Origin of the sequence: Enorma massiliensis phI, from assembly GCF_000311845.1 — a bacterium.
Lineage (GTDB): Bacteria > Actinomycetota > Coriobacteriia > Coriobacteriales > Coriobacteriaceae > Enorma > Enorma massiliensis.
This window is the reverse complement of record NZ_HE978574.1, coordinates 57,164-114,834: the sequence shown is the minus strand read 5'-3', so window position 1 is coordinate 114,834 and position 57,671 is coordinate 57,164. Positions and strand designations below refer to the sequence as shown.

Below are 57,671 nucleotides of genomic sequence, written 5' to 3'. Positions count from 1 at the left end.
GTCGGTGCCCTTGAACTTCTCGAATGCGAAGCGCGGCACCTTGACCACACAGTAATCGATGCTGGGCTCGAAGCACGCCGGCGTGGCCTTGGTGATGTCGTTTACGATCTCGTCGAGGGTGTAGCCCACCGCAAGGCGAGCCGCTGCTTTGGCGATGGGGAATCCGGTGGCCTTGGACGCAAGCGCCGAGCTTCGGCTCACGCGCGGGTTCATTTCGATCACGATGAGGCGGCCGTTCTTGGGATTCACGGCAAACTGCACATTGGATCCGCCCGTCTCCACGCCCACCTTCTCCAGGATGGCCAGCGAGGCCACGCGCATACGCTGGTACTCCAGGTCGGAAAGGGTCTGCGCCGGCGCCACGGTGATGGAATCGCCCGTGTGCACGCCCATGGGGTCGAGGTTCTCGATGGAGCACACGATGATGCCGTTGCCAGCGCGGTCGCGCATGACCTCCATCTCGTACTCTTTCCAGCCCTCGATGGATTCCTCCACGAGCACCTCGCCGGCAGGAGAGAGCTCGAGGCCCTGGCGCACGATCTCGCGCAGCTCCTGCTCATCGTGCGCGATACCGCCACCCGCGCCGCCCAGGGTAAAGCTCGGGCGCAGCACGCAGGGGTAGCCCACGCGCGCCACGATAGCGAGCGCATCATCGATGGAATAAGCGTAACCGCTGCGGGCAACCTCCAGACCGATCTCGGCCATGGCCTCATTGAAGAGCTTGCGGTCCTCGCCCCGCTCGATGGCGGCAAGGTCGCACCCGATCATCTCGACGCCATATGCATCGAGCGTGCCGTTCTTGGCCAGCTCCACAGCGGCATTGAGGCCCGTCTGCCCACCGAGCGTGGGAAGCAGGGCGTCGGGACGCTCTCGGGCGATCACCTTCTCGATGAACTCTGGGGTCACGGGCTCAACATAGGTGCGGTCCGCAAGCCCCGGGTCCGTCATGATCGTAGCCGGATTTGAGTTGACCAGAACGACCTCGTAGCCGTCCTCCTTGAGCACTTTGCAGGCCTGAGCGCCAGAATAATCGAACTCGCAGGCCTGGCCGATGACGATCGGGCCGGACCCGATGACGAGAATCCGCTTGATGTCGGTACGTTTGGGCATGAGCCCTCCTTTTTTCTAAAAATCGCTCAAATCCTGTCAGTTATTTCAGATATGAACGATTGAACCTTCGATACGGTGCCGATTTCCTGTTTGCTGGGCGCCCACAGGATAAAAATCGCCCAAATTCGCAATTAACACACCCTCTTTTCGCCCTACAGCGCCGTTTCGCGCATTCCGAATCGTTCATATCTGAAATAACTGCCAGGAAATGACGCGATTCGACGAAAAACTTCCGCTGCGCGGCGAAAAGCAGGCCTGAGCTCGCCTCGCTAGGCAACCGGCTCCTCGGCGAAGGTCCACCCTGCGAGGCGGTCCTTGGCGATATCGATATCCAGGTAATCGCGGTCGCCATCCATGAGGCGCATGAACGCGGTGAACAGGTAATGCGCATCGGTAGGGCCAGGCGCGGCCTCGGGGTGGTATTGCACGCTGAACGCAGGGGCATCGAGCAGCTGAATGCCCTCGGCGGTACCGTCGTTCAGGTTCACGTGCGTGAGGCGGATGCGTCCGAAGCGCTCATTGCTCACCACGGGCGCCACGCCCCGCTCGACCCAGAATCGCAGGTCGCCGGTGGCAGGAGCGCCATCGGATCCGCAAGGGTGCTCGGACACGCCGCCCGAAAGCTCCGGCACGAGCACCCCCAGGCTCGGGAACACGAGGCCGAACCCGTGGTTCTGCGCGGTGATCTCCACGCGGTGCGTAAGCAGATTCATAACCGGCTGATTGCCTCCGCGATGCCCGTAGGCGAGCTTCTCCATGGCGGCTCCGGCAGCAAGGCTGATCATCTGGTGCCCCAAGCAGATGCCGAAGATGGGCACCTTGCCAATAAGCCGCTGAACCTGGGTGTACGTTTCCTCCACGGCGTCCGGGTCGCCTGGCCCGTTGGAAAGAAAGACGCCGTCGGGGCGGTGCTTGAGCACCTCGGAGGCAGGCGTGTCCCATGGCACGACGAGAAGCTCGCACCCCACACGCGCGAGCCCTTCGATGATGCCCCTCTTCACGCCGCAGTCGTACACCACGACCTTCTTGCGCGCATTGGCCGGGGCGGCCGCAGCGAAGGCGCGGTTCTGGGAAAGGCTCGACGCACCATATCCGTAGGCCTCCTTGCAGCTTACGGTCTGCACGAGGTTCGTCCCCACGAGATCTGGGGCGCTATCGAGCATGTGAGCGAGCTCGGCAAGATAGAATACCTCGGTTGAGACGATGCCCTTTTGTGCTCCGTTGTCGCGCAGGTGCCGCACGAGCGCGCGCGTATCGATGCCCTCGATGGCGACGACGCCGCGCTCCTCGAGGTATTCCGGCAGGCTCATGGTCGAGCGCCAGTTCGACGGCACATGGCACATATCGTGCACCACGAGACCGCGCAGTGCCGGCTTCACGTTCCCCACGCGCCTGCCCGGCATACCCGGCGCCGTCTGGGTATCGGCAAGGTCGATGCCGTAGTTCCCTATCTGGGGGTAGGTCATGGTCACGATCTGCCCGGCATAGCTCGGGTCCGTCACGACCTCGAAGTATCCCTCGAGCGAGGTGTTAAAGCACACCTCCCCCACCGCTGTGCCTGCGGCGCCACACGAGCGTCCGTAGAACGCCGTGCCGTCGGCCAGTAGCAAGATGGCTGGGTCACTCGATTGTTTGCTGGTTTTTGATAGCATGCGCGCCGCGAGGTCGCTTACGCGCGCCCGACGAGCCGATGGGCTCGCATCGCAAGTGCTGGCAAGCTCGGCCGCCATGTCTTGTGGTGCCATGTTCGCTCCTTCCCGGGCTCTCTGGACCGGATTAAAGGTTAATAGGCCGTTTGCTATTGTAGTCATGTATTGTCTCAAAATGATCATTATTTATCTTTTATTCAACTTGGCATACTCCTTATGGATAAAATATTCATTTCCCTCTCATTATTTGTCCTCGTCCACAGAAAGACTCCATGGGCAGAAGGGCCGCGCAACAGGCAAGCCCGATCCGCATGCCGGACAAACATCCCGCCCTGATACCAGAGGCATGCGAGGGGCCATTATGACTGTTGCGCGAGATATCCCAGAGAGGGAAACCCTTAAGTACGAGTTCAAAAGTGATCGGAAGAGGCTCCCCGACGGAGAACTCATCGACACGGTGGTCGCTCTTACCAACACCGAAGGCGGCACAATCTACCTCGGCGTTGAAGACGACGGGACTCCCACAGGGATTCACCAGGACCACGCCGGTACCACAAAACTCGCCGCGCTTGTCGCCAACAAAACGGTGCCGCCTGTGCCTGCAAGAGTCTCAACGCTGCTTCTCAACGCGAACGGCGTAATGGATGAGGACGGTGTCCAGATTGTTGAGATTGAGATTCCGAAGTCAACCGCCATCGTTTCGTCTAGCGATGGAAAGATCATGCGACGAAAGCTCAAAGCAGACGGCAGCCCCGAGAGCGTACCGCTCTACCCCTATGAAATCATAACCAGGCTTTCCGCCATCGGGCAGCTTGACTACTCGGCGTTCCCCCTGCCCGATACGAGCATAGACGACTTCGGCTCTGAAGAAATTGCCCGGCTGCGCGATATCCTCTCACGCAGTAGAAACAGCGATCAGGCACTTCTTGAGCTCTCGGATGAAGAAATCCTCAGCGCGCTGCGCATGACGACAACGGTCGACGGCAGGATCACGCCCACGGTCATGGGCATCCTCCTTGCCGGCAAACCAGAGGTCATCTCTCGCACCATCCCCACGTCTTCCGCGACCTTTCAAGTCCTCGAAGGAACCGAAATCCGTGTTAACCAGGACTTCGATCAACCCCTGCTCTATACCATTGAAAAGATGTACGAGATGCTTAGTCCATGGAACCCTGAGAGGGAATACGAGGACGGCCTCTTCAGACAATCAATCCCCGAATTCGACCATAGGGCATACCGCGAAGCCCTCGTGAACGCATTTGGACACAGGGATTACGCTGCGCTCGGACGGGTGAGAGTACTTGTAGACGATGAGGGCCTCACCATATCTAACCCGGGTGGGTTTATGGAAGGTGTTACCGTCGACAACCTGCTCACGGTTGAGCCCCACGGTCGCAATGAGTGCCTAATGGGCGCGCTCAAGCGCATCGGCCTCGCCGAGAAAACCGGACGCGGCGTCGATAGAATTTTTGAAGGGTCTCTCTACTGCGGCCGTCCACTGCCCGATTATTCCGGAAGCACTTCCGCAAGCGTGAGCGTCTTCATAGCACGAAGTGCTCCCGTCAGGCTGTTCATGCAGATGCTCGACGAGGAGCGCGAGCGTACCGGGCGCCCCCTGTCCTTGAAATCGCTTCTAGTCCTTGATGCTTTGAAGCAGCAAAGAAGGCTAACGATCACAGAGCTCTCTTCCCAGACCCACACCACCGATGCCGTCACCAGATCGATAGTGGAAGCGCTTGTCGAAGCGGGGATAGTTGAGGGGATTGGCAATGCTAGCAACCGAGCCTACATACTCAGCAGCAAAGTATATGCTCGCTCTGGAAAAGGGTCTGGTTTTGTTCGCCAATCTGATATCGACAAAATTAGATATCCGGAGCTGATTATGAAGTTGGCGCGCCAGCAAGGTGGAGAAATAAGACGACGGGACGTTGAGAGTTTGCTCCACCTCACCGAGAAGCAGGCCTACCGAGAACTCGCAAAGCTTGTCGAAAAGGGCGCGCTTGAGCTTGTTGGACAAGGTGCGGGTGCCCGGTATCTCGTCGTCAAATAGTCCGGTCGTCCCATCAAAATCAAGACGCAGTCAGGACATGTCTTAATAAATCAGTACATGTCCTGATTATTGTCCGGTTTTTAGCGAATCCCCTGCCTGATTAATCAATGCATGTCCTGATTTTGATAAGCAGTTGTCCCGATCTTCGGAATAATCGATTGCGCGCTAAAGGTCGCGACCAATACGCTGCTCAATCATTAAACCGAGGTACCGTCAAGATTCTTGCGCACTTTCCGACAGCCCCATGGGCCCGCCATCCGGTGCGGCTACTCGTCCAGCAGCGTCACGTCCAGGTAGCGGCGGGAGTCGCACTCGCCCTCGGCGACGCACCTCAGCCTCGCGGTCGCGCGCATGGTCTTCCTCCAGTCTGATCGAATCTAGGCAACTCAAATCATACCGGGGCGGGCCGTGCCCTCCTTCCAATCTGGACGCTATTCCGCTGTCAAAGTGCGCAAGAAATTGTACGTTACCTTATCAGTAGGGGGTAACATAATCTGCTTGAAAACGTAAACTATAGTCTACGTTACCTCGGGTTTTCCGCTCACCGAATTACTCCGTCGGTGGCCGGCAAAATACAAGCTCCGAGTACTTGCAGCCGCGATTTTGCACGTCTCAATGTGCCTCGCGGCAACGCAGAGCCCCTACAGACAGGTTGGGCTATAGGACAAAAGTGTGGGCTAGTCCCAATCCATACGGTACGGCTCGGTGCGGTAAAGCTCCGACCACACGACGGCGCCTCCCCTTTGGGGGGATAGTTCATTCAAGTCTCTTTTTGGTGGCAAGCCTGTCGTAGATGGCCTCGATAGAGGCATCTGTCGGCATCGCACGTAAGGCCCCTGGAACCGTAAAGGACAAAGTAATTCATACTCCAGACATAAAGAAAGCGCCGGAGGTGGGTGTATTACACACCGTTCGGGCGCTTTGCTGTCTTCACAATATCCGATTCCTACTTGATGTCAATCATCTCGGCTCGATGGTTCACAAAACCAAATGCTGTATGCTGCGCAAAACCGTCGCGTTCTTCCGCAGCTCGCGCTCCATTTGGGCGTCGGACAACTTCTTGGTTCAGGAGCACATGACGTGTCTACAAAAGTCAAACGCTTTGTCATTCCCCGCACGTCAATTGAATATGTAGCAACGTAAAGGGCCCTTGCGTCGTCATGCACGGAGCCCTGGAAAGAAGGAATATGTTTCACGAACGTCGGCGGGACCAGCGGGTCTGGCGCTCATCAGCAGCCGCACCGCCGCCAAACGCAGCAGCGCTTCTTGTCCGCACCGCCCTGCGCCGCAGCTCAACGCAGGCCGCTACTCCGAGCTTCTCGTCCCTTTACGCCCAAAGAACTCCTTGATCTGCGGCCCTGCCACCTGGATCATGATCACGATGATCAGGATAACGCCCTTGATCGTGTCCTGGATCAGCGCATCCATCTTGAGCGCGATGATGATCTTATCGATTACGTCATACGAAAGAGCACCGAACAGCACGCCGATCATGCGCCCGCGGCCGCCGTTTCGCGCGTGTTCAACCATCCCGAGCTCGTAAGCTCAAAGACCGCGGCGCGCGTGAATGCAAACATACGCGAGCTCAATTATTCTTCGGCTGTTGGACAGTACAACTCCGCCGAATTCGAGGGTGGCGCCGGCCTCATCATGGTCAACATCCCCTGGCTCGACAACCCCTTTTACAGCGAGATCGTGCGCGTGCCCGACAACAGCTACGGCCTTGCCCACTCCGCGGTGTGCCACATGCTGGAATCTGCCAACGCCCCCGACGGCGTATTCGCATGCTCCGACACCTATGGAGCTGCGGTTATCAGTGCTGCGCTGCGAGCTGGGCTTACGGTTCCCGGCGACCTCATGGTCGTAGGTTTCGACAACACCGACAACGCTATCATGACGACGCCCACACTCACCACCGTGAACCAGCCGCGCTATCGTATGGGCTATACCGCTTGTAACATCCTCCTCGAACGCATGAAGGGGGCTGCCGCGCCGCAGTCAATGACCATGGAAACCGAGCTTGTGGTGCGCGAATCCACCACGCGGTCGAGGGCATAACCAAGAGCGCCTCGGGGTAGCAGCGGATATCAATGGATTCCCCGCGCTCATGTGCAAAGTCCTCCCATTAGACTCGCAGGTCAAATACCAAAAAATACCCCACGCTCGCGTGTAGAACCCATTTCGCGCCGCTCGGCATGCAGCGGAGAAATGGATTCATCGCGCGCCGGCGCACCACCAACTCTCCCGTGCGCCGATAGCGAATCTACGCCCCACCGGCTCAGAATCGGCAACCTGCTTCATGGCCGCTCCGCGTTCGTTGCGTAACGAACGTGTTTCTCGCCCCGCGCAGGGCATGCAAGCACTATGCTGGTGTCTCGTACGCTGGTCCATAAGTCCGCGGAAGAAAGAAGGCAATCCATGTCTAACCAAATCACCAGCTCCCTGCCACCCCTCTATCAACGCGAGGGGGACTACATCCCGCGCGTCGCTGCCGTGCACGACCTGTGCGGCTACGGCAAGTGCTCGCTCGGCGTCGCCATTCCCGTACTCTCCGCCGCCGGTTGCGATGTCTGCCCTGTGCCAACCGCGCTTTTTTCGAGCCACACGGCGTTTCCTGGCTGGTACATGCACGATACGACCGCGATTCTGCCCGATTATCTCGAAGCCTGGAAGGGCATTGGGGTCGATATCGACGCCGTGTACTCCGGTTTCCTGGGCGCTCCCGAGCAGGTAGACATCATCAAGGGCATCTACGAAACCTACCCGAAGGCCCTGCGCATCGTTGACCCCGTCATGGCCGACCACGGCAAGGTGTATGCCACCTACACCCCCGAGCTTTGCTCCGCCATGGCCGAGCTCGCCGAGGGCGCGGACATTCTCACCCCCAACCTCACCGAGGCCGCCATCATCCTCGATGAGCCGATCGGCGATGCCTGGGCGGGCGAGAGCATTTCGGACGACGAAGCGCGGCGAATGGTGGAAGCGCTCCTTGCCAAGGGGACCAAGACCGTGGTACTCAAGGGCGTGCAGCGCGGCGATGGGCTCATCCGTAACTTCGTTGGGTCGCAGTCGGGCGCGTTCTTCGAGGTAAACAACGAGCTGCTCCCCTACATGCTGCACGGAACAGGAGACCTGTACTGCTCGTGCCTGCTGGCTGCCGTCATGGCCGGAAAGGCGCTCGACGAGGCCGTCCGCTTCGCCGGCGACTTCGTGCACGACGCGATGATCGTCTCCTCGAAGCAGCCGCAGTTCCGTGAGCGCGGCGTTAGTTACGAGCCGCTGCTCGGGAAGGTCACGGCGCTGCTAGCATAGCCCACACAGAGCAGCCCAGGATTCTCAGGGGGCGCTTAGCATAGCCCCTCCCATTTTGGCTGTTGTTTTCGAGCGGGGGTGTTTGTCCCACCGGGACAAACACCCCCGCTTTTTCGCTTCCGGCTTCACTCGCACCCCGTTTTCGCCTGAATCTACCCCCTTGCAGCACCAGCGCTTCAAAACTCTCGCCAAAGGGTCGAATTTTAACGAGTGGCCCAGATATACCCCATGGCGAGTGAACGAAAAGTGCTGGTACACGAAGTGTGATACTGTTGGCTACTCGACACGTGCTTCAAAATCCGATCCTTTGGCGAGAGTTTTGCATCGAACTACTTCCGCAGGGGGTCTTTAGCACCAAAATCGGGCCGGTTAGCGCAACCCAATGCCCTAAAGGCGCACATCCGAGTATATGAGAGGCCGAATGCCTCTTGCACCGCGGAGCCCTATCGCCCCGCAGAACGCTATTGCCCTGAAGAATCCCCGGAGGCTGCATCCTGCTGCGCAGCCGTCGCATCCGAGTTATGCGCAGCGGAGAGAGCGTCCCTCAGGGTTTGGCCGTCGTCGGTCCCCAAGAACACATCCCTGCCCTTAAGGCTTTGCTCCAAAGCCAGCTCGTCTTCCTGAGCCTCGATATCGCTCTGGTCGACGCTCGGCGTGTCTATCAGCGACGACACCGAGTTCACCTGCTTCTGAATACGGCTGGCGACCTCCTCGTCCATACCGGCAATCCGCAGCTCCCAGTCGATGTTGCTCGACGCCTCAGACATATTCTTCGTCCAGATGAACGTGAAAATCTGCCGCTCGGTGCCATCAACAGGGAAGAACGAGAACAGCCCGTCGCTCACGATGTTCCCATCCTCGTCCATAACGGCCGAGACGTTGTACACCACGCGATTGATGTTGTCGTTAAGCAGTGCGTTCGTAGCGAGCGCGGCTGCCTCGATCTGGCTGTTAGAAAACAGTTCGAGCTCGTTGGACGCGTCGGTCGAAACCACGCTTACCTCAACCACGCCCGTGCGCTCATCTGCCTCGTCCACCGTGAAGGTGCTCGGGAACTGGGTGAATCCGTTGCCCCACTCCAAGCCGCCTTCGATGGCGCGGCTCACGGTCTCCGTATTCACCGTGTCCGAAAGGTTTGCCGTGTTCAGGCGGCGCATGACGCCGTATCCCACCTGCATGCCCACTACGAGCACGATGATGCCCACGATGAACGCCACGCCAAAGCGCGAGATGGTGTTGCCCACCTTCGAACCCGAAGGGTCCTCGTCAGAAAGCGGGTCGACCGTGCTGCCCGTGCGCGAGCGGCGGTCTTCCGCGGTCAGGCGCTCCTCGGCCTCCTCGTCACCAGCGCTGCGCGCGGCGCGCCATGACATCAAGCGCTTCTTGCGCGTTTTCACGCGCGCAGGGTCGATGACGCCCGATGCGTCGACCTCCGAGAAGAGCTCGGTCACTTCTTCTGGTGTGAGCTGCCGTTTCTTTCCCATCGTCTTCCTGTCGAGCCAAATCCGAACGCGAGCGAATGCCTCCACGCAAGAGCCGCGGCCCCGCGCAGGCCACAAGCCTTAGGCGCTGGTGGCACGCATTCCCTCGAACTGCATTCGATAGTAGCGGGCGTACGTGCCGTTTTGTGCGAGAAGCTCCTCGTGGGTGCCGCGCTCCACAACTCGGCCACGCTCCACGGTCGCGATCTCGTCGGCGTTCTTAATGGTCGAGAGGCGATGGGCGATGATGATCGTCGTGCGGTCGCGCGCCAAGCGCTCGAGCGATTCCTGCACTGCCTCCTCGCTCTCGTTGTCGAGCGCCGAAGTTGCCTCGTCGAGAATGAGAATCGCGGGATCCTTGAGGAACACGCGCGCGATGGCCACGCGCTGCTTCTGACCGCCCGAAAGACGGCTTCCGCGCTCCCCCACCACCGTATCGTAGCCCTCGGGGAGACTCTCGATGAACTCGTGGATGTTCGCGCGGCGGGCCGCCTCGGCAATCTCTTCGAACGATGCGTCGGGCCTGCCGTACGCGATGTTCTCGGCGATGGTTCCGTCGAAGAGATATACGTCCTGCTGAACTAGGCCTATCGCCTGACGCAGGCTCCGCTGCGTGACGCTTCGCACATCCTGCCCGTCAATGCAGATGGAACCGTCCTGCACATCGTAGAAGCGGGGCAGCAGCGAACACGTTGTAGACTTGCCGCCGCCCGACGAGCCCACGAGCGCGATGGTCTCGCCCGGGCGGATCGAGAGGCTGAGATGGTCGATGACCGGACGCTCGTCGCCCGCGCGATGCTCATCCTCGAGCTCGCGGTCCTCGTAGCTGAAGCACACATTGCGGTACTCGATAGCACCAGCGCTCACCTTGAGCGGGCGGGCATCGGGCGCATCCTCGATATCGGGCGTGCTCTGAAGCACTTCATCCATGCGGCGGAAGCCGGCGATGGCTTTCTGGAACGTTTCTGTCGAGTTGACAAGGGTCTCGATGGGCGTGGTAAAAAGGCTGATATAGAGCGCAAACGTTGCCATATCGACCGCACTCATGCGGCCTGCGGCAACAAGGCACCCGCCTGCCACCACTACAAGCGTGAACAGTGCCCCGGTCATGAGCGCGCTCGTGGCCTGATAGGTTCCCATCACGCGATACATAGCCTCTTTCGAGCCGAGATAGCGGTCGTTGGAACGGCGGAACTTGATGCGCTCGGTCTCTTCGTTCGCGAACGACTTCACCACGCGCATGCCGGCGAGAGAGTCCTGAAGCTGTGAGTTGACCTCGGAGATCTTGACGCGATTGTCGGTGTAGACGGAGCGCATGCGGAGGTTCTGCACCACCATGAGCGCGACGAAACCAGCAGTAACAAGTGCCATGACCCCGGTGAGCGCGGGTGAGATGGTAAAGAGGATCACGAACGCGCCGATAATCTCGACGCCGCAGATGATGATCCACTCCGGCACGTGGTGGGCCGCCTCACAGATATCGAAGAGGTCATTGACCACGCGGCTCATCATGTCACCCGAGTTCACGCGATCGAAGTAGCTGAAGCTAAACCGCTCATACTGGTCGAAAAGGTCTTGGCGCATCTGCGATTCCATGCGGGCGCCCATGATATGGCCCTGGGCAGACACGAAGTAGCGGCATGCGCAACGAATGAGGTACATGATTACGAGCCCAACGGCAACCATGCCGATCGATGCCATAATCGCGTGCTGTCCCTTGGTGAAAAGACCGTTGGTGAGCGCGCGCAGAATCACCGGAAACGCAAGGTCAATACCTGCGATAACGAGCGCGCAAACGGTATCGGCAATGAAAAGGTGCTTCTGCGGGCCATAGTAGGCAAGAAAACGGCGAAGCATGGTTGACGGACGGGCCGCCCGCGAGATGCTGGCACTCATGTGCTGGCTCTTTTCTATCGTAGAGAGGCTGAAAACCCGAGCGACGCTCAGGGGTTACCAGTATATACAGGCTCGGCGAAGCATGCTTCGAGATTGGCAGAGCACGCCGAAATGTCAACGCGCTCCCATCGGCTCACCTTGAGCGCAGGGCTACGAGCAGAGCTCGCGCATTGTTTCGACCATGCCTTCAGGGGTGGTCTGCGCCATGATTCTGGACACGGCATCGGTATCTAGGAAAACGCCCATAAGCGCCTGGAGTACGGCAACTTGCCCTTCTTCGTGCGCCGTCAGGCCGAGATTCACGATGATCTGCGCGGGCACGTCGCCATCGATTCCAGCCATACCCCTAAATGCAATAGGCTCCTTTGGCTTGATGACGGCGATATAGGGCTTGTTCAGGTGCTCCGGATCGACATGCGGCAGAGCAACGGAAACCGTCTCGAAGGCAAGGCCCGTGGGGTAAGTTTCCTCGCGCTTCTTGATGCCTGCGAGCCACGAATCCTTGATGTAGCCATATGGAGCAAGCTCGTTGGCGAGCTTCTCGAAGAGCTCGTCGCTATTGGTAGCCTCAAAATCGAAGAACACCAGCTCGGGCTTGAAGAGTTCCAGATCAACAGCGCGCATGAAGACCTCCTAGGTGCTCAGAGGTTTCATCATAACAGATGGAATGATGCCGGTTGGGCGGGTACCAACGCCTTTTAGGGCGGGTTTTACGATATGAGGGGCCTTTGCTAAAGACCCTGTGTTTCCCTTGGGTACGAAAAAGCCCCGCCGTAGCGAGGCTTTCGGATTCTTGGTGGAGGTAAGGGGGTTCGCCGCGCGCTGCGCGCGCTCTTTCCGCTGCGGCGGCTGCGCCGCCTTGCGCGCTGCGCGGCAAACGCTCGCGCGTTTGCTTCGCTCCGCGCCCCAAACGGGGTTCGAACCCCATGCTCCCTCCTTGGGTATGGAAAAGCCCCGCCGTAGCGAGGCTTTCATAATTCTTGGTGGAGGTAAGGGGGTTCGAACCCCTGGCCTCAGGCTTGCAAAGCCCGCGCTCTCCCAGCTGAGCTATACCCCCTTTAGGAATAAACACCCCAGCGGCGACTCGGCTCTCGCTGGGGTGTTTATTGCGAAAGAAGATGGTGGACCTGACAAGATTCGAACTTGTGACCTCCCGGTTATCAGCCGGACGCTCTAACCAACTGAGCTACAGGTCCATCGCACTAGGAGATAATACCCCGGCCCACTGGCCGAAGTCAACGACTTTTTTCCGACTTTTTGAATCCCCCTGAATTGCCGCGAGCTACGCTGGGAATTGCGCGGGAGCTCCTTTTGGATTCATGCGAATCGGGTGCGGAATAGCCAAAGAGACCATTGTTGGATTCATGAGAGGCGAATGCAAAACTGCCTGGCTGACCATTTTTGTATTCATGAGAGATGAGTCGAAAACTCAGGAACCTCATTTGGTGTTCATGCCGGCCAGGTTGGGGCCGCCCGCCAGGTTGGGGCTGCTGGCTGGGTTGCGACCGCCCGCCAGGTTGGGGCGGCCGGCCAGGCCGAGGCCACTCGATTGCGATGGGCTCTGTTCCTTTGGTGGAGCAATAGAGTCCTGCTCGCTGCACCTCGAATTTGGTTGTTCATGCGACAGGGCTGAGAAGCTGCCGCTTTCCTTAGTCTTTCAGTTTTTGTTCGGCTCTAAGACGGTATCTTGTCATCTACCACCGAATCATCGACCACCTCCCCTTCATATGCTTGGACCACGGCGTGAAGAGGGAGGCAGCGATGGGCAGACGATGCGGCTTTGGCGGCAAGACTCGCACTCAAAACACAGGCCAGGGGCGCGCGCCGAGCGTATTGCTCAAATGGCTTCCGAAAGCAATCCATACAAGGGTCACGAGGCTGCTCATTTGTACGATTGCTGCGGCGACTTTCGTCCTTGCCATCGCTGCATCCCTCTTCCTGCCCAAACAGGCATGGGCTGCAGACGACGTAGCCTTGCTCGCTATGAAAACGCTGGCGAACCACAGATCTGGCATCCTTGCACAGACGCCTCTATCGGTTACGGGCCCGCTCGTAAGAACGGGCGCAACATCGACGGCTCCCATACTAGCGGTAACGGTCTGCATCGCCCTTATCGCATGTATCCTGTTCGCAATCTGGAGACGTGGGAAACACTAGGCACGATGAGCGCACGTTATTCCGTCAAAAGCATCCTGCGCTCCATAGCTGCCCCGTGCCTTGCCGTTGTCTGCCTCATCGGCGCATGCTCCGCCGGGATCATCTCAGCGCAGGTCGACGTGTATGACCTGTGCATGCGGGGCCTTATGGGCGCGGTCGCCTCCAACACCAACGATATCCAGGTTACGGATCAGGAGAACCATCACAACCCCGCCGTTGTGGCCTGGATAGACGTTGGTGGCACACAGATCAGCTATCCCGTTGCGCAACCAACTTCAACCATGGCAGACGACTATTATCTCCATCATGCCATCGATGGGACTCCCCACAGCCTCGGATGCCCGTATATCGACCGGAGGAGCTCAAAAGATGGGCAGCACGTCGTGGTGTATGCCCACCATCTTGCAAGCTCACCGGTTCTGTTTGGCGAACTGGCGAACCGATACCAACAAGACGCGTTCGATAAGCTCGGCAATGCCACATGGCGCTCCGTTGAGGATGGCAAGGTCGCTCGAACCACAATCTTCCAACCGCTCTGTGCGCTCCGCGTTCCCGCATCGTACGAAGCGATACAGCGGTTTTCCTTTACATCCATTGAAGATATGAAGGCATGGCTCACCGAGCTCGCACGTGAAGCATCCGCCTGCACCGAGAACTGGCAGACTGCGACTAGCGGCGCGCAGCGCGTCCTCAGCCTCATCACCTGCACCGAAGGAAACGGTCACAGCATGTGGCGCACCATCGTGATATTCGTATCAGGGGACCAATCAGAAGCTGGTTAGAAGAGATAGAGCCCGGATGACGACTTAGACTGCTCCGAAGCCACCTCTTCAGCATGGAGCTGTTCCGGGGTGGAACCAACACGAAGAATAAAGAGGGATACCCCGAGGCCGAGCGCGATGGCAAGAATCGCACCGATGAGATACGCGATCCAATGGCGCTTTATAAACTCGATGATCTCACTCACCTGGACCTCCGGATACGAACCAGCTCCCTGTTATGCTACCAGCTTTTGATGGTTCTGTGGCCGCTTGAGCAACTTTACCCTGAACAAACGTCAATGGTCGGTTTATTCAAGAGTTGGGTATAGCAGCAATACCCAGCAAACGAAAGGAGCTCCGAATGTCGCAAGCACTTGAACTCTATATCATGCCCGGTTGCCCGTTCTGCCGGAAGGTGCTCTCCTATATGGAGCGCCAGGGCATCGAGATACCCCTCCGCGATATCACGGCTAACCCCAGCGACCGCTCGACCCTCCAAAACGTGGGCGGAAAGGTCCAGGTCCCCTGCTTGTTTATCGATGGGAACCCTCTTTACGAATCTGACGACATCATCGCCTACTTCAACGCTCACGCATAGCAATGCCAACGCATGGTCGGGCATCAGAACCATCCGCCTAGCAGGTGGTTTTCAGTGGTGCGCGGAACGTGCCACAGGGTTGGGGACCCTTGAATGAAACGGGACGCCAACACCCAAAATGGTTCATTTTGAACCCGTCCCAAAATGAACCGACAGGGTTGATAGCCCATGAATGAAACAGGGCGCCGACACCCCTAGGGTATCGGCGCCCCGTCATTGCCATTCGAGACATGCGAGCACGGTGCTCTTCTTAGGACCTCCTGATGACCTCCGTGACAACATCGGCAACGAGCCTGACGTTCTTCTCGTTGACGCGATACGGCAGATCGTCCTCGGAATGCGAGCAGGCGAGGTGGTTGCCCTCAACGCCGGCGATCGTGAGCGAGCGCAGGCTCATGCTCATGGCACGGTAGGCATCGGTCGTGAGGTAGGGCATCTCGACGCTTGCGAACTCTCGATGGAAGGCGCCAGACACGCGGCGGACAAGGTTCATGATGCGCTTGTCGCCCTTGAGCACGCGCTTGCCGCCTTCTCCACCCTCGGTTGCGAGCATAACCGGCTCGCCCGCGCCGATGCTCTCGAGATTGATGAGGAACACGCCGCGCAGCTTATCGCGATGCGTATCGAGGAACGCCTGGATACCGGCATTATCGAGCTCGGAAGCACCCGTTGCCACGAACCAGATGTCATGGCCGAGAAGCTCGTCGTCGCCCATCGAGGTCACAGCGTCGCGCAGATCTTCCTGCGAAGCGCCGTTCGAGCTGGTGGCGCCACCCTTCCAGTCATCGCCTTCGAAATTATCCCAAGACCCGATATCGCGGCCAGAGCGCTTCGCATCGAAATCATCGTCGACGCCAAGCCAGTCGCTCATGCTCGACTCGTCCTGCTTCTTACGATGGAAGAGCTTTCCGAGACCGCGCTTCCCGCTCTTCGCACGACCGGTTGCCGCCAGAGGCTCTGGAGCGTCGGCGGTGATGGTCTCAAACACGCTGTCATCGCGCTCGTAGGTATCGGCACCATATCCGTCGCTGTAACCAAAACCGCCATCCTGGCCGTAGTCAGCGACATGGTCCTGATCGGACGAAATCACGCTGAACGCGCTCTGGGCGGGCGCCGGGGTTGCATCCTGGTTGGCAGGCGCTGCCGGCTCAGCAGGCTCGGTCACAAACGGATCAACCGGGGTCGTAGACGGATCCGGCAAATCGAAGAGCGAGGACCTGTTGACCGTCGACATCTGGTTGACCGAGGGAGCCGCAGGATCGGGGACCATGCTGAACGCCCGGTTCTGAGGCGCGGGCTGCGGCGCGGTGCGACGCGGGGCGGTAATCTGCGCCATCAGGGAGTCGACGGTCTCAACCTGCTCGGCACCCGCGTCAGACGCCTGCGACGGCGCCGCAGCGACATCTTGGACGGGGAAGGACCTCGTCTGGGCAATCGTTGCATCGGGGTCGAACCCGGAAGACCCTTGGGCACCCGAAGCTTCGGGCTGATCGGGCGAAGCGGCATCGGCTACCGAGAAACGCTGGGTCGCACCGCCCGCGACAGACGATCCCTCATCCGAATCGGCCACACCGGCAACCTGCTCGTCTTCCGCAGCCGCGCTCTCGGGGGCACCGCTCTCCGCGGCGTCGGCAGTAACGGGAGCATCCTCCGCCGCAGGGGCGAAGCTGTCAGCCGCAGCGTCTACCGTTGGCGCGCTCGCCTCAGCAGCGGTCTCATCGTGCTCGAGCTCTTCGTTGGAAGCATCGCCCTGTCCATGAGACGTCACGGAATCAAGCATGCTCCGCCCCTTGCGCAGCGCACCATCGAAGAACCGCGATGCACGGGCACCAACAGCAGAAAGCGTCTCGGCGAGACCCGCAGCAGCGCCGGCGGGGTGCGCCCCGGCCCCGTGATCCACCGGGACCGGCGCGAAGGCATCATCGTCATAGTCGCCGTAGTCTTCAAACCCGTAATCGTCGGCATCGGCATAGGCGTCCTCATCGGAAGCGTAGCCTTCGAACTCGTCCTCGAGCGGCGGGAGCTCTTCATCAGTCTGATCGGAGAACTCATCGTCCTGCTCATGATCGAGAGGCTCACTCTCATCGACCGCAACGTCCGCCTCGGCCTCGGGCGCCGGCTCGGGTTCAGTGAGGTCGTACTCGATGGCGCAGCTCTCGGGAACCATGCCGATGGCGCGAATCACATCGATACCGTAGCGGTAATTACCATAGGCGTTGATAACGCTCGGCGCGGAAGCTTCATCCTCTGCTTCCTCCGAAGAGCCTTCGTCTTCAAGCTCAGCAGGCTCATCCGCAAGATCGTCGGCCGGAGCCTCATCGGCACCATGCTCTGCAGCTGCGCCCTCGGCCACGCGCTCATCGTTCGCACCACCATCGACCACGGGCATGGTGACCGTAGCGCCAGCAGAATCGGATTCACTCGCCTGGGCGGCAACGGCATCGTCGGCACCCTGAACCGCACCGGCAGCGGCCGCGCCAGCATCCGCGACAGCGGCTGCGGCATCCACGGCCGCACCTGCGACGGCATCCACCGGAGCCATGGCCGCGGTGGCGCCCATCGCATCAGTGGCCTCCGGGACAGCATTACCCGAGAGCTCGGCCTGGCCGGCCTCGAGATCATCGAGCGAAAGCGCCGCAGTTCCGGCAAGCGTGGCGCCGAGCCCCTGATCGTCCTGCGCCCCAGCCTGGCCTTCCGCAACCTCCGCCTGGTCGCCGGCGGCTACGCCCGCAACCTCATCGAGCGCCTCCTCGGGAAGGTCTCCCGAGGCCACCGCTGCCTCGACCTCGGCTGCCTGAGCCATGCGAACCTGCTCGGAGAAATAATCCTCGAAGGGAACGTCGTTCGGGAACTCCTCGCCGTGCTCGAACGGGGCAACGGCATCCATCACGCCGAGCATGGCGGCAACGGACGATTTGTTGCAAATCGAACCCGAGGTATACGGGAGAATGAACCGGTTCGCGATGATACCCACCGCATGAGCAAGCGGAATAAGGGCCGCTACGATCGCGAGCAGCCAGAACACGACCTTCGCGCCACCCGGGAACGGCAGCAAGCGAATGATGGCGAGCACCGCGGGGACCACCATCATATAGGGCATGAGCTTGACGATGATGGGCTTGTACGTCGCATAGGGGAGCTGCGAGAACAGGTCGGCGCGCGGCGAATCGTAATGAGCGACAACGACCACCGGGCGGTTGCGCGGCGACGCGAGCGGGCCGGACGCCTTGTGATAGGCGATGACGTTCTGGGAGAGGCCGGATGCACCGAGCCCCGCAAACGACAGCTTGCCCATACGCTCCAGCACGTACACCACGCCCACGGCGACCGTGAGCAGAAGTCCAATGATCCCCACCACGCCGCCAATACCCATGAGCACCGCGCCCACAAAGAGCGCGATACCCAAGGCGGCGAGCACAACCTTCGGGGTGCCCGAGGCATTGAACTCCTGAACCTCCGGCTCAAAGCCATGGTTGGAGAAGATGCGGGCGATATCTTCCGCAGCGGCTCGCTCTTCCTCGCTGCACGCGGGAGTGATCCCTGTGTTCTGGAGTAGATGGTTCAAATATTTACGGGTGGTGGCCATCAGCTTTCCCTGTCCCTGTTCGATAGTCGCGGTCACAACGCATAAGAACATGCAGATAATGCGTCCGTATTCTGGAAAGTATACCGCTACTCTGAAAACGCCGCTGCGTTACCGCAGGTTATATGCGCTCACAGACCCATTTGCACCTTCTATCTCCATAACACGTCGCCCGGGGGCCTCATGTAGAATGGATGCGAGAAAGGGAGGGTATTCGTGCCATCGTATGACGAAGCGCAGGCCATAGCCGGGGACACCTCGGCGCAACGCCTCCTCAACCTGTTTTTTATCTTCAACGCCTCTACGCGAGCGCTCTCTACGGAAGAGATCGTCTCGGACTCCGATCTGGGCTATGGGTCTCCTCAGCGCGACTCGGACCTTCGCAAGTTTCGCCGTGATCGTGCGAAGCTCGCCGAGCAGGGCATTCAAATCGTTGAAGCGAAGCCGTTGGGCGCCGCCGAAAGCGAGGAGAGCTACTGGAAGCTCGACCGCGAGAATACCTTCGCAACAGGCGGTATCGTTACGAGGGGCGATGCGCAAACGCTTGCCGCAGCGATAGATGAATATCTTGAGGGGCAGGCGACGCCACTTGGCCGCCCACTACGGTCGGTGCGCGACAAGGCCCTCGAGCTTGCTGAGGGCAGCACGCCGCAAACACGGGACGAACAGACCGCCAACGCCTTCGACCCCATTCTCGATGCACTTTGGAGCGCCTTCGCCACGCACAAGAAGATCACGTTCTCGTACCGCAACGCGCGCGGCGAAGCATCAAAGCGCAGCCTTGCCATATATGGAATCTTCAGCCATGAGGGCTGCGCCTACGTTACCGGCCTCGACGACGCAAGCCAAAGCATCCGCACCTTTCGCACCGACCGCATCGAAAAGGTCTGGCGTCCAAAGGGCACCTACAACATCCCCAACACGTTTTCCATTAAGGACTACGTCTTTCTCCCCTTCGATTTCGGCGAGGGTGAATCGGTGCAGGCGCAGTTCTCGCTACCCGCCTCCATGCCTCGGGCAGCGGTACTCGCATGCACCCATGGACGCGGAGAGGTAGCCCTCGCAGAAGCCGGCTCCTGGCAATGGACTATCGAGGTGCGGGATATTGATGCTGCCGCCTCGTTTGCCCTCAGCCATGCACGGGAGGGGCTGCGCCCTGTGGCCCCGCAGGCATTCGTTGACGCATGGAAGCGCATGATCGATAAGGTGGTTGAGGCACATGGCGCATAGCGATCGGGTGACCAACGCCCTCTGGATGCTCGAAGCGCTCACAGCTGCTCCGGGCCACCGCCTTAGTGCAGCCGAGATGCGCCGGGCGCTCGCATGCACCGACGAAGAGCTCGACGGGTATCTTGACCTGCTCTCCACCCTTGCCGACCGGCAAGGGGGAGCCCGCGCGATCGCTTACCGACAAGGCGATTCGATCGTCCTTGAAGGGGATGCGGCGCGCATGCGGCCGCTGCGCCTTACGGCGGGAGAGAGCGTGGCCCTCGCCCACGTGATCCATGCCCTGGAACTCGACCCCAACCTCTCCAAACGTCTTGAACGCGCCCTCATCGCTCCAGGTATCGAGGCAGGCAACCAGCAGCCACTCCTTGCGACCGCGCGCACATACGGCCCGTTCTACCAGGAGCTCTCCGAGGCCATCGAAGACGGGGTTCGGTGCCGCATCCTGTACCGAGCGCAGACAGACGCCCAGCCCATGCCGCGCCTTATCGACCCGATCGCCTTCGAAGCGTTTGACGACTATGCCTACCTCGTAGCGTGGAACGTCGAGAAAGATGCGGAGCGGCGATATCGCCTGGACCGCATCAGTGATGTCGAACTCACCGATGACTCCATCGGCCGTCGCGAGCCGAGCGACCTCACCGTCGAGGACCATCTCGCACAGACGGGCACCATCGTGACCGTCGAATGTCCCGCATCGAGCGATGATTTTTCGTCGTGGTCGGGCGTGGTCGATGTATCGCCGTCCCCGCAAGACCCATGCCGCTTACGCGTCGCAGTGCGCGTAAGCACTGTTTCCTGGCTGTTCGACCAAGTACTTGCAGCCGGGGGAGACATGAAGATCGTGGAGCCTACAGCATGGCGCGAGCAGTTGCTCCGCTATGCACAAGAGCTCTCCCAGGGAAACGTCGCCCCGTAGTCGCCCCATCTCGCAGGACAGGGTCGGCGAGGGAACGCCTCCGCGGCGTGCCAAAAGCAGTAATCAGCGATTCCCTCGGAAAGCGCTGATTACCGGGTGCCGGAGACGTCTGGCAGACGAGTCGGGAGGCGCCCGGCGTCGAGCTTTCAACTTTTGGGCACTTCGCGACGCGCACGGCAAATACGGGCGAGCGGGGAGAAAGTAAAAGCACTGGTCATGGGGCATGCGTCCTCCCGGCCGCGGCGCAGCTACCCGGGCCCTTCGCCGCGAAGTGCCTAAAAGTTGCAATCACGTTCGCCCTCGATGGTGAAGTCAGCGTTTCCCTAGGAGCGCCCGTGCTCGTGCGCGCGGCGCCACAGCGAGAGGTACGCCCCCACACGCTTCGCCTCGATACGCTGGTACGAGGACGTGGGAAGCGAATTGAGAAACTTCTTGCCATATCCCTTGCTCACGAGCCGAGAATCCGCCAGCACGAGCACGCCCGTGTCGCTTGAAGAGCGAATTAGACGTCCTGCAGCCTGCTTGACCTCGAGCACCGCATCCGGCAGCGAGTATCTCGCCCATGCACGCTCCTCGCGCAGCGCCCGCTCACACGAAAGCGGATCGGTGGGACTCGTAAAGGGCAGCTTCGGAATGACCACGCAGCGCAACGTATCGCCCGAGGCATCGAAACCCTCCCAGAACGCCTTGAGCGCGAACAGAGATGAGGATTTCTCCGAAACGAAATGATCTCGCAACCGGCGCGGCGAGCTCATGCGCTTCTGGCATGCCAGCTCCAAACCCTCCGCGGCAAGGCGGGGCGCCACCAAATCAAAGAGCTCCTCCATATCGCGCCGGTTGGTGAAGAGGGTGAGCACGGAACCAGACATGGCAACGTGAACGTCGAAGAGCAGGTCCTCGAGCGCCGAGATATACGCATCCCGGTTGCGCGGGTCAGGCAGGTCACCTGCCACGACGACCGCCATATTCGACTCAAAGTCGTAGCTCGAATCGAGGTGAAGCGACTTGTACGAGCCCGACGGCAGGCGGTCCAACCCTACGGCATGCTCAAAGTGCTTAAACCCACCCGAGACCGACATCGTCGCCGAAGTGAATATCGCCGTATGGATCTCGGGAAGCCATTGCTCGGCAAGCGTCTCCCCGATATCGAGGCGCTCTGCGGTGAACGCCTCGCCGCCCGCGCGCAACCTGCGGTTGACCTGCAGGGAGTAGACGTAGCGATCGTCTGTACCCTCAGCGATAAGCTTGAGCCCATCGAACAGCTCACGCACGCGGCGCTCAAGATCCGCCGGATCCGCAGCGAGTTCGGGTGAATCCTGCGCGAGATTCTCCGCAAGCGCATGCAGGGCCTTTACGGTCTCCTCGAGCGCGTCGATTGCGGTGAGAAGCGAGCTTGCCAGGAAGGACCAGTCGTCGCTCTCTCGAACCTCAGGGCCGATCCAAATATTCACCTGGTCATAGCCGCCGCTTCTTACGGTCTTGGCGAACTCGCGCGCGCCGCTGAATGCCTCGGCCATCGTAAGCGAGGCACGGTTCGCTGTTGAGATGCAACGCGACACAAGGCCCATGTACAGCGTCGAGCCGTCGCGCCCTGCCAGCTCATGGGAGAGGCGACCGAGCACACCCGCATCTTTGCCACCCATGCGTTCGAACACCTGCCTGCTATCGTCGGCAGAGACGCAGACGGCCCACTGGCGCCTGGCCTCCTTCTCGACCGCATGGGCCTCATCGACCACCCAATGCCTGATGGGAGGCAGTATTTTGCCATCTGCCGCAACATTTCTGAACAGCAGCGAGTGGTTCGTCACCACGACATCGGCGCGGGCAGCGCGAATGCGTGCCCCGTGTACCAGGCATTTATGGGGAAAGAACGGACAAAGCCTGCGCGCGCACTCGCGCGAACCCGTGGTGAGGTCCTGCCTGTTCACGCTTTTCCAACGAATGCCCAGCGCATCGAGGTCGCCCGAAGGGCTCTGGCATACATATGCGTAGATGACGGCCATAGCGGTGAGCGTATCCGCCGGGTCGCGCGTGGTCACGATGTCCGAATGGCTTCTCACCAAGCGCTCAAGCTTGCGCAGGCAGGGGTAGTGGTCAAACCCCTTGAGTGCGCAGTACGATAGCCCTCCCTCAAGCGCCTCGCTGAGTTTGGGCAGCTCGTGGTACATGAGCTGGTCGGCCAGGTTGTTTGATTTCGTTGCGATGCCCACGGTGATGCCGTTGCGCTTTGCCGTCTCTGCAAACGGAATGAGATAGGCCATGGACTTTCCCACGCCGGTACCCGCCTCGATGACTCGATGGGTGGAGGTTGCCAAGGCGTCGCGCACCTCGCAGGCCATCTCGACCTGCTCGGCGCGGGGCTCGTACGTTGGATACATCGAGCTCACCAGGCCACCCGGGGCGTAGCTCGCTTCCACCTGATCGCGGCGCGGTACCTCGAGCGACGGCAGATCGTCGGCGTCTATGTGCTCAACAGACGGCTCGTCACTGATCACGCGGGTGCGGGCCGCCTCGAGCGAGAACACAGCGTCCGGCTTCTCTTGGGCGAGATAGGAGAAGATGGGGCGGTACGTCCATGGAACATCGGGGTGCGAGTTCGCAAGCAGGCCCAGCAATCCCTCTGGAAGGTCCGCCAGAGCCGTAAGCAGAACACGCCACACCCCTGCAAGCGCATCGACGTCATCCGTTGCCCGGTGCGAAACCGCGCTGCATCCGAAGACCTCGGCAATATACGAAAGCTTGTGCGATGCGAGCCGGGGCAGCGCGATGCGCGAGAGGGCGAGCGAGTCGATCCAGATGGAGCTCACGTCTACGCCGCCTTTGACCGACTCGATGAAAGTACGGTCGAACGTTGCGTTATGCGCGACCACCGGACGCCCGCCCACGAACTCGGCAAGCTGGGCCACGGCGGTGCGAGCATCGGGGGCATGGGCAACATCCGCGTTCGTAATCCCCGTGAGCTCGGTAATCTCGGCAGGAATCAGCGTCGTGGGATGCACGAAGGTGTCGAAGCGGTCGGTTATCTCACGCCCCGAGAGCACTGCTGCCGAAATCTCGATGAGTTCGTTCTCCTGCGGAGACAACCCCGTGGTCTCGGTATCGAGAATGACCACATCCTCCTCGATGAGGCCAAACTCGCGCTCCTTCGCGCGTTCAGCAAGGGTCCGGTACGCCTCGATAACGAACCGCGGCGTACCGGGCATGACCGCATCCTCGATAGCCGGGATGCTTTCGTGTTGTTCGGGCATTATTCCTCCGCGCCCTCAAGGGCGATATGAATGAGCTCGTCGCATACCGCGCTGAACGGCATGCCTGCATGGCGTGCCTCGTCGGGAAAGAGCGAGGTATCGGTCATTCCCGGAATCGTGTTGGTCTCGAGAATCGTCGTTCCGTGCTCTCCCACGATGAAATCCGAACGCGAGAACCCCTTGCAGCCAAGGGCTTCGTGTGCGGCCACCGCATATTCCTCGGCGCGATGGTAGTCTTTCGGAGAAATCGCAGCTGGGATACGGTGAACGAGCGTTGGGTCGATGTACTTCACATCAAGATCGTAGAATTCCGAACCCTCTTGGGGGAGGATTTCGACGATGGGCAGGGCCCGCGGGGGATCGCCCAACACACCGACCGTAATCTCGGTGCCCACAAGCCGCTCTTCCACGAGGGCTTTCTCGTCGCACTCGAACGCGGTTTCCAGGGCGTCGAGCAATTCCGACTCATCCTTCACATAGGTGACGCCGTAACTCGACCCGTTCACCGCGGGTTTCACGAAGCACTCGCTGCCAACCTCGTCGACGATGTCCGCAATACATACGTTATCGTCGCGCTTGATGGTGATGCCGCGCGCCGTCGGAATACCGGCGCGCTGGTAGATCGCCTTGGCAACATCCTTGTCTGCCGCGCACGCGCTCGCGATCACGCCAGATCCCGTGTACGGGATACCGAGGTATTCCAAAATGCTCTGAATCATGCCATCCTCGCCACCACGACCATGCAGGGCGATAAAGGCAACGTCGTAAGACCCCTCCGAAAGCTTCACCAGGAAGTCATCGTCTGCCGGATCGAGCATCTCAACATGCGTGTATCCGGCTTCTGCCAGAGCCGCCATGACATTCTTGCCCGACGAGAACGAGATTTCCCGCTCATCGGATATACCACCTGCGAGCACTGCTACGCACAGCTCATCCGGCTTATACTCAGACATTGCCGGCTCCCCTTCCTGGTGTTTTTTCTCCCACCCCATCAGCGGGCATAACTTCCCTTATTGTATAGGTATGTACGCAACTTGCACCCGTGTGCTATCAAACGTTTCGCAGAAAGGCCTCGTATGGAGCGCACCCACCATCTTCCCGACATCAGAACCCTTTCCCCTAAGGAACTTTCGCAGGTAGTGAGCGAGCTTGGCCAACCTGCGTTTCGTGCCAAGCAACTCAACGAATGGCTCTTTGAAAAGAACGTATGTTCGTTTGAAGAGATGACCAACCTCCCCAAAGCGTTCCGTGAGCAGCTTGCCGAGCACTTCGTCTTCGCTGTGCCAACAGAGGTGGTCAAACAGGTTTCTAAGGATGGCTCGCGAAAGTACCTCCTCCAATTCCCCGACGGCGTTGCCGTCGAAACGGTTGGAATGCCCTCGCGCAATCGCCTTGCGGTTTGCATCTCCACGCAAGCCGGTTGCAACATGGGCTGCGCGTTCTGCGCCACCGGCCTTGCCGGTCTTACGCGCTCGCTTACCGCCCAGGAAATGGTCGACCAGGTTGTTCACGTGAGCAGAGACCTTGGCGAGCGTGTTACGAGCGTTGTCTTTATGGGACAGGGAGAGCCGTTTGCCAACTTCAACGAAACGGTACGCGCCCTCCGCATGCTCAACAGCGAGCACGGCCTCAATATTGGTGCGCGTCACCTTACGGTGTCTACCTGCGGAATCATTCCCAACATCCGCGCTTTTGCCGATTTGCCTGAACAGTTCACCCTTGCCGTTTCGCTTCACTCTGCCATCCAAAGCACCCGAAACCAGCTCATGCCGGGCGTTAAGAAGTACACGCTCGTTCGCCTCCATGAGGCGCTGCAGCTGTACACCGAGAAGACTGGCAGAAGGCCAACCTACGAATTCGCCATGATTGAAGGCATCAACGACACCAACCCCGAGATGAACGCGCTCTGCGACTTCTGCGAGGGCACGCTGTGCCACGTCAATCTCATTCAGCTGAACGATATTCCCGACAGCCCCTTTAAGCCGTCACCCATGAAGAAGGTTGAAGAGCTGCAACGCAGGCTTCAGATGCGTGGCGTGGAAACCACGATACGCAATTCCCGGGGGAGTGACATCGATGCCGCCTGCGGGCAGCTGAAGCAGCGGAAGATTAACGCTCATCTTTCATGAGAGCTTTGATATTTAGTCGTTCGTCTTCCTACAGAGCGCAGTAGAACGGATTTCGCTACAACGGAACGGGGTGTCAGGCAAATGCTTGGCACCCCGTTTCACGTGAAACCATATTCTCTTGCAGCGGGGAAGGCTGGTCTACAGATTGTAGCTACGTTATAGTAAACGTTTTGTTAGTTAGGTACCTAACCTACAATCCTAATACCCAACGCTTTCCCACTGGTGTGCAACCCAATCCTGATTAATCTTTGGGTTCTTGGTCATTTGCGCCGTCCTCAAAGCAACGTCTTCGGACATTGTTACGATCTTCTTCTTGGACGTTTCGTATGCATCGCGAGCCCCACGGCCGAGCCTTGCCCTCAGCTCTGGATTTGTTGCAACCATATAGCCAACTACTGAGCCCACAACTACTGCAGCTCCAGCAGCAACCAGACCACCAATCAATCCTGGCTTCATCTTACTCACCTTGCTCTCCAATAATCTGAGAGAGAATTCGCGTCAGGTCTTCTTCATCCTTGAACTCAATCTCAATCTTGTTCTTACCCCGTGAATTCTTTACCCGAACGTTCGTGTTGAATGTCTGGCGAAGCACCTTTGCTGCACGCTTATACGATTGCGGAGTAACGGGACGAGGGGCTTTCGGTGTTTCCGCGACAGAAAACAGTGGTGCAAGATGTTCTGTCGCTCGCACCGACAAACCTTCCGCAACGACCTTTTCAGCCAGCTTGATCCGAGCATCTTCATAAGGAACAGCAAGGATCGCCCTGGCGTGACCAGCAGTAAGCTTACCGTCAAAGATGAGCTCCTGGACTGGCTCTGGAAGATCTAGAAGGCGCAGGGAGTTACTGATTGCGAAGCGCGACTTCGAGACCGCCTTTGAAAGAGCAGTCTGGGTCATCCCGCTTGATTCAATGAGCTGCTTGTAACCCTTTGCCTCTTCGATGGGATTCAAGTCGGAGCGCTGAAGATTCTCGATCAGTGCAATCGTTAGCATCTCAGCATCATCAACATCTTTAATGATGACCGGTAGCTCGGATAGCCCTGCAAGCGTTGCCGCTTGGTATCTACGTTCTCCTGCAATGATCTCGTATCCCTTCGCATCCTTACGGACAAGAAGGGGTTGAAGCACTCCATGCTCCTGGATCGACTCGCTAAGCTCACCAAGCTCCTTCTCATTGAAATGAGTACGAGGCTGATTAGGGTTTGGATGAATCTCCTGAATCGGAATCATCGTATTGTCTGATGTATGCCCCGTTTCATACTGGGCTTCACTGACAAGAGCAGACAACCCTTTACCAAGTCCGGATTTCTTCTTTGCGCTAGGCACGACCGATCACCTCATCTGCAAGAGAAAGATACGCAATTGCACCCTTGTTGCTCGGAGCGTATTCGATTACAGGCATTCCAAATGACGGTGCTTCAGAGATCTTGACCGTTCTAGGAACCAGCGTGTCAAACACTTTGTCGCCAAAGTACGCCCGCACCTCATCAACAACCTGGTTTGCAAGCGAAGTACGAGAGTCATACATCGTCATGAGCACGCCAAACACTTCAAGCGAGCGATTGATGCGCTCTTTGACCATTCTCATCGACTCAAGTAGTTTCGTAACACCCTCAAGTGCATAGTATTCACACTGAATCGGTATCAGCACGCTATCTGCCGCTGCCAAAGCGTTGATAGTCAACAATCCGAGCGACGGCGGACAATCGATAAAGATGTAATCAAATTCATTTTGAACCGGAGCGAGCAACTCTTTCAATCGTGTTTCACGTGCCATTGCTGAAACAAGCTCTATTTCGGCGCCGGCAAGCTGAATCGTAGCGGGAATTACAAAGACACGCTCGCAATCTGTATCATGAATGAGCTCTTCTGCAGATACATTATGGATGAGTGCATCATATACACACTGCTCGAGCTCTTCTTTTTCTATACCGAAGCCGCTCGTGCTGTTTCCCTGTGGGTCAAAATCAACCAACAGGACCTTTTTACCCTTTGAGCTAAGCGCTGCTGACAGATTGACTGCCGTGGTGCTTTTCCCAACGCCACCTTTTTGATTGATGATTGAAATGATCCTTATCTTCGAGTTCGAATCCCGCGGGACGTCTTTGAACCCCATTTGACCTCCTACTGCAGTTAAAGAATGATATTGGTCGGTCGAAGCGTTTTCACGTGAAAACATTTAACTTGTTCATTCATTATGTTTCAGCTTGATTGGACATGCAAGACGCTAACCTGATGAATTTGGCTTCTCTTGAGAATTCCCTACCAAACATTTCAAGATTTTATCCGGTGAGCTATCCTGCTCACTAGTTCTTCTGATTAGGCAAACGTTCAATTCCTTGTGACAAGACTTCTGAATATGGTCGATCTCAAGCAACCGTCCCACATCAGCTGTTTTCACGTGAAAACACCATAATTGTATGCACTATGAATTAATGATTTGAGCACGTTAATCCTTGAACTGACGTGGAAATTAATCAATTTTCAAATTGAAATACTGCAGTCACCTAACAACTTATAGACAACTACTTATTTATTGAACGAACTACAAGCCTGCAGAACAATTGATGGATATAGACAGATTTTCATGAAATCCAATTCTTTTCAACGCAATTTGATCTTTTGACAAATGACATGATTTGACTGGATTAATCAGTAAATAGGATATGCAGCGATCAGATGAAGCACAGTGAAAAGAAAATCCATCTATATATCAGCCTTGAGGATAAATGCAATTCAAATTGCATGAAAGCATGCTGAACTATTTCAATCCATTTGTAACATCAGCTGCGAAACAAATCTACAATCAAATCTTCAAAAAGGGGCAAGGAACATATGTGGCAACACCTCATTACGGAAAGGCATAATATAAACCATGTTTTCACGTGAAACAGACCAATGATGATCAACCACCAATGACTTAGCGCCACTTATAAGTAAGAAAGTCAACTAGAGACCGCATAAGGTCAAGAAGCGCTTGAAATTAAAAGAGGCCAATCAGAATGATTAACCTCCGTGAGGGCTACTTAGAAATAGGATGCTTCTTAGCCATCCCGACAGCACGAGGGAGCTTCATTGACGGCTTATGAGATTTCTTAAATACAAAGATTGCTCGCGCACCACGCTTTCCAGGAAGAGAAAGATCATACCGCGTGGGAGCATCGAAACCACAAACCTGAGCCGCATAGGACCCATCAGATACTTCATCAGCAGCAGGGACACCCTTTGAAACAATAAGCAGACCGTCTTTCTTCAGAAGCGGTGAAGCATACTCAACGAGGGTAGAAAGATGCGCAACGGCTCGTGCTACAACAACAGAAAACTCACCACGATGAGAAAGAGCGTAGGACTCAACACGCTCATGAACTGTTTGGACTCGCTCTACATCCAACTGGGACGCACAGGCCTCTACAACCTTAACCTTCTTACCAACCGAATCCATGAGGACAGAAGGACGGTGAGAAGTAATAGCAAGCGGAAGCCCGGGAAAACCAGCCCCGGTTCCAATATCAAGCAACTTACCCTTAGGGGCACCATCAACATATGGCAGAAGAACAAGTGAATCGTAGATATGTAGGATGGCTGCCTCGTGTGGATCAGTGATGCGAGTCAGGTTAATGTTCTCATTAGCCTTAAGAACATATTCAAGATGCTCCACGCACAGCTCAAGTTCATCAGAAGAAACCTTGGTGGTCAATTGCCCATCCTGAAGTGAGCATGCATAACGATCCCAATACTGTCCAAGCTCTGCAACAAGCATTGAGTGAGAAACGGAAGACTCGCTCATAGATATACTCCTGCCAATAGTTCTTGAAGCACAAACTTTTGTCATAGAAAAGGGGTGCGGCTCAGCCACACCCCTTAATACTACCAATATAGAAGAAACTCCTATAGAGCAGTCACAACAACTCGACGCTCGGGATCAACGCCCTCGGAATGTGTTTCAACAGCAGCGTTATCGCGAAGCGCGATATGCACCAGACGACGCTCGTAGGCACTCATAGGAGGAAGAGCAACAGACCCATGCTGACGCACGGCACGGGCGGCAGCAGAGTGGGCCATAGAAGTAACCTTATCATTGCGACGGCTCTTATAACCCTCGATATCAACCACCACAGGATAACGGAACCCCAGGCGGCGGCTCACAATCAAAGAGAACATCGTCTGCAGAGACTCAAGCGTACGACCGTGACGCCCGATGAGTACAGCCAGATTGGGAGCAGTAACATCGAGGATCAGCTCGCCGTCATCGCCCTCATACTCATCGATAGGGGAATCTTCGGCATCGAAATGCTTCAGAATATTGCGAATCACAGACAGCGCAACATCAGCGACGGTATCGAGCTCCTCATCGGTAAGTTCCTCGCCCGCCTTATATTTGCGCGCAATCTCGGGATACTCGCCGACGACCTCATCGAGGGAGGTCGGCGCGACCTCATTCTCCTCGATTTCAAGCAGTTCCTCAGACATGACGTCTCCCAAAATTTATTTAGGTACCTAATTAAGTACCGGTTTACGTAACTCTTCTATCAGCTAGTTCTTCTTGCGCGGACGAGCCTTGTGCTCACGGCGCACCACATCGACCTCGATGGGGGCATGCGCCAGGCGCTCCTCCTCCTCGGCCTTAGCCTTCTCCATAACACGACGGGTCACGAAAACCTGCTGCGCAACCTGCCACAGAGACGAAACGTCGTAGTAGAGCAAAACGCCTGCGGGCAGATTCCAACCAAGCCAGAGCATCATGATGCCCATGACGAGCGCCATGGTGCGCATGGAGGAAGCCTGCTGACCAGTCTGGTTATGGGACTGATACAACGAAGGAATAACCGTCAGGATGCCGAACAGGATCAGCGAAATAAGGTACGGCAGCGCGGTGGCGATACCGTTCGCCCACTGGGCGCCGGGCGTAGTCGTAAGGTCGGGCATGATGTTGTAGAACGAGAACACCACACCGGACTCGCCAATGTACCCAGGAAGGTTGCGCAGCAGGGTGAACAGCGCAAGCAGGATGGGCATCTGAATAAGAAGAGGCAGGCAACCACCCAGCGGGTTGAACTTGTTCTCCGAGTAGAACTTCTGCATCTCCTCGGCCTGACGCTGCGGATCATCAGCGTACTTCTGCTGGATCTCCATCAGCTTAGGCTGAAGCACCTGCATGCGCGCCGTCGATTTCGTCGACTTCAACAGAAGCGGCGTGAGAATCAGGCGCACGATGACGGTAAGGATGATGATCGAGAGACCCCAGTCAGAGGCGAACCCCTGAATGAACCTCAGGATCTGAAGAAGAATTTGAACGATCCAATCCCACATCTATGGTTTCCTCCGTTTAACCTAGCCCTAGGGCACCGGGTCGTAGCCGCCACCGTGAAACGGATTGCATCGGATGATGCGACGAATCGCGAGCCAGCTACCTTTACCTACTCCGTATCGCTCGATTGCCTCGACCGCGTACTGCGAGCACGTGGGCGTATAGATGCAAGCGGCGGGCAACAAAGGGGAAATGACGCGCTGATAGACCTTGATGGGAGCAATGAGAAGCCGCCGGAACATGAATGCCCCTACCGGCCAACGCCGGCGCGTGCAGACAGCCGCATAAGCGCCGCGCAAAGATCCTGCGGGGCCGCGTCGCGGGTCGCTGCGGTGGCGAACAAGATCACATCATGCCCGGGTACGGGAAAGTCGCACGCGCGCGCCGTTTCGCGCAACACGCGCTTGGACCTATTCCTCAAGACAGCGTTTCCAAGACGCTTAGGTGCAGCGAAGGCGACCCGACCAGGATCGCCTTCGCTCACAGCATCACATATAACCATTCTCATCAAGGGATGGTTATAGCGCCGTCCCCGTGTATAGACACGCTCGAAATCCGACCGGGCTTTAATGGTCTTCATGCGCAAGCGCGTTGCAAACTAGACGGTGAGGCGCTTGCGGCCCTTGGCACGACGGCGAGCGAGCACAGCGCGGCCGCCCTTGGTGGCCATACGGGCGCGGAAACCGTGGGTCTTGGCACGCTTGCGCTTATTAGGCTGGTACGTACGCTTCATGATTTCTATCCTCCTGCTTGTTTGAACAAACAAATAAGTCGCGTGAGCTTCAAGATTGTAGGGAAAACGGCACAAGAATGTCAACAAGCAGGTAGAACTTGTTTGCAAGTTACCACATGCCGTTCAAACCGCCTTGCGCCACCAAGAAGTGAGAATTATTCGTTTCAGAAGATTTCAATGAGTTTTCGACAGGTTATCAAGCTGTGTGGATAACTTTTCACTTCGTTTCTTCAGTTTTCAACACGTTTTGAAAAGTTGTTGAAAGGTTCAGAAGCTTTCAATGCGGTACTATCTAAGGCCTAGACTTCAGATTCATCTCGAGCGGGCGTTTACTAGGATGGTTGCTCATGGCCGACGATTTCTACCCCTTTGTCGATTCAGGTGACCCCGCACCCGACAACAGGCACATCACGGGAATATCCGACGGCGAGCATACTGACATGGCGAACGCTGAACTTGGAACCCACGCCGACCAAGCGAAAACACCCCAGGATGAGACCGCCGCAGCGGCCGAGCTATCCGGTGAGTCGACCGTGTTTGCCACACGCATCGCAATCTACGACGACATGCTTTCCACACCGCGCGTGATCGTAGTGCAGCCGAAAGACCCCCGCTCCTATCTTGAAGAAATCACTAACACCGTCTATCGCTGCATGAAAGAGCAGGGCGGGTCGCTCTCACTCATGGTCATCCGAGAGCTCGTGGAAAACTTCATCCACGCCCATTTCACCGAGCCAATCGTCTCCATCCTCGACGGCGGAAACACGATCAGATTCGCGGACCAGGGGCCGGGGATCAACGACAAGGAGCGCGCATTCGAATTCGGCGTGACCTCGGCAAACCGTTCGATGAAGCGCTATATACGCGGCACGGGCGCGGGCCTGCCCATGGTTCAGCAGTACCTCGAGAATGCAGGCGGCGCGGTTTCCATCGAAGACAATCTGGGCGCTGGAACCGTGGTGACGGTAAGCGTCGACCAAGCACGCGTGGCGGAAATCGAAGCGAACAGCGGGCGAGGGGCGGCCGTTCGAGGGACCCAGTTCACGTCGGCATCCCTCGGTCGGGGAATCCCCCAAGGCGGGTACGCGGGAGCTCCAAGCCCCTACCAGGAGCAGTACCTCTATCAACCAGGAGCGTTCGCGCAGGTGCCCGGCCAGGGCTTTGCGGCTGGAGCGGGCTCTATGCCGGCACAAGGGTATCCGCAGCAAGCGGGAGCCTGGCCGCAGCAGCAGGCGCCGTATCCACAGCAGCCCGCTCAATATCAGCAGGCAACCCCCCAAGGAGCGCCCGCTCAACAGCAGGCAGGATCATTCCAGCAGGCGGCCCCCTACACGCAGGCGGGTCTGTATCAGCAGGCGGGATTCCCGCATCAGTACGGTTATCCCGCCCAACCACCCTACGGCATGGGATGGGGCTTTTCGACAACACCCGAACCGGGTTTTCAACAATCTGGTCAAGAGTTTTCCACAATTCAACAGCATATGCCTCAAGCTGGGGAAACACAGGCGCAGCAGGCGGCGGCCGGCACTGTTCAAAACCGCGGTGCAAACGAGCCCTTCCTCACGGAACGAGGCCTACAAGCTCTGGATTTCCTTGTTGCCAACGGCCAATGCGGGCCCACCGAGCTCACGAACGCGTTCGGACACTCCGGTCCCACCTGGTCGCGCGAGCTTGCTACACTGAGCGGGTGCGGCTTCGCAACTAAACATGGAAGAAAATACTTCCTCACCGAGCTGGGGGCGGCGTGGATCGCCGAACACAGGGCTCAAAACTAGCCAGGGACCGCGAACCATAGGGAAGCAAGGGGTAGCCCATGGATACCGAGGCGAAGATCATCCTCGATGACACCATCTCGTTCTGTGAACGCGACGAGCGCGACGGGCGCCTCATCAACATTCTTGGCCAGTGCGTTCCCGTCGAACTCACCGAAACGTCCCTCACCATCGAGGCCCCCACGCGTTTCGCCTACTCTTATCTCCTCAAGCAGCGCGCCATCATAGAGCGCTATCTTGAGGAGATAACCTTCGGCCCCCTCGCGCTGAACGTAACGGTTCCCGAGTCGATCACCTCAGGCCATCGCGGCGCTGCGGACCCAAGCCCTCGACGCAGCGAAACAGCCCCCGCCCCAGCAGTGGTTTCACGTGAAACATACGAGCAGACGGAAGCCACCGCGCCGGCGGGCAGCGATGCCGGCGTGCGCGCCGGCGCCTCAGGCGATGCCGCCACGTTCACGGGCGCGCCCGCGCACGGCGACGAGGTCGTAACCTCGGAGGCACACGAAGCACATCGCCTTTCGCTCGGCACCCCCGCCGAAGGTGGGTCGGGAAAGGTCAAGGTCACGAACGTCCTCTCCCCCGATGCGTTCCGCCAGCTCACTTCAGCCGTCCATGCAAGCGAGCAGAAACCGGCCGAAGTTGCCAAGAAGAGGGAGGAACACACACCGGATTCCCCCGAACAAGAACAACAGTCGGTGCACGTGCACTCGAAATTCACGTTCGAGAACTTCGTGTACGGCGATGAGAACAAGCACGCCTATCAGTCCGCCGTGCGCTTCGCCGCCATGGCCGACGAGCCCGGCACCTGCACGTCGCTCTTCATCTACGGTAAAAGCGGCCTCGGCAAGACGCACCTGCTGCTCGCGATCAAGAATTATCTCAACGAGCACAGCCCGCACCTGCGCGTGAAGTACGCGAACTCCCAAACATATGTCGAGGACTACATCAGCGAGCTCGCCATCTCGAAGAACCGCGCGGGCATCATCCTGCGCGAATACCACGACGCCGACGTGCTCATCATCGACGACATCCAGAACATCATCGGCAAGACGCAGAGCATCGAGAACTTTTTCTCGCTCATGGACGAGTTCATCCGCAACAACAAGAAGATCGCCATCGCGTCGGACCGCGCGCCGAAGAACCTCGGCATGGATGAGCGCCTCACGAGCCGCTTCAACGCCGGCATGCTCTGCCTCGTATCGGAACCCGGCTTCGAGATGAAGTACATGATTCTGAAGCGGTACTACGAGAACACGGTGCTGCCAGACGCCGAGGCAGAAGCGGCAGCCGTGGCACTCGACGGCACGGGGTCGCTGCTCGACACCCTCCGTTCCGGCGGCGGGAAGCTCACCGACGAGCAACTCCGCCATATGGCAGAGGTCTCCGGCACCAACATTCGTGAACTCGAGAGCTTCTGCGAGCGCTGCGCGGGCGAATCGTACGAGTGCGAGCAGAGCGGCCGGGAACTCACCGGCGAGGAGATAGACCGGATCGCCAACGAGTACTTCGATACGGCGCACAAGAAGATCCACATCGATACCGTCCAGTCGGTGGTCGAGGAGTTCTACCATGTGAGCCACGAGGAGCTAATCGGCCCGCGGCGCATGGCGAACATCGCGTTCGCACGGCATGTGGCCATCTATCTTGCCATGGACATGTGTGAGATGACGACACCCATGGTCGGCGCGGAATTCGGCGGAAGAAATCACTCCACCGTGCTCAGCTCCATCAAGGTGGTCGAGAAGAAGCTCAAGGAAGACCGAAGCCTCTGTGAAGATTTGCAGGCCATGAGGAACAAGATCATCCTCAAGTCGTAGCGCCGAAAGGGTTTGGGAACCCGCTGCGGCGAGGAGGGTCCGTCCACGGGTGCAACCACTGCCAACCGGGGAGTTGAAAACATGTTGAGAGGTGCTCGAAAGCCTGTTGAAAACACGGGGGCAGTGGTGGAGAATCAAGGAGGTGCCTCGGCGCTGTGGAAAACAAGGGTGCTTGCCAACAGGTCTATGTTCAATAAAACAACGCGTCCGACCTGCCCGTATCCAAGCTTTCCACATCTTCAACGGTCTAATTGTAATAGTTGGTTTTAGATATATATCTATATATAAAAGAAAGGCGCGCCATGAAGTTCACCGTGAGTCAAGACTCCCTCGCCGATGCCCTCTCCGTCGTACTCAAGGGCGCGGGCGGCGCAACCACCCTCCCCATTTTGAACGGCGTACTCATCAAAGCCTATGACGGCGTTCTGGAACTCCATACGACAAATACCGAGATCTCCATCAAGCATCGCATCACCGCGCGCGTGGATGAGCCGGGAGAGGCGGTCGTTCCCTGCAAGCTCTTCTCGAACATCACGAAGGCGCTGCCCGACGCTCCGGTGAGCTTCGAGGTCGTTGAGCGCCAGGCGGTCATCTCATGCGCCAAGAGCTCGTTCCGCTTGAACATGCTTGACCCCCGCGACTTCCCCGAGTTCCCCGCCTATGCTATTGAGTCGTGCGTCGACCTGCCGGTGAGCGTGCTTTCCGAGATGGTGTCGCGCGTGTGGCGCGTGGCGTCGAAGGATCGCAGCCGCGGCGTTCTCACGGGCGTTCTGATGACCGTGGAGAACAACACGATCCGCCTGGTTGCGACGGACTCATACCGTCTGGCTGTATGCGATACCCAGGTGGAGACCTCGAACCTGGAGGGAAGCTTCGAGGCGATCGTGCCCTCCGAGTCGCTCAACGACGCCCTCTCCGTCATGGGCGACGCGCCAACCATCATGGTGGGCGTAACGGACGCCCAGGTGGTCTTCGAGGCGGGGAATACGTGCTACGTGACGCGCCGCATGAAAGAGTCGTTCCCCAGCTACCGCATGCTCATCCCCTCGGCGTGCGCGATGACGGCGAAGCTCGATAACGCCTCCTTCGCCGCGGCGGTGAAGCGCGTCTCGGCAATCGGTTCGGGTAACCCCACGCTGCGTTTTGATATCGACACCGAGGCGGGCGTGCTCAAGCTCACGCTTATCTCGAGCGATCAGGGCTATGCGAGCGAGACGTTGGATATCGATGCTGAAGGCAAGAGCGGCTGCACGGGCTTCTCGTGCCACTACATCGCCGACTTCTTCAATATGGCGGGCCATGACAAGGACCTCACCCTCGAGATTCAAGATTACGGGCGTCCCGCCGTATTCAAAACGTATGGCAAGGTCAATTACCTCTACCTCGCCATGCCGATTCGCTTGAGCGAATAGCGAAGACCCCGCAGCCGCCGTCATGTCCATATACGCGCGCACGCTCTCGGTTACCGAATACCGTAGCTTCCCCTCGTTCGAGCTCGATCTTGCCCGCGGCGTCACGGTGCTCGTGGGACACAACGCCGTGGGCAAGACCAACCTTGTCGAGGCGTTGCAGCTGCTTACGTCGGGGCGGTCGTTCAGGAAGCCGTCGCCCCGTGAGCTCGTCCGCGCGGGAGGCACGCGCTGCTCGATGAAGCTCACGCTCGAGGGCGAGGGCCGCGTGATCGATATGGGGTGCGTGGTTGAAGACGGCAAGCGGTCGTTCATGCGCAACGGCAAGCGGTGCCGTGCGGCTGGTGTGCGCGGCGTCGTTCCTTCGGTGCTCTTCTGTCCCGACGACCTAGACCTGGTGAAGCGCGGCGCCCGATTGCGGCGCGAGGCGCTCGACGGCTTCGGTATCCAGCTCAACGAGAGCTACGCCCAGCTGGCCGGCACCTACGAGCGCACCGTCGAGCAGCGCAACTCCCTGCTCAAGGAGCCGTTCTGCACGCGTGACCTTCTGGACGCCTGGAACGACTCCATCGCATCCACGGGCGCGGCGCTTACGGTGCACCGACTCGCGCTGCTGAGCCGTATTCGCGAACGCCTCATCGATGTGTATGCCGGGCTCTCGGGTGGCGAGGCTGCGGACGTTTCATATGTTCCCTCATGGGGCTCCTCCGACGCCATCATGCTGCCGGCCGCCGCCGATGCATCCTCGCGCGCCGACCGCATCGAGGCGGTGCGGGCGCGGATTGCGGCGGCCCTAGACGAGCGCGCCGGCGAGGAGCTGCGGCGCGGCATCACGTTGGTGGGGCCCCATCGCGATGAGGTCGCGTTCACGATAGACGGTCGGGATGCCAGGACCTTCGCATCGCAGGGGCAGCAGCGAAGCCTCGTGCTCGCATGGAAGATCGCCGAGGTCGAGGTGACGCGCGAGATTCTCGGCAGGCCTCCTCTGCTTCTGCTCGACGATGTGATGAGCGAGCTCGACGAGACGCGCCGACAAGCGTTTCTGGGGCTCGTGGGCGGTGGCGTGCAGACGGTGATTACGACCACCAACCTCGGCTACTTCGATGATTCGGCGCTTGAGCGGGCGAAGGTGGTGAAGATCGGTGGGGGCATCAAGTAGAACCGACGGAGGCTTCGAGCGCGAGCGGTCGACTGTTGCCGTCTCTTCGATCATGGGCCAGGTCCGGCAGGACATCGTCTCCCGTGCCACGCCCGAGCAGCTCGAGCGCATGCGCAAGGCAGAGGCGGCCCGCGGCGTCTACCGCGCGTGGAATGCGGTGTGCGGCGGCACGCGCGAGGGGGAGCACGTGACCGGCCTCAGGTATCTCTCCGATCAAAACAAGCTTCTCGTCTACCTCGACGATGCCGTGTGGACGCAAGAGATGGCGATGCTCCGCGAGATCATCCGCGCGCGCATGGAGCGCGAAGGGGTGAGGCTTGATGGATTCGTCTTCCGCACCACGAAACCGGGGTTCAAGCGCTCCGGCGTCGAGCGCCCGCGCGGGGAGAAGAAGGCGGCGCCGACCCCGCCCAGCACCGCTCCTTTGAGCGCGGAGGAGGAGGGGGCCATCGACGCGGCGGTGGCGCCCATCGCCGACGACCGTTTGCGTAAATCGCTCAAAAAGGCCATGAAGGCGAGTATGGAGTGGAAAAAGGGTACCGACTTGAAAAACAAGGCGTAAATCCAATCTGGTGGCCTTGTAGAGGTACTCACACGCCGTAAAGACAGCGCGCGTATTCGGCTATCATAGATAGGCTAACTGAACTTTGCGATCTCACACGCAATCGATGTGGTCGAAAGGGAGAATACGTGGCAAAAAAGGAACAGTACGACGGTAGCGAGATTAAGATTCTCGAAGGTCTCGAAGCCGTTCGCAAACGCCCCGGCATGTACATCGGTTCAACGAGTGCCAGCGGCCTGCACCATCTCGTATGGGAGATTGTCGACAACTCGGTCGACGAGGCCATGGCGGGCTTCTGCACCAAGATCGAGGTGACGGTGCATGCCGATAACTCCGTTACCGTTGTGGACAACGGCCGCGGCATCCCCGTGGACAAGCATCCCGTGAAGAAGATCCCCACGCTGGAAGTCGTTATGACGATCCTCCACGCGGGCGGTAAGTTCGACAACTCCGCCTATAAGGTTTCGGGCGGCCTCCACGGCGTGGGCGTCTCGGTGGTAAATGCCCTCTCCAAGAAGATGGTCGTGCAGGTCAAGCGAGGCGGCAAGATCTACGAGATGCAGTTCAGCCGCGGCAAGACCACGATGAAGATGAAGGAAGTGGGAACCGCTAAGAGCACCGGCACCACGACGACGTTCTGGCCGGATGACGAGATCTTCGAGACCACGGTCTTCGACTACGAGACGCTGCGCAACCGCCTGCAGGAGACGGCGTTTCTGAACAAGAACCTGAAGATCGTGCTCAAGGACGAGCGCGAGCTCATGCCGCGCGTTGATGAGTTCTGCTACGAGGGCGGCATCGTCGACTTCGTGAAGTTCCTGAACGAAGGGCGCGAGATCCCCGACGGACTCAAGCGCCCCATCTACCTGACGGGCAAGAGCGAGCCGGACGCTCCGGTCGACCGCACCGGCGAGGTCGAGGTCGCCCTGCAGTGGAACACCTCGTATTCCGAAACGGTCATGAGCTTCGCGAACGACATCTACACCCCCGAGGGCGGCATGCACCTTGAGGGCTTCCGCACAGCGCTCACCCGCGTGATCAACGATTACGCGAAGAAGCAGAACATGCTGAAGAAGGATACCGACAAACTTACCGGCGATGACGTGCGCGAAGGCCTTGCCGCGGTCATTTCCGTCAAGCTTGCGGACCCGCAGTTCGAGGGTCAGACCAAGGCCAAGCTCGGCAGCTCGTTCATGCGCGCGCTCGTGCTCAAGGTCGTAACCGACGGCCTTACCGACTACCTTGAGGAGCACCCCAAGGCCGCCCGCGAGATCGTGAAGAAGGCGCAGCAGGCGTCGAAGGCGCGCAACGCCGCCCGCAAGGCCCGCGAGGCCACGCGCCGCAAGAGCCTGCTCGAAAGCGCATCGCTTCCCGGCAAGCTCGCGGACTGCTCGGTGCGCGATGCCGAGATGACCGAGCTCTTCATCGTAGAGGGCGACTCCGCAGGCGGGTCCGCGAAGGACGGCCGCCGCCGCGATATCCAGGCAATCCTGCCGCTGCGCGGCAAGATCTTGAACGTTGAGCGCGTGGGCGACCACCGTGCGTTCTCGAGCGATACCATCCAGTCGCTCATCACGGCGATCGGCACCGGCGTGACCACGAGCTTGGGCGATGGCGGCGACTTCGACATCACGAAGGCACGCTACCACAAGATCATCATCATGACCGATGCCGACGTGGACGGCGCCCATATCCGCATCCTCTTGCTCACGTTCTTCTACAAGTACATGCGCCCGCTCATCGATGCCGGATACGTCTACGTTGCGTGCCCGCCCATCTTTGGCGTGAAGGTGCGCAACAAGATCCACTACGTGTATCCCAACGGCCGTCAGCCGGAGGAAGAAATCCTGCGCGACACCATCAAGAGTCTGGGCCTCAACCCCGACGATGATGGCGACGACGCGAGCGGCAAGGTCACCAAGAAGCGCCGCGGCTACACCGTTCAGCGCTACAAGGGTTTGGGTGAGATGGATCCCAAGCAGCTCGCCTCGACGACCATGGACCCCAAGACGCGCATCTTGCAGCGGGTTACCATCGACGACGCCGTGGCTGCCGACCGCGCTGTGCGCGAGCTCATGGGCAACCAGGTTGAGTTCCGCCGGGAGTATATCGAGAAGCACGCGCACGACGCCCGCTTCCTCGACGCCTAATGGGTCATTTTGGGACGGGTCCATTTTGAACCATCCCTGAGAGTCATTCTGGGACGGGTCCATTTTGAGTCATCGATTGATGTCAGGCAGCATGGTCTGACGGATGAGCCCGTCCCCATAGTCAGACTGGACGACCACGACGAAACCAGGAGGTAGTACGTGGCAGACGATATGAACAACACGCCGGAGACGCCGGAATCTGAGGGGTTGCCCGAGGATCTGAGGCGCCTGCTCGCCCGCGCCGAAAGCGACGACGAGGGCACCGACGTCTACGTCGAAGACGAGGGCGACGAGGAAGAGGAGGACGAGGGCGAGCTCGAGGAGAGCTTTGGCGACATCGACCGCGGTGAAGACGCCGGCGAAGACATCAACGGTGGTTCGCTGCAGATCAGCGAGTTCGGCCACGAGATGCGCCAGAGCTTCATCGAATACTCGATGTCGGTCATCACCGCCCGCGCCCTGCCCGACGTGCGCGACGGTCTGAAGCCCGTTCACCGCCGCATCCTCTACGCCATGAACGAGAGCGGCATCTACCCCAACCGTCCGCACAAGAAGTCGGCCTGGACGGTCGGCGAGGTTATCGGCAAGTACCATCCGCACGGCGATTTCGCAGTCTACGACACGATGGTCCGCCTCGCGCAATGGTTCTCCATGCGCACCCCGCTGATCGACGGTCACGGCAACTTCGGCAACATCGACGGCGACTCCGCCGCAGCCATGCGTTATACCGAGAGCCGCCTGGCTCGTCCTGCCATGGAGCTCCTCCGTGACCTCCAGAAGGACACCGTTGATTGGCAGCCCAACTACGACGAATCGCTCGCCGAGCCCCAGGTGCTCCCCGCGCGCTTCCCCAACCTGCTCGTTAACGGCTCCTCGGGCATCGCGGTCGGCATGGCAACGAACATCCCACCGCACAACCTCGGCGAGGCGATCGAGGCGACCTGCTACTACATCGACCATCCCGACGCGACGGTCGACGAACTCATGCAGGTCATGCCCGGTCCCGACTTCCCTACGGGTGCGGTCATCATGGGGTCCGACGGAATTCGCCAGGCTTACGAGACCGGGCGCGGCTCCATCACCGTGCGCGCGAAGGCGCATGTGGAGTCCACCAAGACCGGCCGTAACCGCCTCGTGTTCACCGAGATTCCCTATCAGGTGAACAAGGGTACGCTGCAGGAGAAGATCGCTCAGCTCGTGAACGAGAAGCGCATCGAGGGTATCTCCGACATGCGCGATGAATCCACGAGCAAGGGTATTCGCCTCGTCATCGAGCTCAAGAAGGGCGTCATCCCGCAGGTCGTGCTCAACAACCTGTACAAGTTCACCTCGCTGCAGACCACCTTCGGCGTAAACAACCTTGCCCTCGTGGACGGCGTTCCCAAGTGCCTCTCGCTCCCCGAGATCCTGCGCTGCTACATCGACCATCAGGTCGACGTGGTGACCCGCCGCACGCGCTACGACCTCAAGAAGGCCCAAGCCCGCGCGCACATCCTCGAGGGTTATCTCCTCGCGCTCGACCACATCGACGAGGTCATCCAAATCATCCGCTCCTCGCAGACCGATGCCGAGGCCAGCGCACGCCTCATCGATCGCTTTGGGTTCACGCAGGAACAGACGAACGCCATCCTGGAGATGAAGCTCCGCCGCCTGACCGGTCTCGAGCGCGATAAGATCGAGGAAGAGCTCGCGGGGCTCCGCCGCGCCATCGCCTATTACGAGGACCTTCTGGCGCATGAGGAGAAGATCCTCGGCGTCATCAAGGAAGAGATGCGCGAGATCGAGAAGAAGTACGCCGACAAGCGCCGCACCGAGATCGCCGCGGCCGAGAAGGACCTCGATGTTGAGGACCTCATCGCCGACGAGGACATGGTCGTGACCATCACGCACACCGGGTATGTGAAGCGCATCCCGGTTGCCACCTACCGCTCTCAGAAGCGCGGTGGCAAGGGCGTTTCGGGCGTGAACCTCAAAGAGGACGACGTCATCGCCGAGATGTTCATCGCGAGCACGCACGAGTACGTGCTGTTCTTCTCGAATCGAGGCAAGGTGTACCGTCTTAAGGTGCATGAGCTGCCCATCGGCACGCGCCAAGCCCGCGGAACCGCGATCGTGAACCTCCTGCCCTTCGAGGAGGGCGAGAAGATTGCGAGCGTGATCAGCTGCCGCGAGTTCCCCGAGAACGAATTCCTGCTCTTCGCCACCAAGCAGGGCATGGTCAAGAAGACCGTGATGAGCGCTTACAACCGTAGCCGCCGCGACGGCATCATCGCCATCAACCTGAAGGCTGGCGACGACCTGCTCGACGTGCGCCGCGTGCGCGAGGGCGACAAGATCATCATGGCCACGACTGCCGGCAAGGCCATCATGTTCGAGGAGGAGCAGGTGCGCGCCACCGGTCGCGACACCTCGGGCGTGCGCGGCATCACCATGAAGGATGGCGCCGAGGTGCTTGGCATGGAGATCACCAATGGCAGGGGCGATCTTTTCGTGATCACTGAGCGCGGCTTCGGCAAACGCACGCCGGTTGCCGACTATCCGTGCCAGAACCGCGGCGGCCAGGGCGTGTATACCATCCAAATGACGGCGCGCAAGGGGAACCTTGCTGCCATGAAGACGGTGGGCCCGCAGCACGAGCTCTTCATCATCACCGAGGGGGCTACGGTCATTCGCGTCAAGACGAGCGAGATCTCGCAGACCGGCCGCGCGACCCAGGGCGTGAAGATGATGTCGGTGGCAGACGGCGACCGCGTGACCGCTGTGGCCCGCATGACGAGCGCCAAGAAGAAGCCCAAGGCGACGGGCGTGGCCGAGGGCCAGATGTCGCTCGACCTGGGGGCAATCGATGGCGGCGATGAGCGGGTCGACATCGGTGCGGCGGACGAGGCGCTCGAGGATCTGATGGACGAGTAGCCGCCTCAACGCAAGAGAGTTGCTGCCTTATCGCATCGATTATCTCGTGAAAAAACGGCCGGGAGCGAGCGCGCCCCGGCCGTTTGTATGTTCATGCATGAAGCTCCAACGTTCGTTCCACTTCTGGGAGCTTCTTTTTGGGGAATGGTCCTAGACGGCCGCGCTTGGCGTTTCAAGATAAACGTATCCTGCGGTTTTACCTCATGGGGTGCGTCGTGCGCACGGCATCGCAGAATAGATGTTCCCAAAACTGGAACGAACGCGCGCAGCCGCCTTGATGCGCTGAACGCAACCTAGAAGTCATCCGGTGAGAGCGTCTGCACGAACTGGTCGAACTGCTTGAACTCGTCTTCACCGCTTTGCTGGGCCGTGCGATACGAGATGGTGCCGGCGCGGTTCATGACATCGTCCTCAACGAAGACGGGCGCGTTGGAGCGCACGGCGAGCGCGAGTGCATCGCTGGGCCGCGCGTCGATGGCAAGCTCTTCGATCTGCTCGTCTGCACCTTCGCGCACGAGCACGAGCCGGGCGAAGAAGACGGGCGCATCAACGCGGTTGATTTCAACCCGCTCAAGCTTCACGTTGAGCTGACGAAGCGTCTCGATGAACAGGTCGTGCGTGATGGGTCGACCGTTGTTCTGGGAGTTGTCGATTCCGCGGCTGATCGCTGCCGCCTCGACGGATCCCGTCTGTATGGAAAGCGAGCGCGACGGTGCGTTGGCGCTCTCGCCGTTTCCGCGCTCACGCAGAACGATGACCGATGGAACCGGGCCGGAGGCCATGATGATGGTCTCGATGTCTACGCGAATCATTATGGCACCTCCTTGCTGGCGCTTGCAGGTTGGCGTTTCCGCGCACCTGTTTTGTTCGGGGCATCCGGGTTGGCAGTGGTGTTAGGAAGCTGCCAACGGTGTACCCGTATTCGCTTGGGATACCTACCCAAAACTGGATAGTAATAGTACCTAAAACGTCTCGTATGTACAGAACCGCATCGGGATGCGCGCCGTTATTTCATCTATCGGGCTATACTGGCTACGTAGCATTTGGCCGCTAGGCCGCGTTATCGGATATTGAGGAGAAAGCATGGCAGATCAGGAGAAGGCGCCGCTTGTCGGCATCATCATGGGGTCGAAGTCGGACCTTCCTACCATGGAGGGGTGCACGAAGGAGCTCGAGGAGCTTGGCGTTCCGTACGAGCTGGTAATCGCGAGCGCACACCGTAACCCCGATAAGGTGCATGAGTGGGCGGGAACTGCCCACGAGCGCGGACTCAAGGTCATTATCGCTGCAGCGGGCAAGGCCGCGCACCTGGGCGGCGTGGTTGCCGCCTTCACGCCGCTTCCCGTGATTGGCGTCCCCATGAAGACGAGCGACCTTGGTGGACTCGATTCGCTCCTCTCCATGGTGCAGATGCCTTCTGGTGTGCCAGTTGCGTGCGTTGCCATCAATGGCGCGAAGAACGCTGCCATCTACGCTACGCAGATTCTCGGTGCCACCATGCCCGAGTACCGCGATGTCATCTCCAAGATGAAGCAGGAGATGGCCGAGGCGTAGCGCTTCGACGCCGCCGCGGCGTGAACCTCGCCCGGCAACGTTTCTTCTACATAGCAAACGAGTATGGCTGTGCATCCAAAGCGCCGCCCGTGCTTCCCGCGGCGGCGCTTTGGGTGGCAATAACTCATCTCGTCGCGGCCGCGCTCCCCGCCGCGCCCGTGTCGGACTCGGATGCCATGGCATCTGCAAAGGCAGTGTCGTCCACACGACTCGTATCCTCGGGATGGATGGTCATGCTCTGGAAGCGATTGGCCATGTAGGCATTATCGAAGTGCTCTGCATAAAACTCTTCCACGGGCGTGCTGGCAGATGTGCCCGAGACACGTTCGAACCAGCAGTCGAGAGCCTGAAGCGTCATGACGGCGTTGACGAGCATGAGCACTGCGCACACGGTGGTGAGCGAGTAGCGCAGCTTCCATGGAATCATGTTGATGAGCTTCAGGAGCCACGGTAGGCAGAGCTTGATCCACGCGAAGCCAAGTGCGCCCCACATGCACATGAACGGAGTGCTGGTGCGCCCCTGGAATACGATGGCGATGGGGTCGGGGATGCCGAAGAGCATCATTCCGGTGTAGTCCCAGGCAACGGCACCGAAGGCCGTCTGCATGAACCAGCTTACGAACGCCTCGAACACGCCGCCGATGATGGCGGACACGATGAAGATGATGATGGGGTTTGCCTTGTAGAAGCGGTTGAGCGCAATGGTGAGCAACACGGCCCCGCAGCCATATATGGGTGAGAAGGGCCCGAAGAGGAGCCCCGCACGGTCTTGATATACGCCGGGATCAACCACAACCATGTGATAGATGACCTCGATGATGAGTCCGAGGACACAGCACACCATGAAGACCCAGAACAAATTGAAGAAGTTGAGCTGAATGTAGCCCTTGCCTTCTAGGTCGCGCCCGAGCATGCCCTCTTCGGCCGCTTCTTGATCTGTAAGGTCGCGCAGGCGGCGCTGGAGCATGCGCTCTTCTCGAAGCGACGGGTCGATCGTGATGGAGAGTGCGAGCAGAATGAAGAACTGGATGATGCCCGAGATGAGATTGGTTCCAATGCCGGACAGCATCACGTTGAAGAGCAACTGCACGAAGGTGGTTGCAAGCAGCAGATACGACCAGCGCCCGGCGTGACGGCGGCGATTCTTGAGGAGGGAACGGCCGAACACGATGAGGCCCACCGAGTTGACAACCGTGACCACGATGCTCAGCGCGACGATGATGACGGGAAGCGTTGGGTCCGTGCCGATTGAAATCGCCTCGGGGTTGGCGCCGAGGGCCCAGGCGATCATGCCAAGGAAGATGGCGACTACGGGCAGGGTGACGATGCCGTCGATCATGCAGAGCAGTCCGTAGACCTTGATAATGAACGGGACTTTTTTCTGCTGATCGGGTGTGGGGGTGTTGGGGTTGAGGTCGTTGCCAGGAAGGCCGTAGTCGGGCAGCTCGGATGCGCGCCCGGTCGCCTGCGATAAATTCATGGTTCTCCTCATGTGAAGTGGGGTGTAGAAAAGAGGAAATCGAAATGGCCCTAATGGGGTAATGATACCGTGAACCGGCTTGGCATGCACGGATACCTGCGATGTTTCGCTGTATTGTGATTAAACCGACGGTTGAAGGTGTTCTGCGTGGTGTGCTCAGACAGAAAAAGCCTCCATTGCTGGAGGCCTGTACGTTTCTGGAGCGGGCAACGGGACTCGCGTATTCGCTTCGCGAATCCGCAGCTTCGGGCGCCTTGCACCCTCGCACGCTCGCTGGGAAATGCTCATGCATTTCCTCAGTCTCGCGACCTCTCGGTTCGAGTCCGTGTAGCATGCCCAAACAAAGAAGGGCCCCATTGCTGGGACCCCTTTCATTCATGGAGCGGGCAACGGGACTCGAACCCGCGAGTGTCAGCTTGGGAAGCTGATGCCTTACCACTTGGCGATGCCCGCGTATGTCTGCCGCGAACGGCGTACGGAGTAGTATAACCCGCGTCAATTACGCGAGCAAGAACGCTATCAGCGACTCTCCCCAATCAGCATGAAATCCGCTCGTATTCGCTTTGGCAGATTGATAGTTAGCCATGCTCGCGATTCCAATCTTTCATTCTAGCGGGACGCCAACAAGCCGAGGCTGATAGTTTTGCCGGGTGCAGGCAGCGCGCGGTTTCCTTGTCTCTTTTCGGGGAGTGGTGTCACTCGCCTAGGGCTAAGACAAATACTCAAAGATTGTATGAGCGAACAGGCTGAGCGCCTCCGTTCCGGGCGATGCTGATTGGTGCCAGCATGAGGTTACACGCGCCCGAGCTTGAGGTTGTAAACTTTGCGACGTATCGGGCGACGGTCGCACCGGCAGAGCCCCTAACTGCCCCGCTTGGGCTTTCGTTCGAGCACGAGCCCCAGGGCATGTGGGATATGGAGCGCTATGTGAGCCTGCTCATGGGTGAGGTCCCGCGTCTGACCGACGACGCCGCGGGCTACGGCCCGCATGGTGCCGGCTACATCGCACATGTTGACATTCCCGAGGAAGTGCAGATGGCATTCACCCTGCTCAAAGAGCAGTTTCCCCATCTCATCCGTGAGGCAAATCCCGCGTTTGCGTCGTAGCACGAATTAATATCAACTTATACTAACTGGCGCTGCCTTGCGCGCATGGAGAATGGGGACGCCTGCGGGATAGCGGACATGTTGCACGGGATTTGTGGTCCGTAACCCGCTTTCCCACTCCCGGAAAAGAGCTTGCTTAACAAAACTTTCGGTTTTACACGGTTATATCGCAGCATGCCGAGTAGGCGGAACTATTGCGCGCTTGCTAACTGCGGTTTTGTTGCGTGAACAATCTCGGCTACTCGGTGCATCGCGATATAACCGTGTAAAACCGAAAGTTTTTGATCTCCGAGGCTCGTGAGTGCCCCGTCCCTCGCAAAATCGTGCCCGTCATTTGAACTGAGGCGCCCTGCGCGCCGTCCCACCGCGCGAACCCGTACAATAGGTGTATCTGGCTGCAGCGCATCGCTGCGGCATAACCTGCCAGCAGCCCAATCGAAGGAGCTCGCATGATTGACCGCTATACCCGCCCGGAGATGGGCCACATCTTCTCGCTCGAGAACAAGTACGCCATCTGGCAGGAGATCGAGGTGCTTGCCTGCGAGGCGCACGCCGAGATGGGCAAGATCGGCATCACCAAGGAGGAGGCCGCCTACATCCGCGAGCACGCCTCCTTCAACAAGGAGGAGGTCGACGCCATCGAGGCCGTCACCAACCACGACGTCATCGCCTTCCTCACCAACATGGGAGAGTACATCGACAAGGACATCCCCGAGGGCGAGCCCAAGCCCAGCCGCTGGGTGCACTATGGTATGACCAGCTCCGACCTGGGCGACACCGCGCTCTGCTACCAGCTCGTTCAGGCGACCGACATCCTCATCGACGACTGTCGTAAGCTCGGCGAGATTTGCAAGCGCCGCGCCTTCGAGGAGCGCGACACCCTTTGCGTGGGCCGCACCCACGGCATCCACGCTGAGCCCATGACTTTCGGCATGAAGTTCGGCAGCTGGGCCTGGGAGCTGCGCCGCGACCTGGACCGCCTTATCGACGCCCGCGCCAACGTGGCCTTCGGCGCCATCTCCGGCGCGGTTGGCACCTACAGCTCCATCGATCCCTTCGTGGAGGAGTACGTCTGCGAGCACCTGGGCCTTGTGCACGACCCGCTGTCCACGCAGGTCATCAGCCGCGATCATCACGCCTACCTGGCAGGTGTCCTCGCCACCACCGCTGCTACCTGCGAGCGCATCGCCACAGAGATCCGCAACCTCCAGAAGACCGACACCCTCGAGGCCGAGGAGCCGTTCAAGAAGGGGCAGAAGGGCAGCTCCGCCATGCCGCACAAGCGTAACCCCATCACGCTTGAGAAGGTCTGCGGCCTCTCGCGCGTGGTGAAGGCTAACGCGCAGGTGGCCTTCGATAACGTGGCGCTCTGGCATGAGCGCGACATCAGCCACAGCTCCGCCGAGCGCGTGGCGCAGGCCGACAGCTTCATCGCGCTGGACCACATGTTCCAGTGCCTCATCCGCATCGTGGACGGCCTCATCCTGTACCCTGAGCAGATGAAGGCTAACCTCTACAAGACCCGCGGCCTCATCTTCTCCTCGAAGGTGCTGCTCGCGCTCGTGGACACCGGTATCACGCGCGAGGAGGCCTACGCCATCGTGCAGGAGAACGCCATGGCTACGTGGCGCGAGGTGCAGCAGTGCCAGGCCGGCACCACCTTCCGCGAGAAGCTCGAGGCCGACCCGCGCTGCACGGTGCCGTCCGAGAAGCTGGACGAGATCTTCGATCCGTGGGACTTCCTCACGCGCATTGACCGCGTTTTCGACCGGCTTGAGGAGCTTGACTTCAGCGCATAGTGCCAAATGCCCCCATTCCGGGGGCTTTCGCGCTTTCGTGGGGTACTTTGTGCAATTTCGACCCGGTGTTTATGGATGAGGCTGGGTAGGCGAGCGCTATACCAAGACGTTTGCGCAGGTAGTGCGGGTACAGATCTCTCAGATGCCTGCGTTCCTCGTAAAATACCGGGTCGAAATTGATGATATGGTGCAACGGCATCCCCAAGATTTATCTAATGCATCGCGGGGATAATCGATGCGGGGAATTCTATGCTGCCGGCGAGTACGGCTGCTATGAGATAGAAAGAGGGTCGCATGGTCGCGATTGACTTCACGCCGCGGGGCGTGTGCTCCAAGAACATTCACGTAGAGCTCGACGACGCGGGCGAGACGATCGAGCGGATCGAGTTCACCGGAGGTTGCAACGGAAACCTCAAGGCAATCTCGAAGCTCGTGGCAGGCCAGTCGGTCGAGCACGTGACGCAGATTCTTCGCGGCAACACGTGCGGTCCGCGTAAGACCTCGTGTGCCGACCAGCTCTGCTGCGCCCTCGATGCGGCCCAGGCCGAGGCTCGTGCGTAATCGCAGCAAAACAGGACGACGAGCTGGAGAGTTGCATGTTCCGTACGTTGGACAACTTGTTTGATCGGGCGCGGAGCGCACGCGGCCGCAGTGGCGCGGGGGAAGGCCGCCCGCAGGGAGGGGTTACTCGCCGACGCTTCGTGCAGGGGACCGTTGCTGCTGCGGGAGCGGGCATGGCGGCTATCGCGCTTTCCTCTTGTTCATCGGGCGGAGATTCCCAGCAAGAAGACGGGGAACCGCAGGTTGTAACCGATAGCTCGCAGATTGTTGCGGTGCTGGACGGCGACTACGAAAACGTAAGCAACAGCTTGAGCGCATCGTCGACGTGGTCTCTCCCCTTGGGAACAATGCTTTTCCACAACGGCGGCAATACCTGGGCCGCGGCGATGCTCACGCCGGAGTCGGCGACGAGCGTCAATACGGTTGGCGTGCTCAGCCTGTCAAGCGGCAACCTGACCACACTGTTAGATGTTGCGAGCTTGGGGGCGTCTTACAGCTTCTTCGACGTGCGCTGCTCGGATCAGGTGTACGCGTGGATTGAGATAAACTACACCGATGGCTCGTGGGTTTTGCTTGGTCAGGGCCTTTCCAACGGCGCGCTCTACGGCAGCCCTGTTCAGCTGGACTCAGGCGATAGCGATTGGGAGCCGCCGCGCTTTACCGTGTGGAATTCGAGCGTCATCTGGCAGAAGATGCCGCTTGCAAGCGGTAATCGAACAACGGAGTACTCGCACTGCTATATCTGGACCGTGGGGTCGAGCGAGGGTCAGGAGATTTACGAATCGCACGGCCGTTTCGCCACGACTCCACGCGTCTCGGGGTCGGTGCTCACCATTGCGCCGCGTGTGCGCGAGGGAAGCGGCGTGTACTATGGCATGACCGCGGTAGACATCACGTCGAGTTCGTATGACCAGATCGATCAGCTCGTTCTGCCCCGGACGGTATCGCCGTTCGATGCGACCTACATGAACGACCAGTTCGTATTCTCGATCGAGGCGAGCTACTCTGGGGTGGGGAGCTTGGGAAACATGGGGACGTTCATAGGAAAAGAGGGCGGTCCCTATCTCTACCTGCGCCGCGAGCCTTTGGCGCAGGTCGCGGGCAACGGGTCTCGATATCTGGTGAAATCCCAGGCATCGCACTTCGTGATCGATACCGAGGCGCAGAGCTATGCGGTTTTGACCTCGCCTGATCGTTCGATTGATTACGGCGATTTCCCAGCGACGGAGGGAGCGAGCTCCCAGTTCCTAACCTTCGCCACGGTGCGCGACGACACCGGTGTGCCGGCGAGCGTTACCGCCCGCGTGTTTTCAATCTAGTCGAATGTGACGATCCGTTTCGGCGCGTTGCGTCGAGGCGGGCTCAGTAGCGAGGCACGCTCTCCATCGAGGTGGGCTCCGCATCTCGCTCCGGTGTTGTCGGGCGGCTTTCGGACATTCATCTCGTTTTCGGGCGACATTTGGACGCATTCAGCGCCTTGAGCGTACCAAACACGCCCAAGAACGCCGCGACTGTCCAGATGTCGCCCGATAGCACCGTGGGTGTCCGAATCTCGCCCGAGAGCGAAGCGTCACTTTGTGCGCAGGCGAGCGTTCGCGGCTGCAAGCACGGGTTCAATCTCCGCGGCGCTCAAGCCATGCGGGGGCTCGGGCGCCGCGTTGAGCGGCAGCAGCTGCTTTTCCATCCAAGTGACGGAAAGCCATTGTCCCAGCTTAAACCCGCAGGCGGTATGCTCGCCGCACACGCGATAACCGTGGCGCTCATGAAAAGCGATCGACCCGGTATTGGTGGACGTGATGCAGGCCTCGCTCATGCGAATGCCCTGAAGACGCATGAGCTCTTCGAGGGTATCGAGCAGCGCCGAGCCGAGCCCGTGCCCCTGATGCCCGGGGGCTAGATAGATTGAAATCTCGGACGCCCAGTCGTATGCGGGGCGCGAGCGGAATGATCCGTTGTAAGCGTAGCCAGCAACAGCGCCGCTATCCGAATCCACTGCCACGAGATAGGCAGCTCGATCGAGCGTCGCCTGGATGCGCCGTTCGAACTCCTCGACCGGGGGCACCTCGAGCTCGAAGCTCACGCACGTATCGGTCACATACGGTGCGTAGATGGCAAGGAGCGAAGCGGCATCAGCGACCGCGGCGGCGCGAATTCGGTAAGACATGTGCCCTCCGGATAGAAAACGACTGGTCGGGTAATAATCAATCAATGGAGCTCCGCCGGCCGGTGCGAATCGCCCGGCGAACGTTCCCGTTGCCCAGTGTATCGCTGCGTGCGATACAATGTGATGGTTCTTTACAGATTGAGAAGGGAGCCTCGATATGGCTTCGGATGCAAGAAGGATCCTGCTCGTTGAGGATGAGAAGGCTATTCGCGATGCCGTCGCGGCTTACCTAGAGCGCGAGGGCTACTGGGTCGTCGGTGTTGGCGACGGGCAGTCTGCGGTCGAGGAGTTCGAGAAGCACCAGTTCGACCTCATCGTGCTCGACCTCATGCTTCCCAAGCTCTCGGGCGAGCGCGTCTGCCGTGCCATCCGCGACACGTCTGACGTGCCGATCATCATGCTTACCGCGAAGGGCGAGGTCGAGGACCGCATCATCGGTCTCGAGCTCGGTGCCGATGACTACCTCATCAAGCCGTTCAGCCCCCGCGAGCTCGTTGCCCGCGTTCGCGCGCTGTTCCGCCGTACGCATCTAACAGATGAACCGCAGGTTGAGGTGCTCGATTTCGGCGATCTCGTCATCGATATCTCCGGTCATAAGATTCTCGTCGAGGGCAAGGAGGTTGACCTCACCGCCTCTGAGTTCAAGCTGCTTACCACCCTCGCACGCCATCCTGGCCGCGTGTACAACCGCATGGAGCTCGTGGAGAAGGTGCTCGGCTACGATTTCGAGGGCTATGAGCGCACCATCGATTCCCATGTGAAGAACCTTCGCGCTAAGCTGGGAGACGACCCCAAGCACCCCAAGTGGCTCTACACCGTGCATGGTGTGGGATACCGCTTCGAGGCGCCGCAGCAGCCCGCTGACAACAAGGCCGAAGCCAAGTAGCTTCTGCGGCTGTTTAGCGCCATGTTCCCCGCTCGCGTCGAAATCGGACAAAAGCATAAGCAGCAAGACGAGGCGAGTTCCCGCGCGAGCTGGAACACGCCTCGTTCCGATACGCGCTCGGGCATGAGCTATGCCACGCGCATGGCCTCCTCGTTCGCGCTCACCTCCGTCATGACCGTGCTGGTGCTCGTTGGCGTGGTTGCCGTGGTGTGGAGCGGCGTGTTCTCGGATTACACGCGCGCGAACATGACGGATATCGCGCAGAGCACGGCGCAGCGCCTCGCCCAAGAGTACGAGCTGAATGGGGCGTGGAGCACGTCGTACCTGGCGTCGGTTGCCGATTCAACGCTCTCGAGCGACGATATCGGGTTGCAGGTGGTCGATGCCGAGGGCACGATCATCTATGACGATTCCTGGCCGGCTGCGGCGATGGTCGGCTCAACTCAGGGTAGCAGCGAGCCAAGTTCCCATAGTCTTATCTCGAGCGCCCCGACCGACGCGGCCGCTTCGGTTACCCGCGACATCACGCTTACCGATGGCACGGTGGTTGGGCAGGTGCGCCTGTGGGTGTTCGGTTCGGACGCGCTGCTCAGCAAGGCGGACACGGCGTTTCGCGACCGCACCTTCAACGCGATGTTCCTCGCCTCGATCATCGCGGTGGCCATCTCGGTGATCATCGGCATCCTCGTGTCGCGCATGCTCACCAACCCGCTCCGTCGTATTACCGGCACGGCGAAGCAGATCCGTGACGGCGACCTTTCGGCACGTACCGGCCTCAAGGGCGATGACGAGATCGACCGCCTTGGCGAGACCTTCGACGAGATGGCGACCTCGCTCGAGAAGGACCTCAAGCACGAGCGCCGCATCACCTCGGATGTTGCGCACGAGCTGCGCACGCCGCTCATGGCCATGCTCGCTACGGTCGAGGCCATGCAGGACGGCGTGCTTCCCGCCGACGACGAGCACCTGGAGACGGTCGCCTCCGAGACCCGCCGCCTCTCCCGCCTCGTGCAGCAGATGCTCGACCTCTCGCGCATGGAGAACCGCACGGCGCCGCTCAAGCTTGAGCAGATCGACACGGTGCGCTTCGTGCGCCGCATCGTCGACAGCCAGCAGCAGCTCTTCAACGCCCACGACCTGCGCCTCCGCTTCTCGGACGACACGCAGGGCCGCCCCTCGGGCATCGAGGCCGATCCCGATATGGTCACGCAGGCGGTGGTCAACCTCATGAGCAACGCCATGCGCTATACCCCCGAAGGTGGCTGGGTCGTGGTCTCGGTGCGCACCTCTCGTCGCAACGTGCAGATCATCGTGTCCGATACCGGCATCGGCATCGCGAAAGAGGACCTTTCGCGCATCTTCGGCCGCTTCTGGCGGGCCGATGCGAGCCACGCTCGCGAGGCGGGCGGCCTGGGCGTTGGCCTTTCGGTCACAAAGCAGATCGTCGAGCGCCACCACGGCTACATCTCGGTCGAATCTGAACTTGGAAAAGGTACGACGTTTACGATTCATCTGCCCCGTGAGCACACGGCAGAACCTTCATCCTCTACAATAGAACACTAGGCTGCGCCGTGCCCATGTGCTGGGGCATCGTGGCGCAGGCAATGCAACGCAATCGTCTTTGAGGAGATGACTCACGTGGCCAACATGGAGCGCCGTCCGGATTCCCGCGGCAAGGTTCGCGATATCTATCAGGCTGGAGACAACCTGCTTATGGTCGCAACCGACCGCATCTCGGCTTTCGACTACATCCTGCCGGACGAGATTCCCTTCAAGGGCGAGGTGCTCAACCGCATCTCGGCCTTCTGGTTTGAGAAATTCGCCGATATCGTTCCAAACCATCTGGTGTCGATCGACCCCGCGGATTTCCCGGAGGAGTTTGCCGAGTATCGCGACTATCTGGCTGGCCGAGCCATGCTGGTGCGCCGCGCGGAGACCATCCCCGTCGAGTGCATCGTGCGCGGTTACCTCACCGGCTCGGGCAAGAAGACCTACGACGAGGACGGCACCGTGTGCGGCATCAAGCTGCCCGCCGGCCTCACCGAGGCATCCAAGCTCCCCGAGCCCATCTTCACCCCGTCCACCAAGGCTGCCATCGGCGACCATGACGAGAACATCTCGTTTGACCGCACGGTAGAGATCGTGGGCGCCGAGATTGCCGAGCAGATTCGCGATCTATCGCTGAAGATTTACACCGCCGCCTCCGAGTATGCTGCCACGCGCGGCATCATCATCGCCGATACGAAGTTCGAGTTCGGTGTCATCGACGGCAAGGTTACGCTCATCGACGAGTGCCTCACGCCCGATTCGAGTCGTTTCTGGCCGGCAGACTCCTATGAGGAGGGTAAGGTTCAGCCGAGCTACGACAAGCAGTACGTGCGCGATTGGCTGCGCGCCCATTGGGATATGACGGGCGAGGTGCTCCATCTGCCCGCCGAGGTGATCGACGGCACGTCTGCGCGCTATCGCGAGGCGTATCAGATCATCACGGGTACCGCATTCGAAAGCATGAAGGGAAACGCATAAGTGAGTATCAGGAGCGCTAACAACAAGCGTGTGCAGAACCGCGAGTACGCGGGCGCGTCCCGTAAGTCGGCGGCCTCGGCGAAGCCCGCGCGCGCTGCGGCGAGCTCGGTGCGCGTCGTGCCCGCGAGCGCGAAGGCTCGTCGCCGCGAGGCCGAGCAGGGAGAGTCGCTCGAGGGCCTTTCCAAAGAGGAGAAAAAGGCGCGCAAGCAAGAGCTGCGCATCAAGGAAGACCGCATGTACTCCGCGGCCAACATCCTCATGAAGAACGATGCGGAGTACCGCTCTAAGCGCCGCATCTTTTGGGTGCTCATGGCTATCGGCGTGGTTGCCATCTTCCTGGTGTGGTTCCTGCTCATGGGTGTGCTTAGTTCGCTTCCCGAGAACGTGATCGGAGTGCTGCAAATCGTAGGCCTCGTTCTTGCCTACGGCTTTGTGATCGGTGCCTTCATCTTCGACATGGTGAAGATTCGCCCCATCCGCAACTTCTATAAGGCGCAGGTGGCGGGCATGACCGACCGCAGGGTGCTCGAGATTCTTGAGGATGCCGACACCAAGGATAAGAAGGACTCCAAGAAGGCTGAGGACGACAAGCCGGCTGAGGAGCCCGTTCAGAAGAAGCGCGGGCCTAAGAAGAACCATCGTTCCCGCCGCTAATTCGATACTGTTTATCTCGTAGCAGCCAGGCCGAGCGTTCCCTTCCAAGTGGTGCGTTTCGGTCTGGCTGTTGCTTTGCCCAGAGAAACGGAGTGACGATCATGATCAAAGCAGCGCTCACGGTTGAGGATGCCAAGGCAGGCATGCGTTCCTTGGCGCCGCAGATCGAGCGGTACGCAAGCCTTATCGTTCGCAAGGGCGTTCATGTTAAACCGGGGCAGGAGCTGGTGATCATGTCTCCGGTCGAGACGGCTGAGTTCGCGCGCACGCTGGTGAGGTGCGCTTACGAGGCTGGTGCCGGGCACGTTACGGTGGTGTGGAGCGACGACGCGGTGACGCGACTCACCTATGAGAACAATGAGCTTTCGTATTTCGAGCAGATGCCGGAATGGCAGCGGACCCAGTACGAGACGCTCGCCGAGGCCGGTGCATGCTTCGTGTTCGTAGAGGGCTCCGACCCTGAGGCGCTTAAAGGCATCGATCCTGCGAAGCCGACCGCCGCGAGCCGTACGCGCAACACGCAGTGCCAGCGCTTCCGACGCGGGCTGGACTTCAATATTAACCCGTGGTGCATCGCGGGCGCTCCGGTTGCATCGTGGGCGCGTCACGTGTTTCCCGATGTGCCGGAAGAGGTGGCCATCTACAAGCTGTGGTGCGCCATTCTCTCGGTTTCGCGCGCGGATGGGGAAGACCCAGAGAGCGCGTGGGAGCTGCACGACGCGACGTTCGAGAAGAACCTGCGGTTTTTGAACGAACACCATTTCTCGGCGCTGCGCTATGAGTCTGCGAATGGCACAAATCTTACCGTTGGGCTTACCGACCGCCATATCTGGGCGGGCGGGCGCAGCGAGACGCCGGACGGGCACCCGTTCTTCCCCAACATCCCTACCGAGGAGGTCTTTACCTCTCCGCATCGCGAGCATGCCGACGGCATTGTGTACTCTGCGCTTCCGCTTATCCATGCAGGCAACAAGGTGGATGACTTCTGGCTGC

47 protein-coding genes and 3 tRNA genes (2 of these 50 running past the window's edge) are annotated in these 57,671 nt (G+C 59.3%); 25 read left to right on the top strand and 25 right to left on the bottom strand.

What is annotated here, in order from left to right:
* Both carB and carA read right to left on the bottom strand, forming a co-directional pair.
* Nucleotides 1–1,110, bottom strand: partial view of a carbamoyl-phosphate synthase large subunit gene (gene carB / locus HGEM_RS00505; protein ID WP_019127437.1) — the beginning only. The gene continues 2,178 nt to the left of window position 1, outside the view; the window shows 1,110 of its 3,288 coding nt (coding positions 1–1,110); it begins with the start codon at nt 1,108–1,110; the stop codon falls past the left edge of the window.
* Between the two features lie 269 nt (nt 1,111–1,379).
* A complete protein-coding gene (gene carA / locus HGEM_RS00500; RefSeq protein ID WP_019127436.1) occupies nt 1,380–2,855 on the bottom strand; it encodes a glutamine-hydrolyzing carbamoyl-phosphate synthase small subunit in 1,476 nt (491 codons plus the stop codon).
* A 265-nt stretch (nt 2,856–3,120) separates the two neighbouring features.
* Between carA and HGEM_RS00495 the strand changes: the two genes are divergently transcribed.
* Nucleotides 3,121–4,809, top strand: a complete 1,689-nt coding sequence (locus HGEM_RS00495) for an RNA-binding domain-containing protein (RefSeq protein WP_019127435.1) — start codon at nt 3,121–3,123, stop codon at nt 4,807–4,809.
* 1,305 nt (nt 4,810–6,114) lie between these two features.
* On the opposite strand, the gene HGEM_RS09600 is transcribed toward HGEM_RS00495, so the two are convergent.
* Complete coding sequence (locus HGEM_RS09600) at nt 6,115–6,339, bottom strand: hypothetical protein (protein WP_051008416.1); 225 nt, start codon at nt 6,337–6,339, stop codon at nt 6,115–6,117.
* Between the two features lie 33 nt (nt 6,340–6,372).
* Between HGEM_RS09600 and HGEM_RS00490 the strand changes: the two genes are divergently transcribed.
* Both HGEM_RS00490 and HGEM_RS00485 read left to right on the top strand, forming a co-directional pair.
* Nucleotides 6,373–6,867 carry a substrate-binding domain-containing protein gene (locus HGEM_RS00490; protein WP_051008415.1) on the top strand — a complete coding sequence of 165 codons (495 nt, stop codon included), beginning with the start codon at nt 6,373–6,375 and terminating at the stop codon, nt 6,865–6,867.
* Between the two features lie 360 nt (nt 6,868–7,227).
* Entirely contained in the window at nt 7,228–8,121 is an 894-nt protein-coding gene (locus HGEM_RS00485; RefSeq protein ID WP_019127432.1) for a PfkB family carbohydrate kinase, read from the top strand.
* 461 nt (nt 8,122–8,582) lie between these two features.
* Here the strand turns inward: HGEM_RS00485 and HGEM_RS00480 are convergent, their stop codons facing one another.
* The 5 genes from HGEM_RS00480 to HGEM_RS00460 all read right to left on the bottom strand — a co-directional run bounded on the left by HGEM_RS00480 (nt 8,583) and on the right by HGEM_RS00460 (nt 12,694).
* Nucleotides 8,583–9,605: a hypothetical protein gene (locus tag HGEM_RS00480; protein ID WP_230197193.1), complete on the bottom strand. Its 1,023-nt coding sequence runs from the start codon at nt 9,603–9,605 to the stop codon at nt 8,583–8,585.
* 78 nt (nt 9,606–9,683) lie between these two features.
* Nucleotides 9,684–11,459, bottom strand: a complete 1,776-nt coding sequence (locus tag HGEM_RS00475) for an ABC transporter ATP-binding protein (RefSeq protein ID WP_035100821.1) — start codon at nt 11,457–11,459, stop codon at nt 9,684–9,686.
* 189 nt (nt 11,460–11,648) lie between these two features.
* Nucleotides 11,649–12,122 (bottom strand): PTS sugar transporter subunit IIA, encoded by a 474-nt coding sequence (locus tag HGEM_RS00470; protein ID WP_019127429.1) that lies wholly within the window; start codon nt 12,120–12,122, stop codon nt 11,649–11,651.
* Nucleotides 12,123–12,479: 357 nt separating this feature from the next.
* A tRNA-Ala gene (locus tag HGEM_RS00465) sits at nt 12,480–12,555 on the bottom strand.
* Nucleotides 12,556–12,617: 62 nt separating this feature from the next.
* Nucleotides 12,618–12,694, bottom strand: a tRNA-Ile gene (locus HGEM_RS00460).
* 966 nt (nt 12,695–13,660) lie between these two features.
* Here HGEM_RS00460 and HGEM_RS10290 point away from each other — a divergent pair.
* A complete protein-coding gene (locus HGEM_RS10290; RefSeq protein WP_019127427.1) occupies nt 13,661–14,437 on the top strand; it encodes a class B sortase in 777 nt (258 codons plus the stop codon).
* Here the strand turns inward: HGEM_RS10290 and HGEM_RS00445 are convergent.
* Entirely contained in the window at nt 14,434–14,622 is a 189-nt protein-coding gene (locus HGEM_RS00445; protein WP_019127426.1) for a hypothetical protein, read from the bottom strand. The two genes, HGEM_RS10290 and HGEM_RS00445, sit on opposite strands and share 4 nt — an antisense overlap.
* Nucleotides 14,623–14,777: 155 nt before the next feature.
* Between HGEM_RS00445 and HGEM_RS00440 the strand changes: the two genes are divergently transcribed.
* A complete protein-coding gene (locus HGEM_RS00440) occupies nt 14,778–15,014 on the top strand; it encodes a glutaredoxin family protein (protein ID WP_019127425.1) in 237 nt (78 codons plus the stop codon).
* Between the two features lie 250 nt (nt 15,015–15,264).
* Here HGEM_RS00440 and HGEM_RS00435 read toward each other — a convergent pair whose 3' ends face one another.
* Nucleotides 15,265–18,600 (bottom strand): hypothetical protein, encoded by a 3,336-nt coding sequence (locus tag HGEM_RS00435; RefSeq protein WP_019127424.1) that lies wholly within the window; start codon nt 18,598–18,600, stop codon nt 15,265–15,267.
* Between the two features lie 213 nt (nt 18,601–18,813).
* Between HGEM_RS00435 and HGEM_RS00430 the strand changes: the two genes are divergently transcribed.
* Nucleotides 18,814–19,827, top strand: a complete 1,014-nt coding sequence (locus tag HGEM_RS00430; protein WP_019127423.1) for a helix-turn-helix transcriptional regulator — start codon at nt 18,814–18,816, stop codon at nt 19,825–19,827.
* Entirely contained in the window at nt 19,817–20,743 is a 927-nt protein-coding gene (locus HGEM_RS00425) for a helix-turn-helix transcriptional regulator (protein ID WP_019127422.1), read from the top strand. Before HGEM_RS00430 ends, HGEM_RS00425 begins: the two co-directional genes overlap by 11 nt.
* 323 nt (nt 20,744–21,066) lie before the next feature.
* Here the strand turns inward: HGEM_RS00425 and HGEM_RS00420 are convergent, their stop codons facing one another.
* Nucleotides 21,067–23,991 (bottom strand): helicase C-terminal domain-containing protein, encoded by a 2,925-nt coding sequence (locus HGEM_RS00420; protein WP_019127421.1) that lies wholly within the window; start codon nt 23,989–23,991, stop codon nt 21,067–21,069.
* Nucleotides 23,991–24,944 carry a D-alanine--D-alanine ligase family protein gene (locus tag HGEM_RS00415; RefSeq protein ID WP_019127420.1) on the bottom strand — a complete coding sequence of 318 codons (954 nt, stop codon included), beginning with the start codon at nt 24,942–24,944 and terminating at the stop codon, nt 23,991–23,993. Before HGEM_RS00415 ends, HGEM_RS00420 begins: the two co-directional genes overlap by 1 nt.
* 123 nt (nt 24,945–25,067) lie before the next feature.
* Here HGEM_RS00415 and rlmN point away from each other — a divergent pair, with 123 nt between their 5' ends.
* Nucleotides 25,068–26,120, top strand: coding sequence for a dual-specificity RNA methyltransferase RlmN (rlmN, locus tag HGEM_RS00410; RefSeq protein ID WP_019127419.1), 1,053 nt, complete (start codon nt 25,068–25,070; stop codon nt 26,118–26,120).
* A 198-nt stretch (nt 26,121–26,318) separates the two neighbouring features.
* Here rlmN and HGEM_RS00405 read toward each other — a convergent pair whose 3' ends face one another.
* The 9 genes from HGEM_RS00405 to rpmH form a co-directional block, all read right to left on the bottom strand.
* Nucleotides 26,319–26,576, bottom strand: a complete 258-nt coding sequence (locus HGEM_RS00405; RefSeq protein WP_019127418.1) for a hypothetical protein — start codon at nt 26,574–26,576, stop codon at nt 26,319–26,321.
* A gap of 1 nt (nt 26,577) precedes the next feature.
* Complete coding sequence (locus HGEM_RS00400; protein WP_019127417.1) at nt 26,578–27,447, bottom strand: ParB/RepB/Spo0J family partition protein; 870 nt, start codon at nt 27,445–27,447, stop codon at nt 26,578–26,580.
* Nucleotides 27,440–28,237, bottom strand: coding sequence for a ParA family protein (locus HGEM_RS00395; RefSeq protein ID WP_019127416.1), 798 nt, complete (start codon nt 28,235–28,237; stop codon nt 27,440–27,442). Before HGEM_RS00395 ends, HGEM_RS00400 begins: the two co-directional genes overlap by 8 nt.
* A gap of 906 nt (nt 28,238–29,143) precedes the next feature.
* Nucleotides 29,144–29,908, bottom strand: a complete 765-nt coding sequence (gene rsmG / locus HGEM_RS09865; RefSeq protein WP_195891224.1) for a 16S rRNA (guanine(527)-N(7))-methyltransferase RsmG — start codon at nt 29,906–29,908, stop codon at nt 29,144–29,146.
* A gap of 101 nt (nt 29,909–30,009) precedes the next feature.
* Nucleotides 30,010–30,591 carry a Jag family protein gene (locus HGEM_RS00385; protein ID WP_019127412.1) on the bottom strand — a complete coding sequence of 194 codons (582 nt, stop codon included), beginning with the start codon at nt 30,589–30,591 and terminating at the stop codon, nt 30,010–30,012.
* A 63-nt stretch (nt 30,592–30,654) separates the two neighbouring features.
* Nucleotides 30,655–31,431, bottom strand: coding sequence for a YidC/Oxa1 family membrane protein insertase (locus HGEM_RS00380; protein ID WP_019127411.1), 777 nt, complete (start codon nt 31,429–31,431; stop codon nt 30,655–30,657).
* A gap of 27 nt (nt 31,432–31,458) precedes the next feature.
* A complete protein-coding gene (gene yidD / locus HGEM_RS00375; protein ID WP_019127410.1) occupies nt 31,459–31,671 on the bottom strand; it encodes a membrane protein insertion efficiency factor YidD in 213 nt (70 codons plus the stop codon).
* An 8-nt stretch (nt 31,672–31,679) separates the two neighbouring features.
* Nucleotides 31,680–32,009: a ribonuclease P protein component gene (gene rnpA, locus HGEM_RS00370; protein ID WP_035100484.1), complete on the bottom strand. Its 330-nt coding sequence runs from the start codon at nt 32,007–32,009 to the stop codon at nt 31,680–31,682.
* An 18-nt stretch (nt 32,010–32,027) separates the two neighbouring features.
* On the bottom strand, nt 32,028–32,162 hold the full coding sequence (rpmH, locus tag HGEM_RS00365) for a 50S ribosomal protein L34 (RefSeq protein WP_019127408.1): 135 nt from the start codon (nt 32,160–32,162) through the stop codon (nt 32,028–32,030).
* Between the two features lie 347 nt (nt 32,163–32,509).
* Between rpmH and HGEM_RS00360 the strand changes: the two genes are divergently transcribed.
* From HGEM_RS00360 to gyrA, 7 genes are all read left to right on the top strand, one after another.
* Nucleotides 32,510–33,937: an ATP-binding protein gene (locus HGEM_RS00360; protein WP_019127407.1), complete on the top strand. Its 1,428-nt coding sequence runs from the start codon at nt 32,510–32,512 to the stop codon at nt 33,935–33,937.
* A 38-nt stretch (nt 33,938–33,975) separates the two neighbouring features.
* Nucleotides 33,976–35,754, top strand: a complete 1,779-nt coding sequence (locus HGEM_RS00355) for a DnaA ATPase domain-containing protein (protein WP_019127406.1) — start codon at nt 33,976–33,978, stop codon at nt 35,752–35,754.
* 302 nt (nt 35,755–36,056) lie between these two features.
* Nucleotides 36,057–37,166: a DNA polymerase III subunit beta gene (gene dnaN / locus HGEM_RS00350; protein ID WP_019127405.1), complete on the top strand. Its 1,110-nt coding sequence runs from the start codon at nt 36,057–36,059 to the stop codon at nt 37,164–37,166.
* Between the two features lie 22 nt (nt 37,167–37,188).
* Entirely contained in the window at nt 37,189–38,322 is a 1,134-nt protein-coding gene (gene recF / locus HGEM_RS00345) for a DNA replication/repair protein RecF (protein ID WP_019127404.1), read from the top strand.
* Nucleotides 38,306–38,884, top strand: a complete 579-nt coding sequence (locus HGEM_RS00340; protein WP_019127403.1) for a DciA family protein — start codon at nt 38,306–38,308, stop codon at nt 38,882–38,884. The genes recF and HGEM_RS00340 overlap by 17 nt, the downstream gene beginning before the upstream one ends.
* Nucleotides 38,885–39,012: 128 nt before the next feature.
* Nucleotides 39,013–41,034: a DNA topoisomerase (ATP-hydrolyzing) subunit B gene (gene gyrB, locus HGEM_RS00335; RefSeq protein ID WP_019127402.1), complete on the top strand. Its 2,022-nt coding sequence runs from the start codon at nt 39,013–39,015 to the stop codon at nt 41,032–41,034.
* A 171-nt stretch (nt 41,035–41,205) separates the two neighbouring features.
* Entirely contained in the window at nt 41,206–43,947 is a 2,742-nt protein-coding gene (gyrA, locus tag HGEM_RS00330; protein ID WP_035100809.1) for a DNA gyrase subunit A, read from the top strand.
* A gap of 293 nt (nt 43,948–44,240) precedes the next feature.
* On the opposite strand, the gene HGEM_RS00325 is transcribed toward gyrA, so the two are convergent.
* Nucleotides 44,241–44,759: a bifunctional nuclease family protein gene (locus HGEM_RS00325; protein ID WP_019127400.1), complete on the bottom strand. Its 519-nt coding sequence runs from the start codon at nt 44,757–44,759 to the stop codon at nt 44,241–44,243.
* A gap of 271 nt (nt 44,760–45,030) precedes the next feature.
* On the opposite strand from HGEM_RS00325, the gene purE reads away from it, so the two are divergent.
* Nucleotides 45,031–45,501: a 5-(carboxyamino)imidazole ribonucleotide mutase gene (gene purE / locus HGEM_RS00320; protein WP_019127399.1), complete on the top strand. Its 471-nt coding sequence runs from the start codon at nt 45,031–45,033 to the stop codon at nt 45,499–45,501.
* Between the two features lie 124 nt (nt 45,502–45,625).
* Here the strand turns inward: purE and HGEM_RS00315 are convergent, their stop codons facing one another.
* Together HGEM_RS00315 and HGEM_RS00310 are read right to left on the bottom strand one after the other, a co-directional pair.
* Entirely contained in the window at nt 45,626–46,981 is a 1,356-nt protein-coding gene (locus HGEM_RS00315; RefSeq protein ID WP_019127398.1) for a putative ABC transporter permease, read from the bottom strand.
* A gap of 378 nt (nt 46,982–47,359) precedes the next feature.
* A tRNA-Gly gene (locus HGEM_RS00310) sits at nt 47,360–47,434 on the bottom strand.
* A gap of 333 nt (nt 47,435–47,767) precedes the next feature.
* On the opposite strand from HGEM_RS00310, the gene HGEM_RS00305 reads away from it, so the two are divergent.
* The 4 genes from HGEM_RS00305 to HGEM_RS00290 all read left to right on the top strand — a co-directional run bounded on the left by HGEM_RS00305 (nt 47,768) and on the right by HGEM_RS00290 (nt 51,767).
* Nucleotides 47,768–48,088 (top strand): hypothetical protein, encoded by a 321-nt coding sequence (locus HGEM_RS00305; protein WP_051008414.1) that lies wholly within the window; start codon nt 47,768–47,770, stop codon nt 48,086–48,088.
* A gap of 449 nt (nt 48,089–48,537) precedes the next feature.
* Complete coding sequence (gene purB / locus HGEM_RS00300; RefSeq protein WP_019127396.1) at nt 48,538–49,887, top strand: adenylosuccinate lyase; 1,350 nt, start codon at nt 48,538–48,540, stop codon at nt 49,885–49,887.
* Between the two features lie 294 nt (nt 49,888–50,181).
* A complete protein-coding gene (locus HGEM_RS00295; RefSeq protein ID WP_019127395.1) occupies nt 50,182–50,448 on the top strand; it encodes a TIGR03905 family TSCPD domain-containing protein in 267 nt (88 codons plus the stop codon).
* 173 nt (nt 50,449–50,621) lie between these two features.
* On the top strand, nt 50,622–51,767 hold the full coding sequence (locus HGEM_RS00290; protein WP_230197192.1) for a hypothetical protein: 1,146 nt from the start codon (nt 50,622–50,624) through the stop codon (nt 51,765–51,767).
* Between the two features lie 251 nt (nt 51,768–52,018).
* On the opposite strand, the gene HGEM_RS00285 is transcribed toward HGEM_RS00290, so the two are convergent.
* Nucleotides 52,019–52,612: a GNAT family N-acetyltransferase gene (locus HGEM_RS00285; RefSeq protein WP_019127393.1), complete on the bottom strand. Its 594-nt coding sequence runs from the start codon at nt 52,610–52,612 to the stop codon at nt 52,019–52,021.
* A gap of 157 nt (nt 52,613–52,769) precedes the next feature.
* Between HGEM_RS00285 and HGEM_RS00280 the strand changes: the two genes are divergently transcribed.
* The 5 genes from HGEM_RS00280 to HGEM_RS00260 all read left to right on the top strand — a co-directional run.
* A complete protein-coding gene (locus HGEM_RS00280) occupies nt 52,770–53,498 on the top strand; it encodes a response regulator transcription factor (RefSeq protein ID WP_019127392.1) in 729 nt (242 codons plus the stop codon).
* Nucleotides 53,499–53,519: 21 nt separating this feature from the next.
* On the top strand, nt 53,520–55,061 hold the full coding sequence (locus tag HGEM_RS00275; RefSeq protein WP_019127391.1) for a sensor histidine kinase: 1,542 nt from the start codon (nt 53,520–53,522) through the stop codon (nt 55,059–55,061).
* Between the two features lie 84 nt (nt 55,062–55,145).
* Complete coding sequence (locus HGEM_RS00270; protein ID WP_035100803.1) at nt 55,146–56,024, top strand: phosphoribosylaminoimidazolesuccinocarboxamide synthase; 879 nt, start codon at nt 55,146–55,148, stop codon at nt 56,022–56,024.
* The gene (locus tag HGEM_RS00265; protein ID WP_019127389.1) at nt 56,025–56,678 is read left to right on the top strand and encodes a hypothetical protein; all 654 of its coding nucleotides are present in this window, start codon (nt 56,025–56,027) and stop codon (nt 56,676–56,678) included. It abuts the gene before it with no gap.
* Nucleotides 56,679–56,779: 101 nt separating this feature from the next.
* Nucleotides 56,780–57,671 carry the 5' portion of an aminopeptidase gene (locus tag HGEM_RS00260; RefSeq protein WP_019127388.1) on the top strand. Its footprint extends 389 nt past the window's final position, so only the first 892 of its 1,281 coding nucleotides appear in the window; it begins with the start codon at nt 56,780–56,782; the stop codon falls past the right edge of the window.

Coding starts and splice junctions, on each gene's coding strand:
- carA (WP_019127436.1), bottom strand. CDS start 2,855: ATGGCACCACAAGACATGGCGGCCGAGCTTGCCAGCACTTGCGATGCG.
- HGEM_RS00495 (WP_019127435.1), top strand. CDS start 3,121: ATGACTGTTGCGCGAGATATCCCAGAGAGGGAAACCCTTAAGTACGAG.
- HGEM_RS09600 (WP_051008416.1), bottom strand. CDS start 6,339: ATGGTTGAACACGCGCGAAACGGCGGCCGCGGGCGCATGATCGGCGTG.
- HGEM_RS00485 (WP_019127432.1), top strand. CDS start 7,228: ATGTCTAACCAAATCACCAGCTCCCTGCCACCCCTCTATCAACGCGAG.
- HGEM_RS00480 (WP_230197193.1), bottom strand. CDS start 9,605: ATGGGAAAGAAACGGCAGCTCACACCAGAAGAAGTGACCGAGCTCTTC.
- HGEM_RS00475 (WP_035100821.1), bottom strand. CDS start 11,459: ATGCTTCGCCGTTTTCTTGCCTACTATGGCCCGCAGAAGCACCTTTTC.
- HGEM_RS00470 (WP_019127429.1), bottom strand. CDS start 12,122: ATGCGCGCTGTTGATCTGGAACTCTTCAAGCCCGAGCTGGTGTTCTTC.
- HGEM_RS10290 (WP_019127427.1), top strand. CDS start 13,661: ATGAGCGCACGTTATTCCGTCAAAAGCATCCTGCGCTCCATAGCTGCC.
- HGEM_RS00440 (WP_019127425.1), top strand. CDS start 14,778: ATGTCGCAAGCACTTGAACTCTATATCATGCCCGGTTGCCCGTTCTGC.
- HGEM_RS00435 (WP_019127424.1), bottom strand. CDS start 18,600: ATGGCCACCACCCGTAAATATTTGAACCATCTACTCCAGAACACAGGG.
- HGEM_RS00425 (WP_019127422.1), top strand. CDS start 19,817: ATGGCGCATAGCGATCGGGTGACCAACGCCCTCTGGATGCTCGAAGCG.
- HGEM_RS00420 (WP_019127421.1), bottom strand. CDS start 23,991: ATGCCCGAACAACACGAAAGCATCCCGGCTATCGAGGATGCGGTCATG.
- HGEM_RS00415 (WP_019127420.1), bottom strand. CDS start 24,944: ATGTCTGAGTATAAGCCGGATGAGCTGTGCGTAGCAGTGCTCGCAGGT.
- rlmN (WP_019127419.1), top strand. CDS start 25,068: ATGGAGCGCACCCACCATCTTCCCGACATCAGAACCCTTTCCCCTAAG.
- HGEM_RS00405 (WP_019127418.1), bottom strand. CDS start 26,576: ATGAAGCCAGGATTGATTGGTGGTCTGGTTGCTGCTGGAGCTGCAGTA.
- HGEM_RS00395 (WP_019127416.1), bottom strand. CDS start 28,237: ATGGGGTTCAAAGACGTCCCGCGGGATTCGAACTCGAAGATAAGGATC.
- rsmG (WP_195891224.1), bottom strand. CDS start 29,908: ATGAGCGAGTCTTCCGTTTCTCACTCAATGCTTGTTGCAGAGCTTGGA.
- HGEM_RS00385 (WP_019127412.1), bottom strand. CDS start 30,591: ATGTCTGAGGAACTGCTTGAAATCGAGGAGAATGAGGTCGCGCCGACC.
- HGEM_RS00380 (WP_019127411.1), bottom strand. CDS start 31,431: ATGTGGGATTGGATCGTTCAAATTCTTCTTCAGATCCTGAGGTTCATT.
- yidD (WP_019127410.1), bottom strand. CDS start 31,671: ATGTTCCGGCGGCTTCTCATTGCTCCCATCAAGGTCTATCAGCGCGTC.
- rnpA (WP_035100484.1), bottom strand. CDS start 32,009: ATGAAGACCATTAAAGCCCGGTCGGATTTCGAGCGTGTCTATACACGG.
- rpmH (WP_019127408.1), bottom strand. CDS start 32,162: ATGAAGCGTACGTACCAGCCTAATAAGCGCAAGCGTGCCAAGACCCAC.
- HGEM_RS00360 (WP_019127407.1), top strand. CDS start 32,510: ATGGCCGACGATTTCTACCCCTTTGTCGATTCAGGTGACCCCGCACCC.
- HGEM_RS00355 (WP_019127406.1), top strand. CDS start 33,976: ATGGATACCGAGGCGAAGATCATCCTCGATGACACCATCTCGTTCTGT.
- dnaN (WP_019127405.1), top strand. CDS start 36,057: ATGAAGTTCACCGTGAGTCAAGACTCCCTCGCCGATGCCCTCTCCGTC.
- recF (WP_019127404.1), top strand. CDS start 37,189: ATGTCCATATACGCGCGCACGCTCTCGGTTACCGAATACCGTAGCTTC.
- gyrA (WP_035100809.1), top strand. CDS start 41,206: ATGAACAACACGCCGGAGACGCCGGAATCTGAGGGGTTGCCCGAGGAT.
- HGEM_RS00325 (WP_019127400.1), bottom strand. CDS start 44,759: ATGATTCGCGTAGACATCGAGACCATCATCATGGCCTCCGGCCCGGTT.
- purE (WP_019127399.1), top strand. CDS start 45,031: ATGGCAGATCAGGAGAAGGCGCCGCTTGTCGGCATCATCATGGGGTCG.
- HGEM_RS00315 (WP_019127398.1), bottom strand. CDS start 46,981: ATGAATTTATCGCAGGCGACCGGGCGCGCATCCGAGCTGCCCGACTAC.
- HGEM_RS00305 (WP_051008414.1), top strand. CDS start 47,768: ATGAGGTTACACGCGCCCGAGCTTGAGGTTGTAAACTTTGCGACGTAT.
- purB (WP_019127396.1), top strand. CDS start 48,538: ATGATTGACCGCTATACCCGCCCGGAGATGGGCCACATCTTCTCGCTC.
- HGEM_RS00295 (WP_019127395.1), top strand. CDS start 50,182: ATGGTCGCGATTGACTTCACGCCGCGGGGCGTGTGCTCCAAGAACATT.
- HGEM_RS00290 (WP_230197192.1), top strand. CDS start 50,622: ATGGCGGCTATCGCGCTTTCCTCTTGTTCATCGGGCGGAGATTCCCAG.
- HGEM_RS00285 (WP_019127393.1), bottom strand. CDS start 52,612: ATGTCTTACCGAATTCGCGCCGCCGCGGTCGCTGATGCCGCTTCGCTC.
- HGEM_RS00280 (WP_019127392.1), top strand. CDS start 52,770: ATGGCTTCGGATGCAAGAAGGATCCTGCTCGTTGAGGATGAGAAGGCT.
- HGEM_RS00275 (WP_019127391.1), top strand. CDS start 53,520: ATGTTCCCCGCTCGCGTCGAAATCGGACAAAAGCATAAGCAGCAAGAC.
- HGEM_RS00270 (WP_035100803.1), top strand. CDS start 55,146: ATGGAGCGCCGTCCGGATTCCCGCGGCAAGGTTCGCGATATCTATCAG.